The organism is Enterobacter sp. IF2SW-B1, from assembly GCF_001743375.1.
Classification (GTDB): Bacteria; Pseudomonadota; Gammaproteobacteria; order Enterobacterales; family Enterobacteriaceae; genus Enterobacter; species Enterobacter bugandensis.
In genome coordinates this window covers 57,672-112,196 of sequence record NZ_MJAA01000014.1, presented here as the reverse complement: position 1 = coordinate 112,196, position 54,525 = coordinate 57,672, and the positions used below count along the sequence as shown (strand labels likewise).

The following is a 54,525-nucleotide window of genomic DNA, read 5'->3' as shown; positions in this document are numbered from 1 at the left end:
ATGAATTACGTATGTTCACTCAGAGACTTGGTATTCATTTATTGTCCGAAGACATTAAGAATCCATGTCACTTTGAGTGCCCACACAGATTGTCTGATAAATTGTTAAAGAGCAGTTGCAACGCGGCTTTCAGCTCACCGTTGCGAGGTCCCGTATATTACGTTTTCCTCATTCAGAGTCAAGCGATTATTTTCACTTTTCTCTGTTGGCGTTCATCTCTGAACCCCGCTAACCCGGCGGCCTGTAAGCCGTTGTTCCGTGTCAGTGGAGGCGCATTATAGGGAGTTCTCAGACGTTGACAACCCCTCTTTTAAAAAAAACTTTCAACCGTCTCTTTTTTGCTCAAAACCGTGCTACAGCGCCAGTTTTTCGAGCGTTTCAAAGCCATAACGGCGTAAAACGGGTAAAAGTTGCTCAGTCTCTTTCGTGATAGCCATGCAAAATGCGATATTTGCATCGGTAGATTTCGCATCCGGCGCTTCATGCTCCAGCAGCCAGGCCGTACGACGGGCGATCGCCGCACCAGAATCCACCAGCCGCGTCCCCTCCGGAAGCACTTCTAATAGCTCTTCCTGCAAGAGAGGAAAGTGGGTGCAGCCCAGCACAACCGTATCCGGTGGTTCGGGCATCCGCAGCCACGGACGAAGAATACGACGCAGCTCTTCGAGCGATACCGTCTCGCCGTGCAGTTTCGCTTCCGCCATCTCCACCAGCTCTGCGGAGCCAAGCATTGCAATCTGGCATTCGTTAGCAAAACGGTCGATCAGCTCGCGGGTATAAGGACGCTTCACCGTGCCACGCGTGGCCAGCAAGCCCACGATACCGTTCGCCGTCAGGCGCGCGGCAGGCTTTATGGCAGGAACAACGCCCACAACCGGGAACTGGAATTTCTCACGCAGGGCGGGAAGAGAAACGGTGCTCGCCGTATTACAGGCAATGACCGCCAGCGCAAGGGGATAGCGCTTTTGTACCGCGGTGACGATTTCAACCACGCGCTCAACGATAAAGTCCTCACTCTTCTCCCCATAAGGAAAAGCGACGTTATCGAAGGCGTAGATGTAATGGAGATCCGGCAGGAGATGCCGAATCTCATCGTAGACCGAAAGCCCACCGACGCCGGAATCAAACACCAGCACGGTAGGGCGCGGATTAGAAGGTGTAGCTGCCAGACAAGGTGTATTCCCGTCCTGCAGTTTGGTAGCCATAAACTGTCTCGTAATCTTTATCGAACAGGTTGGCTATTTTACCACGAACTGTGAGGTGTGAGGTGACCGGATATGAAACTGCGACATCCCACAGGCTCACACCGCCCATTTTCACTTTTTCTGACGGATAAGAACCAAAATCAGTGTCGTAACGCGTGCCGAGATAGTGATACGTCAGGCTCCAGTCGAAATCATAGATCTGCGTATCGAGCTGATATTTCACCTGCTGCTTAGCACGACGGTCCAGAAGTTCGTTGGTCGCCGCATTGCGGGCATCCACATAGTCGTAGCCAACGGTATGCGTCAACGGACCTGTATCAAACGACGCCGTCGCTTCCACACCCTTAATGCGTGCTTTACCGACGTTGTAATATTCCTGAAGGTTATTATTGAAGTCGATGAGATTATCAACGTCATTACGATAGCCGGACACGCGCCAGCTCACGCCTGCCGTCAGGCCTTCAAACGCCCCTTCCCACTGCTTGCTCTCTTCTGGATCAAGATGATCATTGCCATAGAAGCCATAGAGTTGACCCAGATTCGGGGCTTTATAGGCCGTACCATAAGAAGCAATGAAGCGGTAACCGTCCACGAACTCCCACGCTGCACTGCTTTGCCAGGTGCCATGGCGACCAAACTGAGAGTTGTCATCGCTGCGAACCGCCCCTTCCAGAGTGAAATCGCCCAGCTGCTGCAGCCCGGTCAGGTAAACGCCGGTGTTACGCAGGTCGTAGCCGTTGGTCACGTAGTTTGTACCCGGCTCGGTGCTCTGCTTCTGCCAGTCAACGCCCGCACCAATGTTCCCGTGCCCCACATCAACGGAGTTGAGCCACTGAACGTTGTACTGTTTGATTTCATCCAGCGTGGCCGTCGAATCGTAACGGCCCAAATTAGGGTCGTAGTTATAGTCTTTGCTGTGGCTATAGCTGGTGAGCAGCTGTGAATGGAATATATCCTCGTTAAAGCGTAATCCTGCGTCCCAGGTCTGGCTATAGAGCTGGCGGGTATCGACCAGTACGTCAGGGGTAAATGAGCTGTAGTAACCGTCATAGGCCGTACGGTTGCTGTAGCCAAAGCCGCGAACAAATCCGCTCCACTGGTCTGAGAATGCGTGCTCCACTGCACCGTAGAGCGTTTTATTCATAAAGCCGTCGCGATCGGTCTGGGCAAGGCCACCATTGTTGCCGTCCGCAACCACATCGAAACCTTTGGTATAGGTGTAATCCCCCGCCAGCGTGACGCGCGTGCTGTCGCCCAGCGTTTGCTGGGTACTGCCGCCATAATTCTGGTAACCGTGCGACCCTACGCCGGCATTCAGCGTCGTACCGTCCTTCGCGCGAGTGGTAATAATGTTGACTACACCGCCAATCGCATCCGAGCCGTATACCGCCGAACGCGGTCCACGCACATATTCGATACGCTGCACCAGGGAGATCGGGAACTGGCTGAGATCGGACGACCCCGTGACGCCCGCCTGGTTAAGGCGAATGCCGTCAACAAGGATCAGGACGTGGCTGGAGTTGGTGCCACGGATAAAGAGAGAAGAGAGTTGCCCCATCCCGCCACTTTGCGCCGTGTCCACGCCGGGCAGGCGACGCATAACGTCCAGCACCGAGGTTGACTGCCAGCGGTCAATATCAGCACGCGTAACCACCGACGTTGCTGCCAGAATAGTTTTTTCAGGTTGTTCAAAACGATTTGCCGTCACCACCAACGAGTCAGCGCTATCCTGCGCCCAGCCCGAAAATGCCGTGACGGACAGCGCCGTCAACAGCGATACTTTTTTAATCATTGTTAAAGCATCCACAATATAAGAAGGATGCCGCAGGCCTCATCTATAGCACGCGATGATGAAACCAAATGCGACGTGATCCCGGCAGGTCTTCGGGCTAGGTGGCGTTATACGGATGAAGACTTCCCATTTTCACAGTGTCTACAGCTCTCATCCCGCCAGTCTTTACCGCTGCGCGTCAGCTCCAGATTTTCACTGGATTCCCTTTTCACTCTCAGGAGACCGGAAACAGAATGCTACAATTAGACACGTATAGAAGTCCAGACAGCTATTGGCCATTAAATCTGGACATCCCCTGAACAATCCCTACAATCCCCGCGTAATTCTTTATCACTCAGGACGCATCATGACCCCAGAACACCTCCCGACAGAACAGTACGACGCGCAGCTGGCCGAGAAAGTTGTCCGCCTGCAAAGTATGATGACGCCTTTCAACGCGCCCGTTCCCGAGGTGTTCCGCTCCCCTGTCAGCCACTACCGCATGCGCGCCGAGTTCCGCATCTGGCATGACGGCGACGACCTGTACCACATCATTTTCGATCAGCAGACCAAATCACGCATTCGCGTGGACAGCTTCCCGGCAGCGAGCGAGCTTATCAACCAGCTGATGACGCTGATCATTGAAGGCGTGCGCAACAATCCGGTGCTGCGCCACAAGCTGTTCCAGATTGACTATCTGACCACGCAAAGCAATCAGGCGATTGTCTCTCTGCTGTACCACAAAGCGCTGACCGACGAATGGCGCGAGCAGGCCGAAGCCCTGCGCGATGCGCTGCGTGCGCAGAACATCAACGTGCACCTGATTGGCCGCGCGACCAAAACCAAAATCATGCTGGATCAGGATTACGTCGACGAGCGTCTGCCGGTGGCAGGTAAAGAGATGGTTTACCGTCAGGTGGAAAACAGCTTCACCCAGCCGAATGCCGCGATGAACGTGCAGATGCTGGAGTGGGCGCTGAAGGCGACGGAAGGGTCTAAGGGCGATCTGCTTGAGCTGTACTGCGGTAACGGCAACTTCTCGCTGGCGCTGGCGCGTAACTTCGAACGCGTGCTGGCAACGGAAATCGCCAAGCCGTCGGTAGCGGCCGCGCAGTACAACATCGCCGCTAACCATATCGATAACGTGCAGATCATTCGCATGGCGGCAGAAGAGTTCACCCAGGCCATGAACGGTGTACGCCAGTTTAACCGTCTGGAAGGGATCGATTTGAAGAGCTACCAGTGTGAGACGATTTTTGTCGACCCGCCGCGCAGTGGCCTGGACAGCGAAACCGAGAAGATGGTGCAGGCGTACCCGCGTATTTTGTACATCTCCTGTAACCCGGAGACGCTGTGCAAGAATCTGGAAACATTAAGCCAGACGCACAAGGTTGAACGTCTGGCGCTGTTCGATCAGTTCCCGTATACACACCATATGGAGTGCGGTGTACTGCTCACGGCGAAGTAACTAGCCGGCGTTTTTGGCAGGTGGCGCTTCGCTTACCTGCCCTACTCAGACCCCATTACTCTGGCAGTTGACTCTTGCGGCTACGCATGCGCGAGCCAATCCAGAACACCAGCGCCACGGACAGTACCGCAGGGAAGAAGTTAGAGCCGATATCCGGATACTCCGCGCGCACCACGGTGCTATACAGCAATACGCCCAGAATAAAACAGGCAGCGGCCAGCCCCGGTAACCCAACCGGCATCGTACGGTTCAGGTAACGCTGATGCAGGCAGTAGACCGTCAGCACCAGCGCAATAAGCGGGAAAATCGAAAATGGCACGATGGAGCTAAAAATAGCGGCAAACGTGCCATTAATGGATAAGCCAGCGATCAATGCCAGCAACAGCGTCCCTTTATCCTGACCTGACTGTTTCATTACTCACCTTCACTCTTCGGTTTGATGTGCCAGTTTCTCTTGTTCACGGCGATACCAGTAGTACGCGCCTTTGGAGATCATCCTGAGCTGCAATACCAGTCGCTCTTCAAGCTGCTTGCGTTGTTCAATGCTGACGTCCAGCGCTTCGGCACCCGCGCTGAACACAATCGTCACCATCGCCTCGGCCTGTGCTTCAGTAAAGGCACGCGGCATATGGTTTTCGAGTTCAAGATAGTCGGCAAGTTCCGCGATGAAGTGCTGAATTTCCCGCGCGACGGCGGCACGAAACGCTGCCGATGTGCCCGAACGCTCGCGCAGAAGCAGACGAAACGCGTTGGGGTTATTGCCGATAAATTCCATAAACGTCGACACGGAGGTGCGGATCACGCTGCCGCCTTTGGCGATACGCTGACGCGCCTGGCGCATCAGCTGGCGCAGCATCAAACCGCTCTCGTCGACCATGGTCAGGCCCAGTTCATCCACATCACGGAAGTGACGATAGAAGGACGTTGGCGCAATCCCGGCCTCGCGTGCGACTTCGCGCAGGCTCAAACTGGCAAAACTCCGCTCAGCACTCAGTTGACTGAATGCGGCTTCCACCAGCGAACGCCGGGTTTTCTCTTTTTGTTGTGCTCTTACGCCCATCACGATAGTTGAATCCTTCCAAAGGCCTGATGGCACTATACCAGAGAATAAAATTAATCTGTTTGCTCAGCTTTGTGAATGATTGTTTACGTGCGGTTTGTGCTCCACTGCCGGAAAAAAGCACAACGATAATTGGGTTACCCTGGCAATGATGTTATGATTCTGTTGCTTTTATGTATAAGAACAGGTAAGCCTTGCCATGCCACATTCCTACGATTACGACGCAATAGTTATTGGTTCCGGCCCCGGCGGCGAAGGTGCTGCTATGGGTCTGGTGAAACAGGGAGCCAGAGTAGCGGTCATCGAGCGCTACCATAATGTCGGCGGCGGTTGCACCCACTGGGGCACCATCCCATCGAAAGCCCTCCGCCACGCCGTTAGCCGCATTATCGAATTTAACCAGAACCCTCTTTACAGCGACCACTCCCGACTTCTTCGTTCCTCCTTTGCCGACATCCTGAATCACGCGGATACCGTCATTAACCAGCAGACGCGCATGCGTCAGGGCTTTTATGAGCGTAACCATTGTGAAATCCTGCAGGGCAACGCGCATTTTGTGGATGAACACACCCTGGCACTCGAATGCCACGACGGTTCGATTGAGACAATCACCGCTGAAAAATTTGTGATTGCCTGCGGTTCACGCCCTTACCATCCGGCCGACGTCGACTTCTCACACCCACGCGTCTACGACAGCGACTCCATTCTGAGCCTGCACCATGAACCCCGCCACGTCATTATCTATGGCGCAGGGGTCATCGGCTGCGAATACGCGTCGATCTTCCGCGGAATGGATGTCAAAGTTGACCTGATTAACACCCGCGACCGCCTGCTGGCGTTCCTCGATCAGGAAATGTCAGACTCTCTCTCCTACCACTTCTGGAACAGCGGCGTGGTGATTCGCCACAACGAAGAGTACGAGAAAATAGAAGGCTGCGATGACGGTGTGATCATGCACCTGAAGTCCGGTAAGAAGCTGAAAGCCGACTGCCTGCTGTACGCCAACGGCCGTACCGGCAATACCGATTCACTGCGGCTGGAAAATATCGGGCTTGAAACAGACAGCCGCGGTCAGCTGAAGGTCAACAGCATGTATCAGACCGCGCTGCCGCACGTATACGCGGTGGGCGACGTAATTGGCTACCCGAGCCTGGCCTCCGCCGCTTACGATCAGGGCCGTATTGCCGCTCAGGCGCTGGTGAAGGGTGAAGCAACGGCGCATCTGATCGAGGATATTCCGACGGGGATCTACACCATTCCGGAAATCAGTTCCGTGGGGAAAACCGAACAGCAACTGACGTCAATGAAGGTGCCTTACGAGGTAGGTCGTGCCCAGTTTAAACATCTGGCGCGGGCGCAGATCGTGGGGATGAGCGTAGGTACGCTGAAAATTCTGTTCCATCGCGAGACGAAAGAGATCCTTGGGATTCACTGCTTTGGTGAACGCGCGGCGGAAATCATTCATATCGGCCAGGCAATCATGGAGCAGAAAGGTGGTGGTAACACCATTGAGTACTTCGTCAACACCACCTTTAACTACCCGACCATGGCAGAAGCCTATCGGGTAGCCGCGCTGAACGGCTTAAACCGCCTGTTTTAACGCGCTGTCGAAATGGCCATCCATCGCACCGCGGATGGCCTCTGCCAGCTGCTCATAGCGGCTGCGCAGCGGGGACCCTGGGCGATACACCAGGCCAATGGTGCGACGCGGCTCCGGCTTAATGCACGGCAGGTACACCACGCCATCACGCTTACGCTCGCGTGGCACGGCCAGCGCAGGCAGCAACGTAATACCGCTTCCCGCCGCCACCATATTACGCAGCGTTTCCAGACTGGTTGCGCGGAAGTGGGTATCTTCGTCAGCGCCCGCTTCGAAGCAGAAGCCCATCGCCTGATCGCGCAGGCAGTGGCCATCTTCCAGCATCAGCAGCTTTTCACCGGCCAGATCGGCCATCGGCACGCGATCGCGGTTCGCCCACGGGTGATCTTCATAGATCGCCAGCATCATCGGCTCATCGAACAGCGGTACTTCAATAAACGCTTCGCTCTCTTTTACCAGCGCCAGAATGGCGCAGTCGAGCTTGCCGCTGTCCAGCTGCGCCAGCAGCTGATGGGTTTGCGCTTCGTGCAGATACATTTCGAGTTTCGGGAACGTCTGGTGCAGCATCGGAATGATTTGCGGTAACAGGTACGGGCCAACGGTTGGGATCAGGCCAATATGCAGCGGGCCGGACATGGCCTCTCCCTGCTGGCTTGCCATTTCCTTGAGCACTTTGACCTCGCGCAGCACGGTGCGCGCCTGATCCACCAGCAGAAGACCGGCCTGGGTGAACAGCACCTTACGGCTGGTGCGCTCCAGCAGCATCACGCCCAACTCGTCTTCCAGCTTGCGGATCTGCCCGCTCAGCGTGGGCTGGCTGACGTGGCAGGAATCTGCCGCGCGGCGAAAGTGACGATGCTCGGCTAACGCTACCAGGTATTCAAGATCACGAATATTCATTATTCATCCTCCGTCGCCACGATAGTTCATGGCGATAGATAGCATAGCAATGAACGATTATCCCTATCAAGCATTCTGTTGAATAATACGCCACATAGACGAGGCGGCCGTGTTTGACCCTTGACGTCCCCGCACCGTCAGCGAGTTTCTCTCAAAACTCGAACAACTAAAGCCAACGTGAACTTTTGCGGACCCCGTGGTCCGCTTTTTTTTTGCGTAAAAAAGCCTGGCGCTAAGCCAGGCTCCGTTTTTCTCCCTCTCCCGGTGGGAGAGGGCCGGGGTGAGGGCACCAGCCCGCACGGCTCAAATCAGGCGGTTTTTCACATCCGCAATCGCCTGCGCCACCTGCTTCGGCGACACGCCGCCTTTCGCCGCACGTTTATCCAGGCAGGACTGCAGCGCCAGAATCGGGTACACATCCTCCCCGATCGCCGCGCTGAATTTTTGCAGGTCGGCAAGCGCCAGATCTTCCAGCGGTTTACCCTGACGAATCGCTTCCACTACCGCTTCGCCCACAATATGGTGCGCCTCGCGGAACGGTACGCCCTTCGCGACAAGGTAGTCCGCCAGTTCGGTAGAGTTGGCATAGCCCTGCTGCGCCGCTTCCTGGCAGCGCGGACGTTTCACCTGAATGCCGTCCAGCACCAGCGCGCCCATGTGCAGACAGTCCAGCCAGGTGTCGAGCGCGTCGAACAGCCCTTCCTTGTCTTCCTGCATATCTTTGTTATACGCCAGCGGCAGCCCTTTCAGGGTCATCATCATGCCGGTCAGCGCGCCCTGCACGCGACCGCACTTGCCGCGGATCAGCTCCAGCGCGTCCGGGTTTTTCTTCTGCGGCATCAGCGACGAGCCTGAGGTCACGCGATCGGACAGCTCAACGAAGCCCGCTTCACCGGAGTTAAAGAAGATCAGGTCTTCGGCAAAGCGCGAAAGATGCACCATCCCGATAGAGGCATTGGAGAGCAGCTCCAGCACGTGGTCACGGTCAGATACGCTGTCCAGGCTGTTGCGGGTGGCGGAAGCAAAGCCCAGCCATCCTGCCAGCTGCTCGCGGTCGATTTCATACGCCGTACCGGCCAGCGCGCCGCTGCCCAGCGGGCTGACGTCCAGACGCTTCAGGGTATCCTGCAGACGGCTTTCGTCACGCGCCAGCATCTCAACGTAGGCCAGACACCAATGCGCAAAGGTCACCGGCTGCGCGCGCTGCAGGTGGGTATAACCCGGCATCACCGCGTCCTGATTGTTCTGCGCGGTCTCTACCAGCGCACTTTGAAGCTGACGGTTGGCCGCCAGCAGTTCGCCAACGGTCTCTTTACACCACAGCTTCAGGTCGGTGGCGACCTGGTCGTTACGGCTACGGCCGGTGTGCAGCTTTTTACCCAACTGGCCGACTTTGTCGATCAGCTTGCCTTCCACCCAGCTGTGAATATCTTCGGCATCGCTCTGCAGGATTTGCTGCGGATCCAGACGCACCTCTTCCAGCAGGTTGTTCAGCGCCTCTTCCAGCTGCTGCTGTTCGTCTGCGGTCAGTACGCCAACGGTCACCAGCGCTTTGGACCAGGCCACAGAGCCGACAATATCCTGTTCGGCCAGGCGGTAGTCGAAGCGCAAAGAGTCGTTGAACTGTTTGAACCGTTGATCCGCTGCCTGTGTAAAACGCCCACCCCAAAGTGCCATAACATCGTTCCTTTATTCGTTAGTTCCGCCGGGTGCGCTTCGCTTACCCCGGCCTACGGTCATTCAATAAAAAACTTACGCCAGAATACGCGTGCCAATCGGCGTGCCGTTAAACAGCGCCGGGAGCTGCTCCGCGTGACGCCAGGAGGCGATATCCACCGGGCGGCCCAGCGTGCGCGCCGCATCCAGCGCGGCGTTCACTTTGACGATCATGCCGTCGGTAATAATGCCCTGAGCGATCAGCTGCTCGGCTTTGGCGGCGGTCATTTCCGCTATGCGCTGGCCTTTACCGTCGAGAATGCCGCTCACGTCGGAGAGCAGGATCAGGTCTGCGCCCAGCGTGGCCGCCAGCGCGGTTGCCGCCTGGTCCGCGTTAACGTTCATCAGCTCGCCCTCTTCGGTCACGCCGATAGAGCTCACCACCGGCAGGAAACCGCCTTCCAGCAGGGTGTTAATCAGCTTAGGCGAACCTGGCTGCGCCAGTCCAACATGGCCGAGCTCTTCGTCGAGCTGGGTCACTTTTACGCTGTCACCGTCGCCCAGGTAGAGGCCAACGGACGCAATATGGTGTTTCTTCGCCCATGCCAGCAGCGTTTTGTTCGCCGTGCCCGCCAGCGCGCCGGTAATGATGTCAATCTGGTCAGCAGGCGTGACGCGCAGGCCATTTTTCTTTTTCACCGGCAGATTCAGCCCTTTCATCAGCTCATCCACCACGCAGCCGCCACCGTGCACAATCACCAGCGGACGCTGGTGCGATTCGCGATAATTCACCAGCGCGGTAAACAGGCGCTCCAGCGCTTCTTCGCTGTCCAGCAGTACACCACCGAGTTTGATAATTAATGGGTTCATCATCACACCTTAAATAAGAGCCTGCGTTTCAGGGAAGCCGAAACGAATATTTGCACACTGCATTGCCTGTGCGGCAGCGCCTTTGAGTAAGTTATCTTCTGCGGCGACCACAATCAGATGCTCGCCCTGTACGGCAAAGCCGATATCGCAGAACGGCAGGCCAACCACGTTTTTAAGCGCCGGCACGCCTTTGTCGTACAGACGCACCAACGGCTTATCCGCATACGCCTGCGTGAAGGCCTCGCTCACCTGCTCTTTCGTCACGCCCGGCTTCAGGCGACAGGTGATGGTTTCGAGGATCCCGCGCGGGAAGCTGCCCAGGTGCGGGGTAAAAATCACCTCCGCGCCCAGATGGGTGGTGATTTCAGGGTGATGGCGATGATTAAACACGCCATACGGCTGAAGGCTCACTTCGCAGAAGCTGTTGGAGATAGCGGCCTTGCGCCCCGCACCGCTCACGCCGCTGGTGGCGTTGATCACCGGCCACTGGCTTAGATCCAGCAGACCGGCGTCGATCAGCGGCTTCAGGGAGAGCTGTGCCGCCGTCGGGTAGCAGCCCGGAACGGCAATCAGGTCCGCTTCTTTCAGTTTATCCGCACTCCACTCCGCCAGGCCGTACACCGCTTTTTCAAGCAGATCCGGATGCTGATGAGTAAAGCCGTAATATTTTTCGTAGAACGCGCCGTCGTTAACGCGGAACGCGCCGGAGAGGTCAAACACCACGCAGCCGGCCGCCAGGAACTGCGGCGCAAGGTCGTGGCTGACCTCGTGCGCGGTGGCTAAAAACACCACGTCGACGCCGTCGGTAAACTCGCTGATGTCAGACATCGGCTGCAGCGGCAGATCGACCATGCCCTTAAGCTGCGGATGCAAATCGGAAATTAACTTTCCTGCATCATTGCTTTGCGCTGACACGGTCAAAGCGGTTATGGTCATATGAGGGTGGCGATTTACGTAGCTTACAAGCTCTGCGCCCGCATAACCGCTAGCGCCTACAATCAGCGTATTCAACATCGGGTTCCTTTATGCTCAACGTTAATGTATTTTTATTCACATTTATTGCATGAATATTGATACTATCACGACCTAAGGTGTGTCAACAATGAAAATGAACTTACCGCCATTTATCGAGATCTACCGCGCCCTGATTGCCACACCGTCCATCAGTGCGACCGAAGAAGCGCTGGATCAAAGCAATGAGTCTTTAATCAATCTGCTGGCGGGTTGGTTTAGCGATCTTGGGTTTAACGTTGAGGTTCAGCCCGTCCCCGGAACACGCCACAAATTTAACCTGCTCGCCAGCACCGGAACCGGCTCGGGCGGCCTGCTGCTGGCCGGCCATACCGACACCGTACCGTTTGACGATGGCCGCTGGACGCGCGATCCGTTCACCCTGACCGAGCATGACAACAAGCTCTACGGTCTGGGCACCGCCGACATGAAAGGCTTCTTCGCCTTTATCCTCGACGCGCTGCGTGACGTGGACGTGACGAAGCTGAAAAAACCGCTCTACATTCTGGCAACCGCCGATGAAGAGACCAGCATGGCGGGCGCACGTTATTTCTCTGAAAACACGTCGATTCGTCCGGACTGCGCGATCATCGGTGAACCGACCTCTCTGCAGCCGATTCGTGCGCACAAAGGCCATATTTCTACCGCGGTGCGCGTGCTGGGCCAGTCCGGCCACTCCAGCGATCCGGCGCGCGGCGTGAACGCCATTGAGCTGATGCACGACGCCATTGGCCGCATTATGACCCTGCGCGACGATCTGAAAGAGCGGTATCACTACGAGGCATTCACCGTGCCGTATCCGACGCTGAACCTCGGTAGCCTGCACGGCGGCGATGCGTCCAACCGCATCTGCGCCTGCTGCGAACTGCATATGGATATCCGTCCGCTGCCGGGCATGACGCTGAGCGATCTGGATGGCCTGCTGAATGAAGCGCTGGCCCCGGTGAGCGAGCGCTGGCCGGGACGCCTGACGGTCTCCGAACTGCATCCGCCAATCCCGGGCTACGAATGCCCGCCAGACCACCAGCTGGTTCAGGTGGTGGAAAAACTGCTCGGCGAGAAAACCGACGTGGTGAACTACTGCACCGAAGCGCCTTTTATTCAAACGCTTTGCCCGACGCTGGTCCTCGGCCCTGGCTCCATTAATCAGGCCCACCAGCCGGATGAATATCTGGAAACCCGCTTCATCAAGCCCACCCGCGAGCTCATTACCCAGGTTGTGCATCACTTCTGCTGGCATTAAAACCGCACCGAAAAGTCCCCTCTCCCTGTGGGAGAGGGTTAGGGTGAGGACAACAAATCGCATGATCACCGTCACATTTCCATAAGCATCTCTTATCTGACGCAATGCGAATTAAATTTCGTAAATTGCCCGCATTTATTCGTTTGCTGAACCGTTTTCGCAGCAATTGACGACGGGGGTTTTACGTGGCTTTATAAAGGGAGATGACAAAATAATGTCCAGAAGATTTTCGCCTGGGCATAAACAAAAATGATGGGGTGACTGGGTTTTTATGAACGAACAATATTCCGCGTTGCGTAGTAATGTCAGCATGCTCGGCAAAGTGCTTGGAGATACCATCAAAGACGCATTAGGGGAGAACATCCTCGACCGCGTTGAAACCATCCGCAAGCTGTCCAAATCTTCCCGTGCCGGTAACGAGGCCAGTCGTCAGGAGCTGCTCACCACCTTGCAGAACCTCTCTAACGATGAGCTGCTGCCCGTTGCCCGCGCCTTCAGCCAGTTCCTGAACCTGGCAAACACCGCTGAGCAATACCACAGCATTTCGCCAAACGGCGAAGCGGCCAGCAACCCGGAAGTCATTGCCCGCACCCTTCGTAAACTGAAAGACCAGCCAGACCTCAACGAAGCCACCATCAAAAAAGCGGTGGAGTCCCTTTCGCTGGAGCTGGTGCTGACCGCACACCCAACCGAAATCACCCGTCGTACGCTGATCCACAAGATGGTGGAAGTAAACAGCTGCCTGAAGCAGCTGGATAACAAAGACATTGCCGACTACGAGCGCAACCAGTTGATGCGCCGTCTGCGCCAGCTGATTGCCCAGTCCTGGCACACCGATGAAATTCGTAAGCATCGCCCAAGCCCGGTCGACGAAGCCAAATGGGGCTTTGCGGTGGTGGAAAACAGTCTGTGGGAAGGGGTACCAAACTACCTGCGCGAGCTGAACGAACAGCTGGAAGAAAACCTCGGCTACCGCCTGCCGGTCGATTTCGTTCCGGTTCGTTTCACCTCCTGGATGGGCGGTGACCGCGACGGCAACCCGAACGTGACCGCGGAAATCACCCGTCACGTCCTGCTGCTGAGCCGCTGGAAAGCGACCGACCTGTTCCTGAAGGATATTCAGGTGCTGATCTCCGAGCTGTCGATGGTTGAAGCGACGCCGGAACTGCGCGCGCTGGCCGGTGAAGAAGGTGCCAGCGAGCCGTACCGTTTCCTGATGAAAAAGCTGCGCGGTCAGCTGATGGCCACCCAGGCGTGGCTGGAAGCGCGCCTTAAAGGCCAGCGCCTGCCGAAGCCGGAAGGTCTGCTGAGCCAGAACGAACAGCTCTGGGAGCCGCTGTACGCCTGCTATAAATCACTCCAGGCCTGTGGCATGGGCATCATCGCCAACGGCGAACTGCTTGATACCCTGCGCCGCGTGAAGTGTTTCGGCGTACCGCTGGTGCGTATCGACGTGCGTCAGGAAAGTACCCGTCATACCGAAGCGCTGGGCGAGCTGACCCGCTATCTCGGCATCGGCGATTATGAAAGCTGGTCAGAAGCCGACAAGCAGGCGTTCCTGATCCGCGAGCTGAACTCCAAGCGCCCTCTGCTGCCGCGCAACTGGGAGCCAAGCAACGACACCCGCGAGGTGCTCAACACCTGTAAAGCGATCGTCGATGCGCCGAAAGGATCGGTGGCCGCCTACGTGATCTCTATGGCGAAAACCCCGTCCGACGTGCTGGGCGTTCATCTTCTGCTGAAAGAAGCGGGCATCGACTACGCCCTGCCAGTCGCCCCGCTGTTTGAGACCCTCGACGACCTGAACAACGCCAACGACGTCATGACCCAGCTGCTTAACATCGACTGGTATCGCGGCTTTATTCAGGGCAAGCAGATGGTGATGATTGGCTATTCCGACTCCGCGAAAGATGCGGGCGTGATGGCGGCGTCCTGGGCGCAGTATCAGGCTCAGGATGCGCTGATCAAAACCTGCGAGAAAGCCGGTATCGAGCTGACCCTGTTCCACGGTCGCGGCGGTTCCATTGGCCGCGGTGGCGCGCCTGCTCACGCGGCGCTGCTCTCTCAACCGCCGGGAAGTCTGAAAGGCGGCCTGCGCGTGACCGAGCAGGGCGAGATGATCCGCTTCAAGTACGGCCTGCCGGAAGTGACCATCAGCAGCCTGTCGCTCTATACCAGCGCGATCCTGGAAGCGAACCTGCTGCCGCCGCCGGAGCCAAAAGAATCCTGGTGCCGCATCATGGACGAGCTGTCAGATATTTCCTGCGATCTGTACCGCGGCTACGTGCGTGAAAACAAAGACTTCGTGCCTTACTTCCGTTCAGCAACGCCTGAGCAGGAGCTGGGTAAACTGCCGCTGGGCTCGCGTCCTGCAAAGCGTCGCCCGACCGGTGGCGTTGAATCCCTGCGCGCCATTCCATGGATCTTCGCCTGGACGCAGAACCGCCTGATGCTGCCCGCCTGGCTGGGTGCCGGTGCCGCGCTGCAAAAAGTGGTGGAAGACGGCAAACAGAACGAACTGGAAACCATGTGCCGCGACTGGCCCTTCTTCTCTACCCGTCTGGGCATGCTGGAGATGGTCTTCTCGAAGGCCGACCTGTGGCTGGCGGAATACTACGACCAGCGGCTGGTGAAACCAGAGCTGTGGGCGTTGGGTAAAGAACTGCGCGAACTGCTGGAAGGCGACATCAAAGTGGTGCTGGACATCGCCAACGACTCGCACCTGATGGCGGACCTGCCGTGGATCGCCGAGTCTATCCAGCTGCGTAACATCTACACCGACCCGCTGAACGTTTTACAGGCTGAACTGCTGCACCGTTCCCGCCTGGCGGAAGAGGAAGGTAAAGAGCCGGATCCGCGCGTTGAACAGGCGCTGATGGTGACGATTGCGGGCGTTGCGGCGGGTATGCGTAACACTGGGTAATGCTTTATGCCGGGCAGGCGTTTTTAGCGCCGCCCGGCACGTTTCGGTAGTCTTCTCATGTATTCCGATATCACCCGAATTTTGGCTGACCTGGTGAACCGTACGTTACCGCTGGGTAAGATTCATTTCTCAGCGCTGGCTGAACAGCATCCCCGAACATCTCCCTGCCTCGTCATTACCCTTGCTCCCCCCTGTGAGGCGATATTTTCATCCTTTGGACACATCACGCTTCCACCGCCTAACGCCCTGAGCATACATTTCGGTAAGCAGCAGCTGACTCTCGATTTACAGCGTGACAACGCGCTTTTGCAGCAGCTGCAGGTTGCCCGGCGTGGCCCGCGAACGGGTGCTTTTCTTCTGCAAGCGCTCACCGAATTACAGATGCAGCCAGACGAGCAAGACACAGCCATGCTGGTGGTATTAAGCTTGCTCAGCCACTGCCGGGATCTGCTTGGCAGTGACATCCACACCGCTAACCGTAGCCGGGCGCTATTCGAAGCCGTTCGTAGCTATATCGAAGAAAATTACGCCTCTTCGTTAACGCGCGAATCCGTGGCACAGGCGTTCTACATCTCGCCGAATTACCTTTCCCATCTCTTTCAGAAGATCGGCCACGTGGGGTTCAACGAGTATCTGACACAAACGCGGCTGGAACATGCGCGCCAGCTGCTGAAAGGCTACGATCTCAAAATTAAAGATATTGCCGCACGCTGCGGATTTCCTGACAGCAACTACTTTTGTCGCCTCTTTCGCAAGCACACCGAGCGTTCCCCTTCCGAATATCGTCGCCAGTATCACAGCCAGCTTATCGCCAAAAAATAGCATTGTGATCGCTATCGCACTTCGCTAAGGACATTACATTTGTCCAGTATTTGGCAAAATTGACCTGTATCCGCCGCACTCAGCCGGGCCTTATCCTTTATTCAACCTTTCTGACTTAAGGAAAAATAATGGAACTGTATCTGGATACCGCGAACGTGGCGGAAGTGGAACGCCTTGCACGCATCTTCCCCATCGCGGGCGTCACCACCAACCCAAGCATCATTGCCGCCAGCCGTGAATCCATCTGGGACGTGCTGCCGCGGCTGCAAAAAGCCGTCGGGCCGAACGGTACGCTGTTTGCTCAAACCATGAGCCGCGACGCCGAAGGCATGGTGGCGGAGGCCAAACGCCTGAGTAACGCCATCCCGGGTATTGTGGTGAAAATTCCGGTCACCGCGCAGGGGCTTATCGCCATTAAAGGGCTGAAAAGAGAGGGTATTACCACGTTGGGCACCGCCGTTTACAGCGCCGCTCAGGGTTTACTGGCCGCGCTGGCAGGCGCGAAATACGTTGCGCCGTACGTCAACCGCGTCGACGCACAGGGCGGCGACGGTATTGACATGGTACAGGAGCTGCAGTCCCTGCTGGAATTGCATGCGCCGGAAAGCATGATGCTGGCTGCCAGCTTTAAAACACCGCGTCAGGCGCTGGACTGCCTGCTGGCCGGATGCGAGGCAATCACGCTCCCCTTAGACGTAGCGCAACAAATGCTCGGTACCCCAGCGGTAGAGTCGGCCATAGAAAAGTTCGAGCAGGACTGGAAAAACGCGTTTGGTAACCTCAATCTCTAAGGGAGAACTGTTATGGACCGTATCATTCAATCGCCGGGGAAATATATCCAGGGCGCGGATGTGCTGACCCGTCTCGGCGACTATCTGAAACCCCTGGCGAACCGCTGGCTGATCGTCGGCGATAAGTTTGTGCTGGGTTTTGCCGAAGACACCCTGCGCCAGAGTTTTAAAAAAGCCGAACTGTATGCCGAAATCGCGCCGTTTGGCGGCGAATGTTCGCAAAATGAAATCGATCGCCTGAAAAAGTTGGCCGACAGCGCCGACTGCCTGGCAGTACTGGGGATTGGTGGCGGTAAAACGCTTGATACCGCGAAAGCGCTGGCTCACTTTATGGACGTACCGGTCGCCATTGCGCCGACTATCGCTTCCACCGACGCGCCGTGCAGCGCCCTTTCCGTTATTTACACCGACAGCGGCGAGTTCGATCGCTACCTGATGCTGCCGCACAACCCGAACATGGTCATTGTGGATACGAAAGTAGTAGCAGGTGCGCCTGCACGTCTGCTGGCCGCCGGGATTGGCGACGCGCTGGCGACCTGGTTTGAAGCACGCGCCTGCTCGCGCAGCGGCGCGACCACCATGGCCGGGGGTAAATGCACACAGGCGGCATTAGCGCTCGCCGAGCTGTGCTACAACACGCTGGTTGAAGAGGGTGAAAAAGCGATGCTGGCGGCGGAACAGCATGTGGTAACGCCTGCGCTGGAACGCATTATCGAAGCCAACACCTATCTCAGCGGCGTCGGCTTTGAAAGTGGCGGGCTGGCGGCTGCACACGCTATTCATAACGGCATGACGGCGGTGCCGGACGCGCATCACTTCTATCATGGGGAAAAAGTGGCGTTTGGTACGCTGACGCAGCTGGTGCTGGAAAACGCGCCGGTAGAAGAAATTGAGACCGTCGCGGCGCTTTGCCACAGCGTAGGGCTGCCGATCACCCTGGCACAGCTGAACATCAAAGAGGATATTCCGGCCAAAATGCGTCTGATTGCCGAAGCCTCTTGTGCGGAAGGAGAAACGATCCACAACATGCCGGGGGGCGTCACGCCGGATCAGGTGTATGCGGCGCTGCTGGTGGCAGACCAGTATGGACAGCGATTCCTGCAGGAGTGGGAGTAATAAAAAAGCCGGGTGGCGCTGCGCTTACCCGGCCTACATGGCACTTTAATTTGTAGGCCGGGTAAGGCGTAGCCGCCACCCGGCACAATGGCTACTTCACGTCAAACCGATCCAAATCCATCACCTTCGCCCATGCGGCAACGAAGTCGCGGACAAACTTCTCGTGCGCATCGCTGCTGGCGTAAACCTCGGCCAGCGCGCGCAGGACCGCGTTTGAACCGAAGACCAGGTCGGCGCGGGTCGCGGTGTATTTCACTTCACCGCTGGCGCGATCGCTTCCGGCAAACAGTTCGTTTGAATCGTCGGTCGCTTTCCACTGGGTATTCATATCCAACAGGTTCACGAAGAAGTCGTTGCTCAGCACGCCCTCGCGGTTGGTGAATACTCCGTTCTTACTGCCATCAAAGTTCGTGCCCAGTACGCGCAGGCCACCGATCAGCACCGTCAGCTCAGGTGCGGTCAGGGTCAGTTGCTGGGCCTTATCAATCAGCAATGATTCCGTCGTGGACACATCCACCTGCGCACGGTAGTTGCGGAAGCCGTCGGCAATCGGTTCGAGCAGGTTAAACATCTCGATATCCGTCTGATCCTGACGTGCATCCACACGGCCCGGCGTGAACGGCACGTTGACGTAAACGCCCGCGGCTTTCGCCGCCTGCTCAACGCCCACAACGCCCGCCAGCACGATGATATCCGCCAGCGAGGCTTTATTGGTGGTGCGCTGAATAGCTTCCAGAGCCGGTAACGCACGTACCGCCGCGGCGTTCACATCCCAGTCGCGCTGAGGCGCCAGCGCCAGACGCGCGCCGTTGGCGCCGCCGCGCTTGTCGCCACCGCGGAAGGTCGATGCAGACGCCCATGCCACGGAAACCAGCTCGCTCACGGAGAGGCCAGAGGCCGCGATTTCCGCTTTCAGGCTTTCGATATCTTCCTGTGTCGGATGGAACACCGGCTGAGGCAGCGGATCCTGCCAAATCAGATCTTCTTTCGGCACTTCCGGGCCGATGTACCGCGCTTTTGGCCCCATATCACGGTGGGTCAGTTTGAACCACGCGCGCGCGAAGGCTTCGTTAAAGGCCTGCGGATCGTTCAGGAAGCGACGGGAAATTTTCTCGAATTCCGGGTCGAAACGCAGCGTCAGGTCGGTGACCAGCATGGTTGGCTTACGTTTTTTCGACGGGTCAAACGGGTCTGGCATGATTTCCGGCGCATCCACGGCTTCAAACTGAATCGCACCTGCCGGGCTGCGGGTCTGCACCCATTCGTATTTGAACAGGTTCTCGAAGAAGTAGTTGCTCCACTGGGTCGGAGTTTGCGACCAGATGACTTCCAGCCCGGAGGTGATGGCGTCAGCGCCAATACCGGTGCCGTGCGTGCTGGCCCAGCCTAAGCCCTGCGCTTCAATCGGCGAGGCTTCTGGATCGGTACCTACGTGCGTGGCTTCACCCGCGCCGTGGGTTTTACCGAGCGTGTGACCACCGGCAATCAGCGCGACGGTCTCTTCGTCGTTCATACCCATGTTGCCAAAGGTGGCGCGGATTGCCGCAGCCGCAGACAGCGGTTCACCGCTGGCGTTTGGCCCTTCCGGGTTCACGTAAATCAGCCCCATTTCGGTGGCCGCCAGCGGGCGTTTCGCCAGTGCTTCCGGGTCACGGTGGGTCAGCCAGGCTTTTTCATCACCCCAGTTCACGTCCAGATCCGGTTCCCAGACGTCTTCACGACCGGCGCCAAAACCAAAGGTGCGGAAGCCGGAGTTCTCCAGCGCCACGTTACCCGCGAGAATAAACAGGTCGGCCCAGGAGATTTTTTGTCCGTATTTTTGCTTGATTGGCCACAGCAGGCGGCGCGCTTTATCCAGGCTGACGTTATCAGGCCAGGAGTTCAGCGGCGCAAAGCGCTGTTGGCCGCGTCCGGCGCCGCCGCGTCCGTCAACGGAGCGGTAAGTACCGGCACCGTGCCAGGCCATGCGAATAAACAGACCCGCGTAGCTGCCCCAGTCGGCAGGCCACCACGGTTGAGAATCGGTTAACAGGGCTTTGAGATCGCCCTTGAGGGCGGAATAGTCGAGCTTGCTGAATTCTTTGCGGTAGTCGAAGTCTTCACCCAGAGGGTTCGAACGGTTGGAATGTTGATTTAGAAGATCGATGCGGAGTTGTTTAGGCCACCACTCTTTGCTGCCGGTACCTGCGCCCGCGCTGTGATCGACGCCGCCCTGATGGAACGGACATTTGCCGGCGGATGCCGCGTTATTGGTCTCGTCTGACGTGCTCATCGCTATGCTCCCTTTACAGTGATACCGTTACGATATACACCACTAGCAATAAGATATAGTTGAATTAATCCACAGATTCGATAGTTAATACCTTTTAACTTTTTATATGATTAAAAAGCCCTCACTTTATGAGGGCTTTTTGCTGATTACGCCGGACGAACGCCCAGCGTATGACAAATGGCGTAGCTCATCTCCGCGCGGTTAAGCGTGTAGAAGTGGAAGTCTTTCACCCCTTCGCGGCTTAAGATCTTCACCATGTCCATCGCAATATTGGCCCCCACCAGCTTGCGGGTTTCCGCATCATCGTCCAGCCCTTCGTACATTTTGGACATCCACAGCGGAATGCGAACGTTGGTCATATCGGCGAATTTCTTCGCCTGTTTGAAGTTAGAGACTGGCAGAATGCCCGGGATAATTTCGACGTCGATACCTGCCGAGACGCAGCGGTCGCGGAAGCGCAGATAGCTTTCCACGTCAAAGAAGAACTGGGTGATGGCGCGGTTGGCACCGGCCTCCACCTTACGCTTCAGGTTAAGCAAATCCGCCTGGGCGCTTTTCGCTTCCGGGTGGACTTCAGGGTAGGCGGCCACGGAAATATCAAAATCAGCAACGTCTTTCAGCAGCGCGACCAGATCGGTAGCGTACATGTCCGGCTTGCCGCTTCCCGGCGGCAGATCGCCACGCAGGGCAACGATATGGCGAATCCCGTTGTTCCAGTAGTCCTGGGCAATGGCGCGCAGCTCATCGCGGGTGGCGTCAATACAGGTCAGATGCGGCGCTGCTTCCAGACCGGTACGATCTTTGATGCCTTTAATAATGCTGTGCGTACGGTCACGCTCGCCGGAGTTGGCGCCGTAGGTCACGGAGACAAACTTCGGCTTCAGGCTGCTCAGGCGATCGATAGAGCTCCACAGGGTTTGCTCCATTTCACTGGTGCGCGGCGGGAAAAATTCAAAAGAGACGTTAATCTGGCCGTTTACTTCGGCCAGGCTCTGATTCAGTGCTTCCCGCTGGTTGGCGTGAAAAAAGCTCATACCTTACCTCTATCTTTCGCGTGTCATTGTCTGTTGTGTTGTGAACTTCTATACGTTTAGACGTCCAGATGTAAAAATGACGGAAAAGCGGCGTGACGTCAACAGAAATAATCACAATAACGGTGAGGTTTGCTCAGGGAAGATGAAGGGAGTTCATGATGAGGGTGAGCGCGGTCTGATGCCCTCACCCTAACCCTCTCCCACAGGGAGAGGGAAATTCACTTTTTACAGCAGCTTAGCCAGACGGTTAATATCGGACTGGATAGCCCCAGCGGTGACATCGCGCCCCGCGCCCGGGCCGCGGATCACCAGCGGGTTATCGCGGTACCAGCGGCTTTCAATGGCGAAGACGTTATCGCACGGCAGCAGGGCCGCCAGCGGATGGTCAGGACGCACCGCCTCGACACCCACACGCGCCTTACCGTTCGCCTCGAAACGCGCCACGTAGCGCAGCACCAGCCCCATCTCGTTTGCCGCTTCCAGACGCTGCACCATCTGGTCATTCAGCTCGTCGCCGTTTTCGAAGAAGTGGTCAACAGAACCTTCTTCGCAGCCTGCAGGCACCAGCGACTCGACGCGTACGGAATCCGGCTCGATGTCATAACCGGCTTCACGCGCCAGGATCACCAGTTTGCGCATCACGTCTTTACCGGAGAGGTCAACGCGCGGATCGGGCTCGGTTAAGCCCTGCTGCCACGCCTGATCCACCAGGTCGGTGAACGGTACGGTGCCGTCAAACTGCAGGAACAGCCAGGAGAGCGTACCGGAGAAGATACCGCTCAGCGCCAGAATGCTGTCGCCGCTTTCAATCAGGTCACGCACGGTATGGTTAACCGGCAGGCCCGCGCCAACGGTGGCATTATAGAGCCAGTGGCGGCCCGTTTTTTCGAACGCGTCATGGATCTGACGGTATTTATCGGTGCTGCTCGCCCCCGCCAGCTTGTTGGCGCTGATGACGTGGAAACCGTGGCTGGCGAAATCCAGATACTGATCGGCAAGCTGTTCGCTGGCGGTGACGTCCAGCACCACCAGATCGTCATACGGGTGCGCGCGCATCCACAGGAACAGCGACTCTTCATCCTGCTCAACCGCTTCATCGTTAAAGAAGGCAAGCGCCCGGCTGGCGTCCAGCCCTTCGTAGTTCAGCAGGCTGCGGCGGCTATCCACCACGCCCGCAAGAATAAATTCAAACCCGGTACGCGCCGAAAGCGTGACCTGTTCGCGGGCGAACAGCTCCAGCCAGCGGGAACCGATGTTACCCTTACCAAACAGCACCAGGCCGATGCGTTTTTCCGCGCGGAACAGCGAGGTGTGCAGACCCTGAATCAGGCTTTCGGTTGGGCCTTTACGCAGCACGGCGACCAGGCTGATGCCCTCTTCCGACTGCCAGGTGAACTCCACCGGCTGGCCCTTCAGCTGCTGCCAGAAACGGTGGCAGTGCAGCGGGTTACGGGTGACGCCCGCGCCGACCATCGCCACCAGCGCCAGCCCCTGACGCAGGCGAAGCTCGCCCGGCAGGCCCGCTTCGTCGAGAATTTTCAGCGCGCTGTCCGCCACTTCGGCGGTATAGCAGAACTGCAGCAGCTGACGATCGTTATGCACGCCAACGGCCAGCGGACGCACCTGGGCGCGTTTCAGGATCGTGTCGATATCTTTATGCGCCAGCCTGAAGTCCTGGCCCGCAGGCACCTGGAACTCAATCAGGCAGATGTCGTCGTGGCTGGTGACAATGCGCGCGCCCGTGCCGGACGCCAGCACGCGCTCAATGCGGGTAGACCCCTGATCCGGCGTATAGCTACAGCGCAGCTGCAGGTCAATATCGCTGCCGGAAACCGGCTGCAGCGTGCGCGCGTGCAGCACCGGGGCCGCCAGACGCGCCAGCTCGCTCGCTTCGTCGAGACGCAGCAGCGGAAGCAGGCAGGCATCTTTCACTTTACGCGGGTCCGCGCTGTAGACACCGGCCACGTCGCTCCAGATGGTGACGCGGGACACGCCCGCCAGGGCACCGATCTGCGTTGCCGAGTAGTCCGAGCCGTTACGGCCCAGCAGCACGGTTTCACCGGCGTTGCTGCGGCTGATAAAGCCGGTGACGACAATACGTTTGCCCGGATGCTGCACCAGCAGCTGTTGCAGCAGCGGATAGGACAACCCTTCGTCCACCTGCGGCTGCGCGGCGCGTTCCGCACGCAGGAAATCACGTGCGTCGAGCCAGGCCGCGTCTACGCCCAGGTGTTGCAGTACGGCGGCCATCAGGCGCGCGGACCACACTTCACCGTGGCCCACCACTTCGGCATACACCGCGTCGGTAATCCCGCTGTCCAGCAGGGCAGCCAGACGCTCAAGGTCATGCGTGAAAGCGCTGATCAGCCCGTCCGCCACGTCCGCAGGCAGCAGGCCGGCAATCAGCTCGCTCTGGTAACGACGTAAGGACTGTTGCACCTGATGCGCAGAAAGGCGATCGGTCTGGCTCAGTTTCAGCCAGCTAATCAACTGGTTGGTGGTGCTGCCCGCCGCCGAGACAACCATCATGTCACCCGGCTGTGAATATTCGGTCATGATCCCTGCGACGCGCAGATAACATTTCACATCAGCAAGACTACTACCACCAAACTTGTGCAGCTGACGACCCTTCGCCCCTGCCTGCGCTATCACACTCATGATTACCCCTTGGCTGCGACCCGGAAGCCATTTTCCAGATCGGCAATTAAATCTTCAGAATCTTCAATACCGGTCGAGATACGCAGCAGCGTCTCGGAAATCCCGGCGGCGGCACGTGCTTCCGGTGCCATACCTGCGTGCGTCATGGTCGCGGCGTGGGAGATCAAGCTTTCAACCCCACCTAAGGATTCCGCCAGCGTAAACAATGACAGCCCGCTCAGGAAGCGACGCAGCGTTTGCTCGTCACCGTCCAGTTCAAAACTTAACATCGCGCCAAATCCCTTCTGCTGGCGCGCGGCAATTTCATGCCCCTGGTTTTCCGGCAGCGACGGGTGATAAAGCTTCTTCACCAGCGGCTGGGTTTTCAGGAAATCGACAATCGCCTGGGCATTACGCTGCGCCACGTCCATGCGCGGCGACAGCGTGCGGATGCCGCGCAACAGCAGGTAGCTGTCGAACGCGCCCGCGGTGACGCCGATGTTATTAGCCCACCATGCCAGTTCCGTGACAACGTCGGGATCTTTTGCAATCACCACGCCCGCCACCACGTCAGAATGGCCGTTCAGATATTTAGTGCATGAATGCAATACCAGATCCGCACCCAGTGCTAACGGGTTCTGAAGGGCCGGACTGAGGAAGGTATTATCCACTACACTTATCGCTCCCGCATCCCTTGCGAGCTGACAAATTTTCGCAATGTCGACAACGCGCAACAATGGGTTGCTTGGACTTTCCACCAGAACCAGCTTCGGCTTCTCTGCCAGCGCCTGTTTCAGCGCCTGTTCGTCGTTTTGATCGACAAACAGAACGCGGTAGCAGCCGCGCTTTGCCAGGCTGTCAAACAGACGATAGCTGCCGCCGTAACAGTCGTGCGGCGCAACCAGCAGATCGCCAGGCTTCAGGAACACCGTGGTCACCAGGTGAATGGCAGACATACCGGTATTGGTTAATACCGCACCCGCGCCGCCTTCCAGTTCCGCCAGCGCGCGCTGGGTTACATCACGCGTAGGGTTGCCGCGACGCGAGTAGTCATGCGCGCGCGGTTCATTAAATCCGGTGAAATTGTAGGTGCTGGAAAGATGAATGGGCGGGACAACGCAGCCGTACTGCTCGTCATCATTTAATCCGCTACGCACTGCGATCGTGGCCTGTTTACGCGTCATGGTGAGGGCTTCCTGGCGAATGAGGTGAAAAGTCAGCCACCAGAGTAAACATTGAAAGTATGGACGTCAATACATCTGGACATCTAAACTTCTTTGCGTATAGATTGAGCAATGCGCAAATAGCCGTTAAAATTATATGCTTTAGTGCACGCTGCAGCGGCAATATCCGTGCCACGGTATCGTCTCTACGGTAAACTACGCAAGATTACGGTTCAAAACGGGCAGTGACCGGTTTGCACCTTTAGATTAATGACTGAGAGGATTAAAGGTATCTCATGGCTGAATGGAGCGGCGAATATATCAGCCCATACGCTGAGCACGGTAAGAAGAGTGAGCAAGTAAAGAAAATTACGGTTTCCATTCCTCTGAAGGTGTTGAAGATCCTCACCGATGAACGTACGCGTCGTCAGGTGAACAACCTGCGTCACGCGACCAACAGCGAACTGCTGTGCGAAGCGTTCCTGCATGCGTTTACCGGCCAACCGTTGCCGAACGATGACGATCTGCGCAAAGAGCGTAGCGACGAAATCCCGGAAGAGGCGAAGGTGATCATGCGTGAACTGGGTATTGACCCGGAGACGTGGGAATACTGAGAAGCGGATACAAAAAAGGCACCTTGCGGTGCCTTTTTTTCGGGAAACTTATTTAGCGCCCGGGATGCTGAAACGCTTGTTGAAGCGGTCAACACGGCCACCGGTTGCAACATCACGCTGCTTACCAGTGTAGAACGGGTGGCATTTGCCGCACACGTCCAGGTTCAGATCGTGACCCACGGTAGAGCGGATCTGGATAGAGTTACCGCAAGAGCAGTTTGCAGTAATCATTTCGTATTTCGGGTGAATATCTTTTTTCATGGGAGAACCTCAGTTAAGGCCGCGTCGCTCTTCCAGCCCTAACGCCAGACACCACGCGATGTTGAATGTAAGTTCTTTGGCGTAAAGTACACCAAAGGCGGCGAATCATACAGAATTTAACCAACGTATGCAAACTGATCCGCACGCCGCTTTTACTAATGTGTATACTAACGCGCCACTTTTCAAGTCAGGAAGATTCGATGCCCGTCGCTCACGTTGCCCTGCCCGTTCCGCTTCCCCGCACCTTTGACTACCTGCTGCCCGACAGCATGAGCGCCAAAGCGGGCTGTCGCGTGACCGTGCCGTTTGGCAAACAGCAGCGCGTGGGGATCGTCGTCTCCGTCAGCGATAAAAGCGAATTACCCCTCAATGAACTGAAATCGGTGGTTGAGGTGCTGGACAGCGAGCCGGTTTACTCCACCAGCACCTGGCGACTGCTGCTGTGGGCGGCAGATTATTATCATCACCCGATTGGCGACGTTCTGTTCCACGCCCTGCCGATCCTGCTGCGCCAGGGCAAGAGCGCCAGCCACGCCCCGATGTGGTACTGGTTTGCCACCGAACAGGGGCAGGCCGTGGACATCAACAGCCTGAAGCGTTCGCAGAAACAGCAGCAGGCGCTGGCGGCGCTGCGTCAGGGAAAAATCTGGCGGCACCAGGTCGACGAGCTTGAGGTCAGCGAAACGGCGCTACAGGCATTAAGAAAGAAAGGGTTGAGCGAGCTGGCCAGCGAAGCGCCCGCCCTTCACGACTGGCGCGACGGCTTCTCCGTCTCGGGCGATCGCCTGCGCCTGAATACCGAGCAGGCTACCGCGGTAGGCGCCATTCATAGCGCCTCGGACCACTTTTCCGCCTGGCTGCTGGCGGGCGTGACGGGCTCCGGCAAGACCGAAGTCTATCTGAGCGTGCTGGAAAACGTGCTCGCGCAGGGCAAACAGGCGCTGGTGATGGTGCCGGAAATCGGCCTGACGCCGCAAACCATCGCCCGCTTCCGCGAGCGCTTTAACGCGCCCGTTGAGGTGCTGCACTCCGGGCTGAACGACAGCGAGCGCCTCAGCGCCTGGCTGAAAGCGAAAAACGGCGAAGCGGCGATTGTGATCGGCACCCGCTCGTCGCTGTTTACGCCGTTTAAAAACCTCGGTGTCATCGTCATCGACGAAGAGCACGACAGCTCCTATAAACAGCAGGAAGGCTGGCGCTATCACGCCCGCGATCTGGCGGTCTACCGTGCGCACAGCGAGCAAATCCCTATTATTCTCGGATCCGCCACGCCTGCGCTCGAAACGCTGCACAACGTGCGCCAGCGTAAATACCACATGCTGCGCCTGACGCGCCGCGCGGGGAATGCCCGCCCGGCCATTCAGCACGTACTGGATCTCAAAGGCCAGCAGGTGCAGGCCGGCTTAGCGCCCGCCTTGATTTCCCGCATGCGCCAGCATTTGCAGGCGGGGAACCAGGTCATTCTGTTCCTCAACCGTCGCGGATTTGCCCCCGCCCTGCTGTGCCACGACTGCGGCTGGATTGCCGAGTGCCCGCGCTGCGACCACTACTACACCTTCCATCAGGCCCAGCGACACTTGCGCTGCCACCACTGCGACAGCCAGCGTCCGGTTCCTCGCCAGTGCCCGTCATGTGGTTCCACGCATATCGTGCCGGTGGGGCTGGGAACGGAACAGCTGGAACAGGCGCTTGACCCTTTCTTCCCGGACGTGCCTATTTCCCGAATCGACCGGGACACCACCAGCCGCAAGGGGGCGCTGGAGCAGCAGCTGGCGGAAGTGCATCGCGGCGGCGCGCGCATCCTGATTGGTACCCAGATGCTGGCCAAAGGGCACCACTTCCCGGACGTGACGCTGGTCGCCCTGCTGGACGTCGACGGCGCGCTGTTCTCGGCAGATTTCCGCTCCGCCGAGCGCTTCGCCCAGCTTTATACCCAGGTTGCCGGGCGTGCCGGACGCGCGGGGAAACAGGGCGAGGTGGTACTGCAAACGCATCACCCTGAGCACCCGCTGCTACAGACTCTGCTGCACAAAGGCTATGACGCCTTTGCCGAGCAGGCGCTGGCCGAACGCCAGACCATGCAGCTGCCGCCGTGGACCAGCCACGTCATCATCCGCGCGGAGGATCATAACAACCAGCAGGCGCCGCTTTTCCTGCAACAACTGAGGAATCTCCTGCAGGCCAGCCCGCTGGTGGATAACCAGCTGTGGATCCTGGGCCCGGTGCCGGCGCTGGCACCAAAACGCGGTGGACGTTTCCGCTGGCAAATTTTGCTTCAGCACCCCTCGCGTATTCGCCTGCAGCACATCGTCAGCGGCACGCTGGCGCTCATCAATACCCTGCCGGAAGCGCGTAAAGTGAAGTGGGTACTGGACGTCGATCCCATCGAAGGCTGAAGACGGATCGAAAAATTTAACGCGCCTCACACTTTTTATGAAAATTCTGTAACCGATTCCATTAACTATCTGTAAAAATGGTGATGTCCGCAGTTCGGTGTTCAGGCGAGGAGAAGACGTTGAAGTCCAGGAAAGAGGTTGCCACGGCGACCATGAAAGACGTTGCCGAGAAAGCACAAGTCTCAACGGCAACCGTGTCCCGCGCATTAATGAACCCGGATAAAGTCTCCCAGGCGACCCGTAACAAGGTTGAACAGGCGGCGCTGGAAGTGGGGTATTTCCCGCAGGCGATGGGGCGGAACGTCAAGCGCAATGAATCGCGGACCATCCTGGTAATAGTGCCGGATATCTGCGATCCCTTCTTCAGCGAGATCATTCGCGGTATCGAAGTGACGGCGGCGGAGCAGGGCTATCTGGTGCTGATTGGCGACTGCGCTCACCAGAACCAGCAGGAAAAAACCTTTATCGACCTCATTATTACCAAGCAGATTGACGGCATGCTGCTGCTTGGCTCGCGCCTGCCGTTTGATGCCAGCATCGAAGAGCAGCGCAATTTACCGCCGATGGTAATGGCCAACGAATTTGCGCCTGAGCTTGAGCTGCCGACGGTCCACATTGATAACCTCACCGCCGCGTTCAACGCCGTAAACTATCTCCAGGAGTTGGGACATAAGCGGATTGGCTGCATTGCCGGGCCGGAAGAGATGCCGCTGTGCCACTACCGCCTGCAGGGCTATGTTCAGGCGCTGCGCCGTACCGGTGCGATTGTCGATCCGCACTATATTGCGCGCGGTGATTTTACCTTTGAAGCGGGCGGACAGGCGCTGGAGAAACTGCTGGCGCTGCCGGAACCGCCAACGGCGGTGTTCTGCCACAGCGACGTGATGGCGCTGGGTGCGCTTTCACACGCCAAGCGCCGTGGCTTACGCGTGCCGAAAGATTTGTCGATTATCGGATTCGATAACATTTCACTTTCAGAGTTTTGCGATCCACCGCTCTCCACCGTTTCTCAACCGCGCTATCAGATTGGCCGCGAAGCGATGCTGCTTTTGCTGGATCAGCTGCAGGGTCAAACGGTTAGCAGCGGCTCGCGTTTGCTGGACTGCGAGCTGATTATTCGCGGCTCTACCCAGGCATTGACTTAAAGTAAACGCCTTTCGGACACCCTTATCTGGTCAAAGCCCCGCCGCTTAAGTAACATGGCGGGCTGACGAACGAATAAATACAGCGAAACGATAGTGGCACAACGAGATTATGTACGTCGCGGCCAGCCGGCACCTTCGCGACGCAAAAAGAGCAGTTCAAAAAGCAAGCAGCGTAATCTGCCTGCGGTCTCGCCAGCAATGGTCGCTATTGCTGCGGCCGTGCTGGTGGCCTTTATTGGCGGCCTGTACTTCATCACGCACCATAAAAAAGAAGAGTCCGAGGCCCTTCAGGGCAACAAAGTGGTGGGAAATGGTCTGCCGCCGAAACCTGAAGAGCGCTGGCGCTATATTAAAGAGCTGGAAAGTCGTCAGCCCGGCGTGCGTGCGCCTACTGAGCCCTCAGCCGGTGGCGAAGTGAAGAATGCCGATCAGCTGACGGACGAGCAGCGCCAGCTGCTGGCACAGATGCAGGCCGATATGCGCCAGCAGCCGACGCAGTTGAATGAAGTGCCGTGGAATGAACAAACGCCAGCGCAGCGTCAGCAAACGTTGCAGCTGCAGCGTCAGCGCCAGGCACAAATTCAACAGCAGCAACAGCAGCAGTGGACGCAAACTCAGCCGGTACAGCAGCCGAAGGCCCAGCCATACCAGCAACCGCAGCAGCAGACGCGTACGGTGCAGTCGCAGCCTGTTCAACAGCCAAAAGCGCAGCCGCCAAAGCAAGCGGCGCAGCCGTATCAGGATCTGCTCCAGACGCCAGCGCATACCACCGCGCAGCAGCCGAAAACGCAGCAGGCCGCGCCGGTGACCAAAGAGACCGAAGCGCCGAAGCAGACGGCAGAGAAAAAAGACGAGCGCCGCTGGATGGTGCAGTGCGGTTCGTTTAAAGGTGCCGAGCAGGCGGAAACGGTACGTGCTCAACTGGCATTTGAAGGATTTGACTCACGCATTACCACCAATAACGGCTGGAACCGCGTGGTGATCGGCCCGGTTAAAGGCAAAGAAAACGCAGACGGCACCATTTCCCGTTTGAAAGTGGCTGGCCACACAAACTGCATTCGACTCGCCTCCGGGGGTTGAAACCCCCAAAATCCCCCCCATCTATCATTTAATTCAGCCCTGAGCACAGGCTCAGGGCTTCTGTTTCCCGAATCTGTAACCAGGGGGTCTGCTCGTGACAACAATAGTAAGTGTACGCCGTAACGGCCAGGTGGTAATTGCCGGTGATGGCCAGGCCACGCTGGGTAATACCGTCATGAAAGGCAACGTGAAGAAAGTCCGTCGTCTCTACAACGACAAAGTGATCGCCGGTTTCGCAGGCGGCACGGCGGATGCCTTCACGCTGTTTGAACTGTTTGAACGCAAACTGGAAATGCACCAGGGTCATCTGGTGAAAGCTGCCGTTGAGCTGGCAAAGGACTGGCGTACCGACCGTATGCTGCGCAAGCTCGAAGCGCTGCTGGCGGTCGCGGATGAAACCGCTTCGCTTATCATCACCGGTAACGGTGACGTGATTCAGCCGGAAAACGACCTGATTGCCATCGGCTCTGGCGGCCCTTATGCCCAGGCTGCAGCCCGCGCGCTGTTGGAAAATACCGACATGAACGCGCGTGATATCGCGGTGAAGGCGTTGGATATTGCAGGTGATATCTGCATCTATACCAACCACAACCACACCATCGAAGAATTGACCTCCAAAGCGTAAGGATCTCCCATGTCTGAAATGACCCCACGCGAAATTGTCAGCGAACTGAACAAACACATTATCGGCCAGGATAACGCCAAGCGCTCCGTGGCTATCGCGCTGCGTAACCGCTGGCGTCGTATGCAGCTTGATGAAGAGCTGCGTCACGAAGTCACCCCGAAAAACATTCTGATGATCGGCCCGACCGGCGTCGGTAAAACCGAAATCGCCCGTCGTCTGGCGAAGCTGGCGAACGCGCCGTTCATCAAAGTTGAAGCCACCAAGTTCACCGAAGTGGGCTATGTGGGTAAAGAAGTGGACTCTATCATCCGCGACCTGACCGATTCTGCGATTAAGATGGTTCGCGTCCAGGCGATTGAGAAAAACCGCTACCGCGCGGAAGAGATGGCCGAAGAGCGTATTCTCGACGTGCTGATCCCACCGGCGAAAAACAACTGGGGCCAGGCTGAACAGCAGGCTGAGCCTTCAGCCGCGCGTCAGGCGTTCCGCAAAAAACTGCGTGAAGGCCAGCTGGACGACAAAGAGATTGAGATCGACCTCGCGGCCGCGCCGATGGGCGTGGAAATCATGGCGCCTCCGGGCATGGAAGAAATGACCAGCCAGCTGCAGTCCATGTTCCAGAACCTGGGCGGCCAAAAGCAGAAAGCGCGTAAGCTAAAAATCAAAGACGCGATGAAGCTGCTGATTGAAGAAGAAGCGGCGAAGCTGGTAAATCCGGAAGAGCTGAAGCAGGACGCTATCGACGCGGTTGAGCAGCACGGTATCGTGTTTATCGACGAAATCGACAAAATTTGTAAGCGCGGCGGCAACAGCTCCGGTCCGGACGTATCCCGCGAAGGCGTACAGCGCGATCTGCTGCCGCTGGTTGAAGGCTGCACCGTCTCTACCAAGCACGGCATGGTGAAAACGGACCACATTCTGTTTATCGCTTCCGGTGCATTCCAGGTAGCCAGCCCGTCGGATCTGATCCCCGAACTGCAGGGCCGTCTGCCGATCCGCGTTGAGTTGCAGGCGCTGACCACCGAAGATTTCGAGCGCATCCTGACGGAGCCAAACGCCTCTGCTACCGTACAGTACAAGGCGCTGATGGCGACCGAAGGCGTGAACCTCGAGTTCACCGAAGACGGTATCAAGCGTATCGCCCAGGCCGCATGGCAGGTCAACGAAACCACCGAGAACATCGGTGCGCGTCGTCTGCACACCGTGCTGGAACGCCTGGTAGAAGACATCTCATATGACGCGAGCGACCTCAACGGTCAAACCATTACCATCGACGCAGACTATGTAAGCAAACATCTGGATGCGTTAGTGGCAGATGAAGATCTGAGCCGTTTTATCCTATAATCGCGGTTACTGCATTCTCATCACTGTTAATGGGGGCTAAGGCCCCCATTTTTATTGGCTAAATTACTATGACTGATATCAGCCGTACTCAGGCGTGGCTCGAAAGTCTGCGCCCTAAAACGCTTCCTCTGGCTTTTGCCGCCATTATTGTCGGCACCGCGCTTGCCTGGTGGCAAGGGCATTTCGATCCGCTGGTGGCAGGTCTGGCGCTCATTACCGCCGGGCTGCTGCAAATCCTCTCTAACCTCGCGAACGATTATGGCGATGCGGTAAAAGGCAGCGACAAGCCTGACCGTATCGGGCCGCTGCGCGGGATGCAAAAAGGGGTGATCACCCAGGCACAGATGAAGCGCGCGCTGATTATCACCGTGGTGCTGATTTGCTTATCTGGCCTGGCGCTGGTGACGGTCGCCTCGAAAACTACCAGCGACTTCATTGGCTTCCTGGTGCTGGGCCTGCTCGCCATTATCGCGGCCATCACCTACACCGTCGGCACGCGCCCTTACGGCTATATTGGCCTTGGGGATATCTCCGTGCTGGTGTTCTTCGGCTGGCTGAGCGTAATGGGGAGCTGGTACTTACAGGCGCATACGGTGATCTCTGCCCTGTTCCTCCCGGCGACCGCCTGCGGCCTGCTGGCGACGGCGGTGCTCAATATCAATAATCTGCGCGATATCGACAGCGATCGTGAGAACGGCAAGAACACGCTGGCGGTGCGTCTGGGGCCGGTGAATGCGCGCCGCTATCATGCCTGCCTGCTTATTGGCGCGCTGGTTTGCCTGGCGCTGTTTAACCTGATTTCCCTGCATAGTCTGTGGGGCTGGCTGTTTGTGCTTGCCGCGCCGCTGCTGGTTAAGCAGGCCCGCTTTGTTATGCGTGAACTCAGCCCGGCAGCCATGCCGCCAATGCTGGAGCGAACGGTAAAAGGCGCGCTGCTGACTAACCTGTTGTTCGTCATTGGGATTGTGTTAAGCCAGACGCTCAGTTAGCTGACAAATATCAATTAACAATTGATGATTTTGCCAACAACGCATTTCGCACGATATACTGAACACATTCGCAGCAACTGAGCGTTAAACCTATGAAATACGATACCTCCGAGCTTTGTGACATCTACCAGGAAGATGTCAACGTCGTTGAACCGCTGTTCTCCAACTTTGGTGGGCGGTCATCGTTTGGCGGGCAAATCGTCACGGTGAAATGTTTCGAGGACAACGGGTTGCTGTACGATCTGCTCGAACAGAACGGCCGTGGCCGCGTACTGGTGGTCGACGGCGGCGGGTCCGTGCGTCGCGCACTGATTGATGCTGAACTGGCCGGCATTGCCGTCCAGAACGAGTGGGAAGGCATCGTGGTGTACGGCTCCGTGCGTCAGGTGGACGATCTGGAAGACTTGGATATCGGGATTCAGGCCATCGCGGCCATTCCGGTAGGCGCTGCGGGTGACGGCATCGGCGAAAGCGACGTGCGCGTTAACTTCGGCGGCGTGACCTTCTTCTCAGGCGATCATCTCTACGCCGATAATACCGGCATTATCCTTTCTGAAGATCCGCTGGATATCGAGTAATAAAACCATAAGCGTGAACCATAAAAAAACCGCCAACAGCAATGTGGCGGTTTTTTTGTCCCTCGGGATTCGCGGTCCGTTGGGAAGTTTTGCAACCTTTAACCAGGATTTTTATCTTACCCTGGTTCAAACCTCAGGTAACCTCATCGACCCTTTATAAATTCCTAATTATCTATGAAAACCTTAACTACGCTGCTATTGCTCATTATGATGCAGCGTCCCTTTCCGCCATTTCGCACATGGGCATCGGTCCAGGGAAAGGTGTAACCACAACCGTAAAGCAGCCTTTAACCAGGCTTGTGTCCACCGACTTATCACCGGTGGTGAACGGTGGAGCGGTTAGCCGCAGAGACCGCATAATGAAACGCTATTTATGTATCGCGTTCATTGTCGCCAGCGTACTCGTTGTAAAAAGTGATGAACCGATCGGGTTTGTTGCGTTTACCACGACAGCGCAGGACAAGTAGCGTTAAGGCCGCCTTGGGCGGCCTTTTTTATGGTTGGATGTCAGTCAGCGAGAACCATAAAAAAAGCCGGGTGGCGGCGTCGCCTTACCCGGCCTGTTCAGTTCATCCCAGTGGGAATCAGACTTCTTCCATACGTCCCAGCAGCGCCTGCAGGCGATCCTGCCAGCCGTTCTGCTGTTCACGCAGCTGGTTGTTTTCGCGCTCCAGTTCTTCGCGGCCGTGCTGAGCGTTCTGAACTTCCTGCGCCAGGCTGTTGTTCTTCTCTTTCAGCTCTTCAATTTCCATCTGCAGCAGCGTGATGGTGTCAATCGCCTGCTGTACTTTCGCTTCCAGTTTCTCAAACACTTCTAAAGACATGATCCTACCTCTCCTGAATTGCAAGGCGACGCTTTAACGTAAACGCGCACAACATATGTTCCGATTGTATGGAGCGCAGTCGCCCCTGTCCAGCGGCATGCCACGCAGATCGCGGTTTGCAACACTTTTCGGCCTCGTCCTGGTGCGTTCGCGGCATATACCTCTAAGTTGTTAACCCATTCGTTAAAAAAATGATTCAGCTCACCGTGCGCGACTGATGCAAAAACGCGCTTTATGGCGCGAAAACGCTCATTTTATTGACACAGACCACACATTTTAATTTCGATATTTCTCGTTTTTGCTCGTTAACGATAAATTAACACTATGTCTACAGGGCATCGTGGCTGTCACGGGCGGCCACGCTAACAATAAACATCAATTTCTTCAGGATTCCGATTATGAGTCAGACATCAACCTTAAAAGGCCAGTGCATTGCCGAGTTCCTTGGTACCGGGTTGTTGATATTCTTCGGAGTGGGCTGTGTCGCTGCACTGAAAGTGGCGGGTGCCAGTTTTGGTCAGTGGGAAATCAGTATCATCTGGGGTCTGGGCGTGGCGATGGCCATCTACCTGACTGCAGGGGTCTCTGGCGCACATCTTAACCCGGCGGTGACTATCGCACTGTGGCTGTTCGCGTGCTTCGACGGACGCAAAGTTGTTCCCTTCATTATTTCTCAATTTGCCGGCGCGTTTTGCGCAGCGGCGTTAGTTTACGGGCTTTATTACAATCTTTTCATCGACTTCGAACAGACGCATCATATGGTGCGCGGCAGCGTCGAAAGTCTGGATCTGGCAGGCATCTTCTCAACCTACCCTAACCCGCATATCAATTTTGTGCAGGCGTTCGCAGTTGAAATGGTGATTACCGCTATTCTGATGGGCGTCATTATGGCTTTGGGCGATGATGGTAACGGCATTCCGCGTGGCCCGCTGGCGCCATTGCTGATTGGCCTGCTGATCGCTGTCATCGGTGCGTCCATGGGGCCGTTAACAGGGTTTGCGATGAACCCGGCGCGTGACCTGGGTCCAAAAACCTTCGCCTTCTTTGCAGGATGGGGCGACGTGGCTTTCACCGGCGGCAAAGATATTCCTTACTTCCTGGTACCGCTGTTCGGACCCGTCGTAGGGGCGGCACTGGGTGCATTTGGCTATCGCAAATTAATTGGTCGCCACTTACCGTGCGACACCTGTGTGGAAGAGGAGAAGGAAACGACTTCTACCGCACAACAAAAAGCTTCGCTGTAATCTGACTACGGGACACATACCATGACCGAAAAAAAATATATCGTTGCGCTCGACCAGGGCACTACCAGCTCCCGCGCTGTCGTAATGGATCATGACGCGAATATCGTCAGCGTGTCACAGCGCGAATTTGAGCAAATTTATCCTCGTCCAGGCTGGGTAGAACACGACCCGATGGAGATCTGGGCGTCACAAAGCTCCACGCTAGTAGAAGTGCTGGCGAAAGCCGACATCAGTTCCGATGAGATCGCCGCGATTGGTATCACCAACCAGCGTGAAACCACCGTGGTGTGGGAACGCGAAACCGGTAAGCCGATTTACAACGCCATCGTCTGGCAGTGCCGCCGTACGTCAGAGATCTGCGAACAGCTTAAGCGTGACGGGATGGAAGAGTACGTGCGTAGCGCCACCGGCCTGGTGGTTGACCCGTACTTCTCCGGCACCAAAGTGAAGTGGATCCTCGACCACGTGGAAGGTTCACGCGAGCGTGCAAAACGCGGCGAGCTGCTGTTCGGTACCGTCGATACCTGGCTTATCTGGAAGATGACTCAGGGACGTGTCCACGTTACTGACTACACTAACGCCTCGCGCACCATGCTGTTTAACATCAACACCCTGGAGTGGGATGACAAGATGCTGGACGCGCTGGATATTCCGCGCGCGATGCTGCCTGAAGTGCGTAAGTCGTCTGAAGTCTACGGCCAGACCAACATCGGCGGTAAAGGCGGCACCCGTATTCCTATCGCCGGTATCGCCGGTGACCAGCAGGCGGCACTGTTCGGCCAGCTGTGCGTCAAGGAAGGGATGGCGAAGAACACCTACGGCACCGGCTGCTTTATGCTGATGAACACCGGCGAGAAAGCGGTGAAATCAGAAAACGGCCTGCTGACCACCATCGCCTGCGGCCCGCGCGGCGAGGTGAACTATGCCCTGGAAGGTGCGGTGTTTATGGCGGGCGCATCTATTCAGTGGCTGCGCGACGAGATGAAGCTGATCAGCGATGCGTTTGACTCCGAGTACTTCGCGACCAAAGTGAAAGACACCAACGGCGTGTACGTGGTGCCAGCGTTCACCGGTCTGGGCGCACCGTACTGGGACCCGTATGCCCGCGGCGCAATTTTCGGCCTGACGCGTGGTGTGAACTCAAACCACATCATTCGTGCGACCCTGGAATCCATCGCCTACCAGACGCGTGACGTGCTGGAAGCGATGCAGGCAGACTCCGGCATTCGTCTGCACGCCCTGCGCGTAGACGGCGGCGCGGTGGCCAACAACTTCCTGATGCAGTTCCAGTCCGACATTCTGGGCACCCGCGTTGAGCGCCCTGAAGTACGTGAAGTGACGGCACTGGGCGCGGCGTATCTTGCGGGTCTCGCGGTAGGCTTCTGGCAAAACCTGGACGAGCTGCAGGAGAAAGCGGTCATCGAACGCGAATTCCGCCCTGGCATCGAAACCACCGAGCGCAACTACCGCTACAGCGGCTGGAAGAAAGCGGTGAAACGCGCCCTTGCGTGGGAAGAGCACGAAGAGTAAGCCTATATTCCCTCTCCCTGTGGGAGAGGGTTAGGGTGAGGGGCATCGACCGCACCGGTCCCCTCACCCCTCCCCACTCTGTGATAAACTTCGTGCAATTCCTTTTGATTGTACGAGTCCCTCATGAAACGTGAACTTGCTATCGAGTTTTCCCGCGTCACCGAAGCAGCCGCCCTTGCAGGCTATAAATGGCTGGGTCGTGGCGACAAAAATACCGCAGACGGCGCGGCCGTCCACGCCATGCGCATTGTGCTTAACCAGGTCAACATCGACGGCACTATCGTCATCGGTGAAGGCGAAATCGACGAAGCGCCGATGCTCTACATCGGTGAAAAGGTCGGGACCGGCAAAGGCGATGCGGTGGATATCGCGGTGGACCCGATCGAAGGCACGCGCATGACGGCGATGGGCCAGGCCAACGCCCTGGCGGTGCTGGCCGTGGGCGATAAAGGCTGCTTCCTCAACGCGCCGGACATGTACATGGAAAAGCTGATTGTCGGCCCTGGTGCGAAAGGTGCAATCGATCTCAGCCTGCCGCTGGACGCCAACCTGCGCAATATCGCGGCGGCGCTGGCTAAACCGCTCAACGAACTCACCGTGACCATTCTGGCGAAACCGCGCCACGACGCCACCATCTCTTATCTGCAGGCACTCGGCGTGCGCGTGTTTGCCATTCCGGATGGCGACGTTGCCGCGTCTATTCTGACCTGCATGCCGGACAGCGAAGTGGACGTGCTTTACGGCATCGGCGGCGCGCCGGAAGGCGTGGTCTCTGCGGCGGTGATCCGCGCACTGGACGGCGATATGCAGGCGCGCCTTCTGCCGCGCCATGAGGTGAAAGGCGACAGCGACGAAAACCGTCGTATCGGTGAGGACGAGCTGGCGCGCTGCGCAGCGATGGGCATCGAAGCCAATAAAGTACTGGCGCTGAACGACATGGCGCGCAGCGATAACGTCGTCTTCTCTGCAACCGGCATCACCAAAGGCGATCTGCTGGACGGCATCACCCGCAAGGGCAACATGGCGACCACCGAAACGCTGCTGATCCGCGGTAAATCGCGCACCATCCGACGCATTCAGTCCATTCACTATCTCGACCGTAAAGACCCGGACGTGCAGACGCACATTCTGTAAAACCGTTTGATCGATAGAGCTTTCCGGCCCGAAGGGGCTGGAAATGTTTCCCACAAGTACGGAAGATAGAACAGAGAAACAGCACAGGAGAAGATCATGGCGGACTGGGTAACAGGTAAAGTCACAAAGATAGAATTCTGGACCGATGCGCTATTTAGTCTCACCCTGCATGCTCCCGTTCACCCGTTTAAGGCCGGGCAATTTGCCAAGCTGGGTCTGGATGTCGACGGCGAGCGCGTGCAGCGCGCCTACTCTTACGTTAACGCGCCGGATAACCCGGATCTCGAGTTCTATCTCGTCACCGTTCCTGACGGTAAGCTCAGCCCGCGCCTTGCCGCCCTTAAGCCCGGCGACGATGTGCAGATTGTGAGCGAAGCGGCAGGCTTCTTTGTGCTCGAAGAGATCCCTGACTGTGACACGCTCTGGATGCTGGCAACCGGCACGGCCATCGGTCCGTATCTCTCTATCTTGCAGTACGGTAAGGATCTGGAGCGCTTCAAAAACATCGTGCTGGTGCACGCCGCGCGCTATGCCGCAGATTTAAGCTATCTCCCGCAGATGCAGGCGCTGGAACAGCAGTACGGCGGAAAGTTAAAGATTCAGACGGTAGTCAGCCGCGAAACCGTAGCAGGAGCGCTTACCGGTCGCGTACCGGCGTTAATTGAGAGCGGCGCACTGGAAGACGCGGTGGGTTTACCGATGACGGCCGAAACCAGCCACGTCATGCTGTGCGGTAACCCGCAGATGGTCCGGGACACGCAGCAGCTTCTGAAGGATACCCGGCAGATGACGAAACATCTTCGCCGCCGGCCGGGCCATATGACCGCCGAACACTACTGGTGATCAGCGGTATTTCACCTCGACGGTATCTTTACCGTATTTATTTTCGCTCTGGGTGCCGATAAACGCGCCCAGATCGACAATCATCATCACGAAGATGACCGACGGCAGCAGCCTGCCCACGACCCACGGCAGGATGGAAGGCAGCATCGCCCAGTTCCCTGCCACCAGCATCCACGCCAGTATGATCAAAAATGCCCACGCGCCGGAGCGGCCGCGATCGTGCAGGCGTTTCACCACGACGGCCGCCGTCGGCCATAGCAGGCAGACCAGTGCAAATGCCGCCGTTTGCGTGCTCAGCCAGGCGTTATAAGCAACGAAAAAAAGAAGCAGCATGGCGACGACCCACGTCACCATCCAGACCCAGAAATCACGGCGTCCAATACGCCCTTTGAATGAAAACAGCCACTGCTGTATGGTCATGTAAGGTTCCTTATTATCGTTTAGCCCGCATTTTACCCTGGAGTTGTGACCTTTTGACAAGCCGACCAGATATCGTTTTAATCATGAGCACTTACGGCCAGGTGCAATGTTGATGAAAAATTCGGCACATTCTCTTTTCCTGTGTTTAGCGATGCTCGGCGCGGGTTTTCCGCTGCACGCCGCCAACACCGCGGCCCCCACCACTGCGCCGTATTTGCTGGCGGGCGCACCGTCTTTCGATCAGTCCATCAGCCAGTTTCGCGAAGCTTTCAATCAGGCCAACCCAGGGCTGCCGCTGGATGAGTTTCGCGCCATTGATAGCTCGCGCGATACCCCTACACTGACCCGTGCAGCGAGCAAGATTAACGAGAATTTGTATGCTTCCACGGCGCTGGAGCGCGGTACGTTAAAAATCAAAAGCATGCAAATCACCTGGCTACCGATTCAGGGGCCAGAGCAGAAAGCGGCTAAATCGAAGGCGCTTGATTACATGAGCGCGGTGCTGCAGGCGTTTACGCCTGCGCTGACGAAAAAGCAGAGCCAGCAAAAGCTGCAAAAGCTGCTGACCGCCGGTAAAAACAAGCGGTACTACGCCACAACCGAAGGCGCGATTCGCTATGTAGTGGCGGATAACGGCGAAAAAGGACTGACCTTCGCCGTTGAACCGATTAAGCTGGCGCTATCTGACACCCTTGGCGGGGCCAATTAATGATAAAAAGCAAAGCCTTTCGAGGGAAAATCTCTATACTGATTCACAGACCATGCTGCCCGACAGGGCGGCCATATTCCTTAATTCGCTTATTTAGCGTGGAGAATTGAAATGCGACATCCTTTAGTGATGGGTAACTGGAAACTGAACGGCAGCCGCCACATGGTAAACGAACTGGTTGCAAACCTGCGTAAAGAGCTGGCTGGCGTGACCGGCTGCGCGGTTGCTATCGCTCCGCCGGATATGTACCTGGATCTGGCTAAACGTGCCGCTGACGGCAGCCACATCGTGCTGGGCGCGCAGAACGTTGACGTTAACCTGTCTGGCGCGTTCACCGGTGAAACTTCCGCTGAAATGCTGAAAGATATCGGCGCGAAATACATCATCATCGGCCACTCCGAGCGTCGCACCTACCACAAAGAATCTGACGAGTTCATCGCGAAGAAATTTGCCGTGCTGAAAGAGCAGGGTCTGATCCCGGTTCTGTGCATCGGTGAAACCGAAGCGGAAAACGAAGCGGGCAAAACCGAAGAAGTGTGTGCACGTCAGATCGACGCCGTGCTGAAAACGCAGGGCGCGGCAGCGTTCGAAGGCGCGGTTATCGCTTACGAGCCAGTCTGGGCGATCGGTACCGGCAAATCTGCTACCCCTGCGCAGGCTCAGGCAGTTCACAAATTCATCCGTGACCACATTGCTAAAGCCGACGCGAAAGTGGCTGAGCAAGTGATCATCCAGTACGGCGGCTCCGTAAACGCCTCCAACGCTGCTGAGCTGTTCACCCAGCCAGATATCGATGGCGCGCTGGTTGGCGGTGCATCTCTGAAAGCGGACGCTTTCGCGGTGATCGTTAAAGCGGCAGAAGCGGCTAAACAGGCGTAATGGCCTTTGTGGCGGGTGGCGCTTGCGCTTACCCGCCGCTACAAACGCCCTAACACGCTAAACCACAGATAATCCAGCGGCAGCAGCACCAGATACGTCGCAATCGCCAGCGCCAGGCAGAGCACCATCCCCGCCCTTGCAGGCACCTTTCCTAGCCCCATCGCCACCACAATCGGCGACGCCTGATACGGCAGCAGCGGCGTGGAATAGCCCAGTACCTGAATCATGATTACCGACAGCAGCGGGAAACCGGTCGCGTCCGAGAAGCTCTGCGCCAGCGTGGTGTAAAGCGCCGGAACGCCGTTGGCAGTCATAATGAAATTGAGTGCCGTAGTAATTCCGGTTAGCGCCAGGAAGCTGGTGAATGGTTTGTCCGCATCCAGCGGCATTATGCGCAGCAGCGCCTCGCCTACGGCCGCTCCGATACCCGTTTGCGTCACGACGATCGCCAGCCCGAGAATACCCGCAACGTAAATGCAGGTGCGCATATTTACCCCCGCCGAGAACTCCTCGCCGGTGATAAAACCAATGCGTGGCAGCATAACGATAATCGAGGCCGCCAGCCCCGTCCACGCCGGCCCCACGCCGTGCCAGCTCTCCGTCACCCACATCATCAGCACCACCACCAGCAGCCAGGCGAGTCGTTTTTCGTCACGCCCCATCGGTTCAGACAGCGTGAAATCCTTCGCCGGTTTCGGGCTGCCGGGGAACAGCCAGCAGATGAGGCCAATCAGAATCAAGCCTTTGAGAATACCGAGCACCGGCGTGTGCAGCAGCAGATACGGGACATAGTTCAGGTGAATGCCGTACGAGCCTTCCGCCGCGCCGCTCATGACCAGGTTAGGCACGTTGGCGGGCAGAATGGTGGCTGAGAGCTGGAAGGTACCGAAGCCGACTGCCAGCGCAAGGCCGAACCAGGCGCGGGAGCCGTCGGCGATACCGGCGCGTTTCGCCATCGCCGCGACAATGGGCATCAGCAGCGCAATACGCCCCATGTTTGACGGCATCACAAACGCCAGCGCGTAGCTGAGCAATACCACGCTCGCCACCATCAGCATCCAGGAGTCAGTGAGCTTTGCCGACAGCGCCCGGGCGGCCCTGTCCGCCAGGCCGGTTTTACGGATCGCCACGCCGAGCACAAAGCCGCTGAAGACCAGCCAGAAAGCCGACGAGGCAAAACCGCCAAAAATCACCTCCGGCGGAGCGATTCTGGCGGTCATCGCCGCCGTGAAAAACAGCAGCGCGGTGATAAATTCCGGCAACAGCGACGTCGCCCACAGCACGATGGTGACGCCGACGATCAGCGAGGGCAGCAGCAGAGGATGCGTTAACCAGAGCGACATACCTGTCTCCTGTAGATTTTTTCAGCAAGTCTACGGTGACAGGCAGCCTGAGTAAACGCGATTTATAGTGGGGTTACTTCAGGATAGCGCATTGATGATCCTGCAATTCCTCTGCCGACGCGCGGTTAAGCATGAGCAGGTTACGCTCGGTCGCCAGCAAAACAAACGAACCATCCGACTGCTGCGCCATCGCCAGCGCGAAGCGTCCCATATGGTCGCGCGCCTCCGGCAGCTCTTCCGCCAGCATCATAAACGGACTGCGCTGGACCAGTTCATTCTCCGTCACCCGGCGTGCGAGGTACTCATGCCCTTCCAGCCCACCCGGGAACGGTAGCCACTGGGTGCTGATGTCTCCCTGCGCCGCGTTGAGCTTCTCGCGCACGTCCGGGCGCAGGCAGGAGATATGGATATGGAAATGGTTTTGCGTGCGGCCAGCCGGTGAGTTAATCGTCAGCGAAATAGCGCTGTCCGGCACTTCAGAGCCACGCTTCAGGGTCATAAAGCTGCGCGACTGCCACGCCAGCCAGAAGAAGTTTGGCGTATGAGGCTCGGTCAGGAGCGGGCTTTCGGTGCCGTTGATGCGGTACGTTGGCATCAGCAGATACTGCAGCGGCCCGTTGCGGTCCTTAAATACCACATAGCCCGCATCAGGCTTCACCTGCGCGCAGGGTGCCGGGTTACGGTGCTGCAGCTGATTAGGCAGACACTGGTCGAGGACGATATGGCGCAACGCATTCGGATTACCCGCTTTTATCCAGTACACGCCGCCTGCGGCAAGGGCGATGACAATCAGGATCAGTAAGATAATTTTTTTCACAACGCGTTCCCTGTTTTCAATAGAGGCAAAAGAGTAACGCAAAATGATGACCAAATAAAAAACCCGGTGGATTTCTCACACCGGGTCGCCGTGTCGTTTACTAACCGTTAGCGCTGGCTAATCTGGTCGAAGGTGCCGCCATTAGAGAAGTGCTCTTTCTGCGCTTTCGTCCAGCCGCCGAACACATCATCAATGGTGAAGAGCTTCAGTTTCGGGAATTCGCTGTCGTATTTCTTCGCGACAGCCGCATCGCGTGGACGATAGAAGTTCTTCGCCGCGATTTCCTGGCCTTCCGGCGAGTAGAGATACTTCAGGTAGGCTTCCGCCACCGCTTTGGTGCCTTTCTTATCAACAACCTTATCGACCACGGAAACGGTCGGCTCGGCGAGGATGGATTCGCTCGGAGTCACGATCTCAAACTTGTCTTTACCCAGTTCGTGGGTCGCCAGCAGGGCTTCGTTTTCCCAGGCAATAAGTACGTCGCCAATTCCGCGCTCGACGAAGGTGTTAGTGGCACCGCGCGCGCCGGAGTCCAGCACTTCAACGTTTTTGTACAGGGATTTGACGAACTCCTGTGCTTTAGCCTGGTCACCGTTGTTGTGGTGCAGCGCGTAGCCCCAGGCCGCCAGGTAGTTCCAGCGTGCCCCGCCGGAGCTTTTCGGGTTCGGGGTAATCACAGAAACGCCCGGTTTGATCAGGTCGTTCCAGTCTTTAATCTGTTTCGGGTTGCCTTTACGCACCAGGAAGACGATGGTCGAGGTGTATGGCGCGGAGTTGTCCGGCAGGCGTTTGATCCAGTTTTTGTCGATACGGCCACGCTCGGCGATAGCGTCGACATCATAGGCCAGCGCCAGGGTAACCACGTCGGCTTCAATACCGTTAATCACAGATGTCGCCTGCTTACCAGAGCCACCATGCGACTGGCGAACCACCACGTTATCGCCGGTTTCCTGCTTCCAGTGCGCCGCGAAGGCTTTGTTGTATTGATCGTACAGCTCACGCGTCGGGTCGTACGACACGTTGAGAAGTTGAATGTCCTTTGCCAGCACGCTGGTCGATGCCAGCAATAACGTTAACCCCACGCCCCATTTATTCATCGCCCAGCTCTCTTGTGTAGTGTTTTGATGAATGCAGCGTGCCAGAAAGCGAATCGATGATTAAAGAATAAAAAAAGATTGGCTATAACGTGGAGGAATAAAAGCCCTCTTCAGAAAGAAGAGGGCTCGAAGGATCAGTACAGTTTTTTCGCGCAGTCCAGCCAGTCACCTTTGAACGGACGCTTCATGTTTTCAATCGCGTCGATGATGTCATGGTGAACCAGCTGTTCGTTCTGAATACCGACGCAGCGGCCACCGTGGCCCTGCAGCAGCAGCTCGATAGCGTACGCGCCCATACGGGACGCCAGAATACGGTCGTACGGGCCAGGGGAACCGCCGCGCTGGATGTGGCCCAGAACGGTCGCGCGGGTTTCGCGTTTGGTTTCGGTTTCGATGTACTTCGCCAGCTCGTCAACGTCACAGATGTGCTCGGTGATAGCCACAATCGCGTGTTTCTTACCTTTCGCGATACCGGCTTTGATCTCAGCAACCAGATCTTCGCGACTGAATTCCACTTCAGGAACCACCACAAACTCACAACCACCGGCGATAGCCGCTGCCAGGGTCAGGTCGCCGCAGTAACGGCCCATCACTTCAACGATAGAGATACGCTGGTGAGAAGAAGAGGTGTCACGCAGGCGGTCAATGGCTTCCACAACGGTACCCAGCGCGGTGAAGTAACCGATGGTGTAGTCAGTGCCTTTGATGTCGTTGTCGATGGTGCCCGGCAGGCCGATGCACGGGAAGCCCATTTCGGTCAGACGTTTTGCACCCATGTACGAGCCGTCACCGCCGATAACGACCAGCGCGTCCAGGCCACGTTTTTTCATGTTCTCGATAGCCACTTCACGGATGTGTTCGTCACGGAATTCCGGGAAGCGCGCAGACCCAAGGAAGGTACCGCCACGGTTGATCATGTCAGACACGCTGTAGCGGTCGAGCTGAACCATACGGTCTTCATACAGACCCAGGTAACCATCATAGATACCAAAAACTTCCAGACCTTCCGTCAGCGCTGCACGGACAACCCCACGAATTGCCGCGTTCATGCCCGGCGCATCACCGCCGCTTGTCAACACACCGATTTTCTTAATCATGACTACCTCTGAACTTAGGAATGCAAAATTGAAATCTGTTGCCGGAAGAAACTTATCGACCAACGAATACTGCAAATAGTATATCAATCCCTTCTGGCTGAATTGATTCAGGTCAGACCAAATGGCGGTAATTTATACACAAAATGCTGGCCTGGCTCACTTTTTTACAACGAATTACGAAAGCCCAACATGTCCGGGTACAACCGAGCAGGGATCCTGGTGAATGATGACGTCTGAACCAGGAAAACGCTGCAAAATCGCCTGCTCGACCTGCTCAGCAATAACGTGAGCCTGTACCAGTGGCAGGTTGTCTTCCATTTCAATATGAATCTGAATAAAGCGGGTCGGCCCTGACTGCCGCGTTCGAAGATCGTGTGCACCGCTGACGCCGGGCCAGGAGGTCACGATAGAAAAAATTTCGTTACGTTCTGAGTCCGGAAGAGCGCGATCGAGCAGTGATTGCACCGCGTCATACCCCATCCGCAGGGCGCTATATAAAATATAGATACCAATCCCTAACGCAAACAACGCATCGGCCCGATGCCAGCCATACCAGGCCAGACCGAGTGCAATAAGAATAGCCCCATTCATCATAACATCAGATTGATAATGAAGCATATCCGCCCGTACGGCCTGACTTTGCGTTTTGCGAACGACCCAGCGCTGGAACGTTACCAGAACAAGTGTGCTTATAAGTGCAATGACCGTGACGACCACGCCGACACCGGGATTGTTCATCGGTGAAGGTGAAACCAGATGCTGGATACCGGTCAAAAACAGGAACAGTGCAGAGCCAGAAATGAACATACTTTGCGCCAGCGCCGCGAGCGATTCCGCCTTGCCGTGCCCAAACGTGTGCTCTTCATCCGCCGGCTGCAGCGAGTAGCGCACCACCAGGAGGTTGGTCAGCGAGGCGGCGATATCGACCAGTGAATCCACCAGCGCCGCCAGAATACTGACCGAGCCGGTATACCACCAGGCAAAGATTTTGATCAGCAGCAGGCCAGAGGCCATGACGGTCGCCGCAATGGCGGCCCGGCTTACCAGCCTTCCATAGGATTGATTCATAAACGCTCCTGTCATGTCATGCCGCTAGTATAACGGAAGCATGGGGAGGCAAAGGATGAATAAACGGTTAACAAATCAGAATGCGGGGCAAAAAAAACCCCCACATCATGTGGGGGAAGACAGGGATGGTGTCTATGGCAAGGAAAACAGGGTTTACTGGTTACTACGGGTACTGCTATTGCTACTGAAAAACGTCGCTTCTGAGCTTCGCTGCATCCGTGCAACCTCACGCAGCTGGTCCATACGCTGCTGATGTTTGGCATTCAAAACCGCTTGCTGCTCGGGCGTTAGCAGGTGGAACATCTGGTTGCGGACCTTCGCCATTTCTACCTGGCGGGCAACCTGTTCCTGTGCCATTTTTTCGGCCTGAGCGCGAACAGCGCTTTCGTCAAAATTTTCTGCGGTGACAAGGCGATGCATTGTCTCCATTTCGCTAACATTAACAGGGGGCTGGTCGTGTCGTGCCCTCTGCATCAGATCTCGCATCTGTTGACGCTGATGTTCGGTTAAACTTATGCCGTCAAACATATGGCTTTGGCTGCTGTGCTGCGTTGCGCCCTCTTGCGAGGAACCGTTATCGCCGATGATAGCTACAGCAGCCTGGCTAAACGCACTGAACGCCAGCGTTGAGGCCATGACGGCAGCGGTAACTTTGCGCATCACTTGCTCCCAAAATCTTTCGTGTCGCGATTCAACGAGAGACAGTCTACGATTCAGGCTGCAAACATGCGTCAGGGGGTGTAAAACAACGTAAAGTCATGGATTAGATAGCCTTGATGTCGTAATTTCTGCCTCGGAGGTATTTAAACAATGAATAAAATCCTGTTAGTTGACGATGACCGAGAGCTCACATCCCTTTTAAAGGAGTTGCTCGACATGGAAGGTTTCAACGTCCTGGTTGCCCATGATGGCGAGCAGGCGCTGAGTCTCCTTGACGACAGCATCGATCTACTTTTGCTCGACGTAATGATGCCAAAGAAAAACGGTATTGATACGCTGAAAGAGCTTCGCCAGACACACCAGACCCCCGTTATCATGCTGACCGCCCGCGGCAGCGAGCTTGACCGCGTTCTCGGCCTTGAGCTGGGTGCGGATGACTATTTACCGAAGCCGTTCAACGACCGTGAACTGGTGGCCCGTATTCGCGCGATCCTGCGCCGTTCCCACTGGAGCGAGCAGCAGCAGAATACCGACAACAGCTCGCCAACGCTGGAAGTGGACTCCCTGAGCCTGAACCCGGGACGTCAGGAAGCAAGCTTCGACGGCCAGACGCTCGAGCTTACTGGCACCGAGTTCACCCTGCTGTATCTACTGGCGCAACATCTTGGCCAGGTGGTATCGCGTGAACATTTAAGCCAGGAAGTGCTGGGCAAACGCCTCACGCCGTTTGACCGCGCCATCGACATGCACATCTCAAACCTGCGCCGCAAGCTGCCGGAGCGTAAAGACGGTCACCCATGGTTTAAAACCCTGCGTGGTCGCGGTTATCTGATGGTTTCTGCTTCATGATAGGCAGCTTAACCGCCCGCATCTTCGCCATCTTCTGGCTGACGCTGGCACTGGTTTTAATGCTCGTTTTGATGTTGCCAAAACTCGACTCACGCCAGATGACGGAGCTTCTCGACAGCGAGCAACGTCAGGGCGTGATGATCGAGCAGCACGTGGAAGCGGAGCTGGCAAACGATCCGCCGAACGATTTAATGTGGTGGCGCAGGCTGTTTCGCGCTATCGACAAGTGGGCGCCGCCAGGACAACGTCTTTTGCTGGTTACCAGCGAAGGCCGCGTGATTGGCGCCGATCGCAATGAAATGCAGATTATCCGCAACTTTATTGGCCAGGCGGATAACGCCGATCACCCACAGAAAAAGAAATATGGTCGGGTAGAGATGGTCGGCCCTTTCTCGGTACGGGATGGGGAAGATAACTACCAGCTCTACCTGATTCGCCCTGCGAGCAGTTCCCAGTCCGACTTCATCAACCTGCTGTTTGACCGTCCGCTTCTGCTGCTGATCGTCACGATGCTGGTCAGTTCCCCGCTGCTGTTATGGCTGGCGTGGAGCCTGGCGAAACCGGCGCGTAAGCTGAAAAATGCGGCGGACGAAGTGGCACAAGGCAACCTCAGGCAGCATCCGGAGCTGGAATCCGGGCCGCAGGAGTTCCTGGCCGCCGGCACCAGTTTTAACCAGATGGTCAGCGCGCTTGATCGGATGATGACGGCCCAGCAACGCCTGCTGTCGGACATCTCGCACGAACTGCGCACCCCGCTCACGCGCTTACAGCTGGGCACCGCCCTGCTGCGTCGCCGCAGCGGGGAGAGCAAAGAGCTGGAACGTATTGAAACGGAAGCGCACCGTCTGGACAGCATGATTAACGATCTGCTGGTGATGTCGCGCAACCAGCAGAAAAACGCGCTGGTGAGCGAAACGGTGAAAGCCAATCACCTGTGGCACGAGGTGCTGGACAACGCGGCGTTCGAAGCGGAGCAGATGGGTAAATCGTTCACCGTCAACTTCCCGCCGGGCCCGTGGCCGCTGTACGGTAACCCCAACGCGCTGGAAAGCGCGCTGGAGAATATCGTGCGTAACGCCCTGCGCTACTCGCACACGAAGATTGAAGTGGCGTTCTCGGTGGATAAAGACGGGATCACCGTCATTGTTGATGACGACGGTCCTGGCGTCAGCCCGGAAGATCGCGAGCAGATTTTCCGTCCGTTCTACCGCACCGACGAAGCGCGCGACCGTGAGTCCGGCGGTACGGGGCTGGGGCTGGCGATTGTAGAAACCGCCATGCAGCAGCACCGCGGCTGGGTGAAAGCCGACGACAGCCCGCTGGGCGGGCTGCGGTTAACGCTGTGGCTACCGCTGTATAAGCGTTCGTAACGGTATGTGCCGGGTGGCGGCTTCGCCTTACCCGGCCTACTTTCAACGGAACCTATTTCCCCCACAATCTCCGCGAACTACTCTCGATCTTCCCGCTTAAACGCCGCTTCTGCATCGTTCTCGTCCAACTGGTAGACAACCCCGCCGCCGACAGCAGGCGATGATACTGTTCATCGTCAAAAGGCATATGCCAGGCAATCGCGCAGGCGTCGTAAACGGACACGTCGCTCAAACGCGACGCGAGCTCAAGCGGGGCATCCGCAGATACTTGTCCTGCAAGTACCACGCGGTACAGCCAGCCGGTTTTACCCGCGTTTTGCAGCTGGGCCGACATATCCTGAATCCCGAAATGGTAGTTGAGCTTGAAGCACGGCGAGCGTGGCTGCGTCACCTGAATCAGGGCATCGCCCCAGCGGTAAATATCGCCAATAAAGACGTTCTTTTCCGTCAGCCCTTCCGTTGAGAGATTTTCGCCAAACGCGGGCGCGACGAAGAGGTCCGCCTGCTCAGGAAATTCGGTTTTCCAGTGCTGATAGTGCTCGCGCGGATAGTGGCACAGCGCGCGATCGGGCCCGCCGTGGATTTTCTTTTCGGCCTGCTGGTCGCCCACAAGCCCGAGCTCGGTCAGCGACAGCTCACCGTCAACCTGCACTTTGGCGATGGCGCTCGGGCGGCTGCCGTCGTACTCCCTTACCTTGCCTGTAAACACGTTCACCGGGTAATGCATCGCTGCCTCCATTACGCAGATACAAAAAAAGCGAGTCATCAGACTCGCTTCTCACAGGCGTCAATGCAACCTTATTTTTTAGCGGCGAAACGCGCTGCTGCTTCGTCCCAGTTCACGACATCCCAGAACGCTTTGATGTAGTCAGGGCGACGGTTCTGGAACTTCAGGTAGTAAGCGTGTTCCCACACGTCCAGACCCAGGATTGGGAAACCGGATGCGCCAGAGATCGCTTCACCCATCAGCGGGGAGTCCTGGTTAGCAGTAGAAACCACTGCCAGCTTGTCGCCTTTCAGAACCAGCCACGCCCAGCCAGAGCCGAAGCGGGTTGCAGCGGCTTTTTCGAATTCCGCTTTGAAGTTGTCTACGGAACCGAAGTCGCGCTCGATAGCCGCTTTCAGGTCGCCCTGCAGGGTGGTGCCGGTTTTCAGGCCTTTCCAGAACAGGCTGTGGTTAGCGTGACCGCCCGCGTTGTTACGCAGTACGGTTTTCTTGTCTGCTGGCAGCTGGTCCAGCTTGGTGATCAGCTCTTCAACAGGCAGATTAGCGTACTCTGGCAGGCTTTCCAGCGCCGCGTTCGCGTTGTTCACGTAGGTCTGGTGGTGTTTAGTGTGATGGATTTCCATCGTCTGCTTGTCGAAATGCGGTTCCAGTGCGTCGTAGGCATACGGCAGGGATGGCAGTGTATAACTCATAATCCTCTCCATTATTGTCGGGCGGCACAGCTGTTAATGCCGCGTAAGCAGTTGGTTCATTATAGTTAATTAAATGATATTGAAAATGATTATCAATGCCGTAGTTTTTATATGGTTATTCGGTTTTTGAGAAATAAAAGAATTGTGAGTCTGCTCACGCGCTTAACGTGCTGATTGCCATTCAAAACAAAAGTGCGGCAACCTTCTGAAGGTTCCTGAACAGCCTAATTTTTACACTCATCAAGTCGGGGGGAAGCCTCCGGCTATAAAAACGATGAGGACGTAAAAATGAATCATGCGATTACGATGGGTATCTTCTGGCATTTAATAGGCGCAGCCAGTGCAGCCTGTTTCTATGCCCCGTTCAAAAAGGTGAAAGGCTGGTCGTGGGAAACCATGTGGTCCGTTGGCGGTACCGTGTCCTGGCTGATTTTGCCGTGGACAATCAGCGCCATGCTGCTGCCCGATTTCTGGGGCTACTTCTCCTCCTTCAACGCCTCCACCCTGCTGCCGGTATTCCTGTTCGGCGCGATGTGGGGCATCGGCAACATCAACTACGGCCTGACCATGCGCTACCTCGGGATGTCGATGGGTATCGGCATCGCGATTGGCATTACGCTGATAGTGGGCACGCTGATGACGCCAATCCTTAACGGCCATTTCGACGTGCTGATCAACACCCAGGGCGGCCGGATGACGCTGCTGGGCGTGCTGGTGGCGGTGATCGGCGTGGGGATCGTCACCCGCGCAGGCCAGCTAAAAGAACGCAAGATGGGCATCAGGGCCGAAGAGTTCAACCTGAAGAAAGGGCTGCTGCTGGCGGTGATGTGCGGGGTCTTCTCGGCGGGCATGTCGTTCGCCATGAACGCCGCCAAACCGATGCACGACGCCGCCGCGGCGCTGGGCGTTGACCCGCTGTATGTTGCCCTGCCAAGCTACGTGGTGATCATGGGCGGCGGCGCGCTGGTAAACCTCGGTTTCTGCTTTATCCGTCTGGCAAAAGTGAAGAACCTGTCGGTAAAAGCCGACTTCTCGCTGGCAAAACCGCTGATCCTTACCAACGTTCTGCTCTCCGCGCTCGGCGGCCTGATGTGGTATCTGCAATTCTTCTTCTACGCCTGGGGCCACGCCAGCATTCCGCCGCAGTACGACTACATAAGCTGGATGCTGCACATGAGCTTCTACGTGCTGTGCGGTGGGCTGGTTGGGCTGGTGCTGAAGGAGTGGAACAACGCCGGACGTCGTCCGGTTGGCGTACTGAGCCTGGGCTGCGTGGTGATTATCATTGCGGCCAATATCGTCGGCCTCGGCATGGCGAACTGATTACGCTGCTTTTCGACTGCGATGACGCCACTGAACCGGCGTCATCCCCACCTCACGGTTAAACACCACCGAAAAGTAGTTACTGTCCTCAAAGCCGCAGCGCATCGCCACTTCACTGACCATCAGCTCCGTATGCTGTAACAGATACTGGGCGTGGCAGATGCGCAGCTGGCGCAGGTAATGGTTTATCGTCATTCCCGTCTGGGTGCGGAACTGCTGGCGCAGCGCGCGCTCGCTGCACTGCTCCTGCTCGCAGAATTTTTCCAGTACGAAACTCTTGTTCAGACTGCCCGCAAGCCGGGCGATCAGCTTATCCAGCAGCGCTTCCTGCGTGGTGGCGGAGGGATTATCCGTGGCGTAACGATGGCGCTTCAGGGTCATCACCAGCTGGGCGAAAAGCAGCTCCGACATCTGGTTTGCCACCGGGTCGCTCTTCTGGCTCTCCTGCTCCAGTTGGGAAATCGTCTGGCGCACCTGAGCCATGCCGCTGCTGCTTAAGCGCCAGTGCGGTTCGCCTCCGGCATTCAGAATGCCCGGAATGTTGCTCGCCCAGTCGACATTCAGTTTAAGCCTGTCAGGGCAGTAGATGACGTTCTGCAACACCAGATCGTTAACCGAGGCGTAGGCGTGTTTGTCTTCGGCGCGAATGTAAAACAGATCCCCGCGCGTGATGCGGTAGGGCCGGTCGTTGAGGACGTGAAGGCCGTTGCCGCGCCACACCAGCACCAGCTCGCAGAACTCATGGGTGTGCTCGGCAAAGACATTTTGCGGGTAACGGTCGGCCACCGCGACGGCCTGACTCGCGGAGGCAAAAAAATCATCTTTGCGAAGAATCAACTGAGCGGCCACACCACAACCTCTACGGCGAATAACCGGGCATTATTAGCTTTTTTGCGGCCAGAAAACGGTGACTGCCCTCGCGTTACTGAAGCAACGCGTCTTTCCCCTGACGAATATCGCGCGGCGACCAGCTAAATTCCCGGCGAAATAGCGTCGAAAAGTGGTTACTGTCGCCGAAACCGCAGCGATAAGCAATTTCTGTAACGCTTTCGTCGGTATGCCGTAAAAGGTGACGCGCTTTGATCAGGCGCAGACGGTTAAGGTAACGCTGCGGCGTGAGCCCGGTATGCTGCTTGAGCTGACGATGCAGCGTGCGCAACGAGAGCGAAAAGTCGTCCGCCAGCGTTTCCCAGCAGACATCTTCAGCGAAATGATCTTCCAGCCAGGCCATAAGCTGGTTCAGCCGTGCGTCATTATTTTCCATCCCTTCCACCAGGCTGCTGCGGCGCAGCAGCACCAGCAGCTGCATAAACAGCAGCTCGCGG

At 56.9% G+C, this 54,525-nt stretch carries 49 protein-coding genes and 1 riboswitch (1 of these 50 cut by a window edge); of the genes, 24 read left to right on the top strand and 25 right to left on the bottom strand.

Annotated features, from left to right (window positions below):
* Positions 1 to 353: 353 nt before the first annotated feature.
* Entirely contained in the window at positions 354 to 1,205 is an 852-nt protein-coding gene (murI, locus tag A6013_RS22420; RefSeq protein WP_028014824.1) for a glutamate racemase, read from the bottom strand.
* A complete protein-coding gene (btuB, locus tag A6013_RS22415; RefSeq protein WP_069733800.1) occupies positions 1,150 to 2,997 on the bottom strand; it encodes a TonB-dependent vitamin B12 receptor BtuB in 1,848 nt (615 codons plus the stop codon). Before btuB ends, murI begins: the two co-directional genes overlap by 56 nt.
* A 65-nt stretch (positions 2,998 to 3,062) precedes the next feature.
* A riboswitch (cobalamin riboswitch) is annotated at positions 3,063 to 3,239 on the bottom strand.
* 104 nt (positions 3,240 to 3,343) lie between these two features.
* Here btuB and trmA point away from each other — a divergent pair.
* Positions 3,344 to 4,444 (top strand): tRNA (uridine(54)-C5)-methyltransferase TrmA, encoded by a 1,101-nt coding sequence (gene trmA, locus A6013_RS22410; protein ID WP_045631472.1) that lies wholly within the window; start codon positions 3,344 to 3,346, stop codon positions 4,442 to 4,444.
* Positions 4,445 to 4,499: 55 nt separating this feature from the next.
* On the opposite strand, the gene A6013_RS22405 is transcribed toward trmA, so the two are convergent.
* Both A6013_RS22405 and fabR read right to left on the bottom strand, forming a co-directional pair.
* The gene (locus A6013_RS22405; RefSeq protein ID WP_008501783.1) at positions 4,500 to 4,859 is read right to left on the bottom strand and encodes a YijD family membrane protein; all 360 of its coding nucleotides are present in this window, start codon (positions 4,857 to 4,859) and stop codon (positions 4,500 to 4,502) included.
* Positions 4,860 to 4,868: 9 nt separating this feature from the next.
* The gene (gene fabR / locus A6013_RS22400; RefSeq protein ID WP_008501784.1) at positions 4,869 to 5,507 is read right to left on the bottom strand and encodes an HTH-type transcriptional repressor FabR; all 639 of its coding nucleotides are present in this window, start codon (positions 5,505 to 5,507) and stop codon (positions 4,869 to 4,871) included.
* A gap of 196 nt (positions 5,508 to 5,703) precedes the next feature.
* Between fabR and sthA the strand changes: the two genes are divergently transcribed.
* Positions 5,704 to 7,104 (top strand): Si-specific NAD(P)(+) transhydrogenase, encoded by a 1,401-nt coding sequence (sthA, locus tag A6013_RS22395; RefSeq protein ID WP_045260262.1) that lies wholly within the window; start codon positions 5,704 to 5,706, stop codon positions 7,102 to 7,104.
* Here the strand turns inward: sthA and oxyR are convergent.
* From oxyR to argC, 4 genes are all read right to left on the bottom strand, one after another.
* Positions 7,087 to 8,004 carry a DNA-binding transcriptional regulator OxyR gene (gene oxyR / locus A6013_RS22390; protein ID WP_069733799.1) on the bottom strand — a complete coding sequence of 306 codons (918 nt, stop codon included), beginning with the start codon at positions 8,002 to 8,004 and terminating at the stop codon, positions 7,087 to 7,089. The genes sthA and oxyR overlap by 18 nt on opposite strands.
* A gap of 303 nt (positions 8,005 to 8,307) precedes the next feature.
* Positions 8,308 to 9,681 (bottom strand): argininosuccinate lyase, encoded by a 1,374-nt coding sequence (gene argH, locus A6013_RS22385; protein ID WP_069733798.1) that lies wholly within the window; start codon positions 9,679 to 9,681, stop codon positions 8,308 to 8,310.
* Positions 9,682 to 9,756: 75 nt separating this feature from the next.
* The gene (gene argB / locus A6013_RS22380; RefSeq protein ID WP_098946274.1) at positions 9,757 to 10,533 is read right to left on the bottom strand and encodes an acetylglutamate kinase; all 777 of its coding nucleotides are present in this window, start codon (positions 10,531 to 10,533) and stop codon (positions 9,757 to 9,759) included.
* A 6-nt stretch (positions 10,534 to 10,539) separates the two neighbouring features.
* On the bottom strand, positions 10,540 to 11,544 hold the full coding sequence (gene argC, locus A6013_RS22375) for an N-acetyl-gamma-glutamyl-phosphate reductase (RefSeq protein WP_063437473.1): 1,005 nt from the start codon (positions 11,542 to 11,544) through the stop codon (positions 10,540 to 10,542).
* An 88-nt stretch (positions 11,545 to 11,632) separates the two neighbouring features.
* Here argC and argE point away from each other — a divergent pair, with 88 nt between their 5' ends.
* The 5 genes from argE (at position 11,633) to A6013_RS22350 (ending at position 18,436) form a co-directional block, all read left to right on the top strand.
* Complete coding sequence (gene argE / locus A6013_RS22370) at positions 11,633 to 12,784, top strand: acetylornithine deacetylase (protein ID WP_069733797.1); 1,152 nt, start codon at positions 11,633 to 11,635, stop codon at positions 12,782 to 12,784.
* 271 nt (positions 12,785 to 13,055) lie between these two features.
* The gene (gene ppc / locus A6013_RS22365) at positions 13,056 to 15,707 is read left to right on the top strand and encodes a phosphoenolpyruvate carboxylase (protein WP_041911805.1); all 2,652 of its coding nucleotides are present in this window, start codon (positions 13,056 to 13,058) and stop codon (positions 15,705 to 15,707) included.
* Between the two features lie 57 nt (positions 15,708 to 15,764).
* On the top strand, positions 15,765 to 16,529 hold the full coding sequence (locus A6013_RS22360) for an AraC family transcriptional regulator (protein WP_069733796.1): 765 nt from the start codon (positions 15,765 to 15,767) through the stop codon (positions 16,527 to 16,529).
* Between the two features lie 128 nt (positions 16,530 to 16,657).
* The gene (fsa, locus tag A6013_RS22355) at positions 16,658 to 17,320 is read left to right on the top strand and encodes a fructose-6-phosphate aldolase (RefSeq protein ID WP_063155507.1); all 663 of its coding nucleotides are present in this window, start codon (positions 16,658 to 16,660) and stop codon (positions 17,318 to 17,320) included.
* Between the two features lie 12 nt (positions 17,321 to 17,332).
* Positions 17,333 to 18,436, top strand: coding sequence for a glycerol dehydrogenase (locus A6013_RS22350; protein WP_069733795.1), 1,104 nt, complete (start codon positions 17,333 to 17,335; stop codon positions 18,434 to 18,436).
* Positions 18,437 to 18,527: 91 nt separating this feature from the next.
* On the opposite strand, the gene katG is transcribed toward A6013_RS22350, so the two are convergent.
* From katG to metB, 4 genes are all read right to left on the bottom strand, one after another.
* Positions 18,528 to 20,708, bottom strand: a complete 2,181-nt coding sequence (gene katG / locus A6013_RS22345; protein WP_028014834.1) for a catalase/peroxidase HPI — start codon at positions 20,706 to 20,708, stop codon at positions 18,528 to 18,530.
* Between the two features lie 146 nt (positions 20,709 to 20,854).
* Entirely contained in the window at positions 20,855 to 21,742 is an 888-nt protein-coding gene (metF, locus tag A6013_RS22340; RefSeq protein ID WP_041911801.1) for a methylenetetrahydrofolate reductase, read from the bottom strand.
* A gap of 225 nt (positions 21,743 to 21,967) precedes the next feature.
* Positions 21,968 to 24,400 (bottom strand): bifunctional aspartate kinase/homoserine dehydrogenase II, encoded by a 2,433-nt coding sequence (locus A6013_RS22335; protein WP_041911800.1) that lies wholly within the window; start codon positions 24,398 to 24,400, stop codon positions 21,968 to 21,970.
* Between the two features lie 2 nt (positions 24,401 to 24,402).
* The gene (gene metB, locus A6013_RS22330) at positions 24,403 to 25,563 is read right to left on the bottom strand and encodes a cystathionine gamma-synthase (protein ID WP_021242813.1); all 1,161 of its coding nucleotides are present in this window, start codon (positions 25,561 to 25,563) and stop codon (positions 24,403 to 24,405) included.
* Between the two features lie 275 nt (positions 25,564 to 25,838).
* Here metB and metJ point away from each other — a divergent pair, with 275 nt between their 5' ends.
* The gene (gene metJ / locus A6013_RS22325) at positions 25,839 to 26,156 is read left to right on the top strand and encodes a met regulon transcriptional regulator MetJ (RefSeq protein WP_003862042.1); all 318 of its coding nucleotides are present in this window, start codon (positions 25,839 to 25,841) and stop codon (positions 26,154 to 26,156) included.
* Between the two features lie 48 nt (positions 26,157 to 26,204).
* Here metJ and rpmE read toward each other — a convergent pair whose 3' ends face one another.
* The gene (gene rpmE / locus A6013_RS22320; protein WP_003862040.1) at positions 26,205 to 26,417 is read right to left on the bottom strand and encodes a 50S ribosomal protein L31; all 213 of its coding nucleotides are present in this window, start codon (positions 26,415 to 26,417) and stop codon (positions 26,205 to 26,207) included.
* A 200-nt stretch (positions 26,418 to 26,617) separates the two neighbouring features.
* Between rpmE and priA the strand changes: the two genes are divergently transcribed.
* The 7 genes from priA (at position 26,618) to rraA (ending at position 34,574) form a co-directional block, all read left to right on the top strand.
* Positions 26,618 to 28,813, top strand: coding sequence for a primosomal protein N' (priA, locus tag A6013_RS22315; RefSeq protein WP_069733794.1), 2,196 nt, complete (start codon positions 26,618 to 26,620; stop codon positions 28,811 to 28,813).
* 119 nt (positions 28,814 to 28,932) lie between these two features.
* Entirely contained in the window at positions 28,933 to 29,958 is a 1,026-nt protein-coding gene (gene cytR, locus A6013_RS22310; RefSeq protein ID WP_041911797.1) for a DNA-binding transcriptional regulator CytR, read from the top strand.
* Positions 29,959 to 30,051: 93 nt separating this feature from the next.
* Positions 30,052 to 31,038 (top strand): cell division protein FtsN, encoded by a 987-nt coding sequence (gene ftsN, locus A6013_RS22305; protein ID WP_028014839.1) that lies wholly within the window; start codon positions 30,052 to 30,054, stop codon positions 31,036 to 31,038.
* A gap of 94 nt (positions 31,039 to 31,132) precedes the next feature.
* Positions 31,133 to 31,663 carry an ATP-dependent protease subunit HslV gene (hslV, locus tag A6013_RS22300; protein WP_014072345.1) on the top strand — a complete coding sequence of 177 codons (531 nt, stop codon included), beginning with the start codon at positions 31,133 to 31,135 and terminating at the stop codon, positions 31,661 to 31,663.
* Positions 31,664 to 31,672: 9 nt separating this feature from the next.
* On the top strand, positions 31,673 to 33,007 hold the full coding sequence (hslU, locus tag A6013_RS22295; RefSeq protein WP_028014840.1) for an HslU--HslV peptidase ATPase subunit: 1,335 nt from the start codon (positions 31,673 to 31,675) through the stop codon (positions 33,005 to 33,007).
* 62 nt (positions 33,008 to 33,069) lie between these two features.
* Complete coding sequence (gene menA, locus A6013_RS22290; RefSeq protein WP_102863639.1) at positions 33,070 to 33,996, top strand: 1,4-dihydroxy-2-naphthoate polyprenyltransferase; 927 nt, start codon at positions 33,070 to 33,072, stop codon at positions 33,994 to 33,996.
* A gap of 92 nt (positions 33,997 to 34,088) precedes the next feature.
* Complete coding sequence (rraA, locus tag A6013_RS22285; RefSeq protein WP_014885702.1) at positions 34,089 to 34,574, top strand: ribonuclease E activity regulator RraA; 486 nt, start codon at positions 34,089 to 34,091, stop codon at positions 34,572 to 34,574.
* A 584-nt stretch (positions 34,575 to 35,158) separates the two neighbouring features.
* On the opposite strand, the gene zapB is transcribed toward rraA, so the two are convergent.
* Positions 35,159 to 35,398 carry a septal ring assembly protein ZapB gene (zapB, locus tag A6013_RS22275; RefSeq protein WP_028014842.1) on the bottom strand — a complete coding sequence of 80 codons (240 nt, stop codon included), beginning with the start codon at positions 35,396 to 35,398 and terminating at the stop codon, positions 35,159 to 35,161.
* Positions 35,399 to 35,796: 398 nt separating this feature from the next.
* Here zapB and A6013_RS22270 point away from each other — a divergent pair, with 398 nt between their 5' ends.
* The 4 genes from A6013_RS22270 (at position 35,797) to fpr (ending at position 40,149) form a co-directional block, all read left to right on the top strand.
* Positions 35,797 to 36,642 (top strand): MIP/aquaporin family protein, encoded by an 846-nt coding sequence (locus tag A6013_RS22270; RefSeq protein WP_028014843.1) that lies wholly within the window; start codon positions 35,797 to 35,799, stop codon positions 36,640 to 36,642.
* A gap of 21 nt (positions 36,643 to 36,663) precedes the next feature.
* The gene (gene glpK, locus A6013_RS22265; RefSeq protein ID WP_028014844.1) at positions 36,664 to 38,172 is read left to right on the top strand and encodes a glycerol kinase GlpK; all 1,509 of its coding nucleotides are present in this window, start codon (positions 36,664 to 36,666) and stop codon (positions 38,170 to 38,172) included.
* Between the two features lie 123 nt (positions 38,173 to 38,295).
* A complete protein-coding gene (gene glpX, locus A6013_RS22260; RefSeq protein WP_028014845.1) occupies positions 38,296 to 39,306 on the top strand; it encodes a class II fructose-bisphosphatase in 1,011 nt (336 codons plus the stop codon).
* A gap of 96 nt (positions 39,307 to 39,402) precedes the next feature.
* Positions 39,403 to 40,149, top strand: coding sequence for a ferredoxin--NADP(+) reductase (gene fpr / locus A6013_RS22255; protein ID WP_047362494.1), 747 nt, complete (start codon positions 39,403 to 39,405; stop codon positions 40,147 to 40,149).
* Here fpr and A6013_RS22250 read toward each other — a convergent pair whose 3' ends face one another.
* Positions 40,150 to 40,569 (bottom strand): DUF805 domain-containing protein, encoded by a 420-nt coding sequence (locus tag A6013_RS22250; RefSeq protein ID WP_028014847.1) that lies wholly within the window; start codon positions 40,567 to 40,569, stop codon positions 40,150 to 40,152. It abuts the gene before it with no gap.
* 112 nt (positions 40,570 to 40,681) lie between these two features.
* Between A6013_RS22250 and A6013_RS22245 the strand changes: the two genes are divergently transcribed.
* Both A6013_RS22245 and tpiA read left to right on the top strand, forming a co-directional pair.
* Complete coding sequence (locus A6013_RS22245; RefSeq protein ID WP_028014848.1) at positions 40,682 to 41,278, top strand: DUF1454 family protein; 597 nt, start codon at positions 40,682 to 40,684, stop codon at positions 41,276 to 41,278.
* 111 nt (positions 41,279 to 41,389) lie between these two features.
* Positions 41,390 to 42,157, top strand: coding sequence for a triose-phosphate isomerase (gene tpiA, locus A6013_RS22240; protein ID WP_006808674.1), 768 nt, complete (start codon positions 41,390 to 41,392; stop codon positions 42,155 to 42,157).
* Positions 42,158 to 42,195: 38 nt separating this feature from the next.
* On the opposite strand, the gene A6013_RS22235 is transcribed toward tpiA, so the two are convergent.
* From A6013_RS22235 to cpxP, 6 genes are all read right to left on the bottom strand, one after another.
* Positions 42,196 to 43,500, bottom strand: a complete 1,305-nt coding sequence (locus tag A6013_RS22235; RefSeq protein ID WP_028014849.1) for an SLC13 family permease — start codon at positions 43,498 to 43,500, stop codon at positions 42,196 to 42,198.
* Positions 43,501 to 43,573: 73 nt separating this feature from the next.
* On the bottom strand, positions 43,574 to 44,317 hold the full coding sequence (locus A6013_RS22230; RefSeq protein ID WP_069733791.1) for a CDP-diacylglycerol diphosphatase: 744 nt from the start codon (positions 44,315 to 44,317) through the stop codon (positions 43,574 to 43,576).
* 107 nt (positions 44,318 to 44,424) lie between these two features.
* Positions 44,425 to 45,414, bottom strand: a complete 990-nt coding sequence (locus A6013_RS22225) for a sulfate ABC transporter substrate-binding protein (protein WP_028014851.1) — start codon at positions 45,412 to 45,414, stop codon at positions 44,425 to 44,427.
* A 134-nt stretch (positions 45,415 to 45,548) separates the two neighbouring features.
* The gene (gene pfkA, locus A6013_RS22220; RefSeq protein WP_028014852.1) at positions 45,549 to 46,511 is read right to left on the bottom strand and encodes a 6-phosphofructokinase; all 963 of its coding nucleotides are present in this window, start codon (positions 46,509 to 46,511) and stop codon (positions 45,549 to 45,551) included.
* 174 nt (positions 46,512 to 46,685) lie between these two features.
* Positions 46,686 to 47,579, bottom strand: coding sequence for a CDF family cation-efflux transporter FieF (gene fieF / locus A6013_RS22215; protein WP_028014853.1), 894 nt, complete (start codon positions 47,577 to 47,579; stop codon positions 46,686 to 46,688).
* Between the two features lie 153 nt (positions 47,580 to 47,732).
* The gene (cpxP, locus tag A6013_RS22210) at positions 47,733 to 48,239 is read right to left on the bottom strand and encodes a cell-envelope stress modulator CpxP (protein WP_028014854.1); all 507 of its coding nucleotides are present in this window, start codon (positions 48,237 to 48,239) and stop codon (positions 47,733 to 47,735) included.
* A 150-nt stretch (positions 48,240 to 48,389) separates the two neighbouring features.
* Between cpxP and cpxR the strand changes: the two genes are divergently transcribed.
* Together cpxR and cpxA are read left to right on the top strand one after the other, a co-directional pair.
* Entirely contained in the window at positions 48,390 to 49,088 is a 699-nt protein-coding gene (cpxR, locus tag A6013_RS22205; RefSeq protein WP_006179159.1) for an envelope stress response regulator transcription factor CpxR, read from the top strand.
* Positions 49,085 to 50,458, top strand: coding sequence for an envelope stress sensor histidine kinase CpxA (gene cpxA, locus A6013_RS22200; protein ID WP_003862003.1), 1,374 nt, complete (start codon positions 49,085 to 49,087; stop codon positions 50,456 to 50,458). Before cpxR ends, cpxA begins: the two co-directional genes overlap by 4 nt.
* 52 nt (positions 50,459 to 50,510) lie before the next feature.
* On the opposite strand, the gene yiiM is transcribed toward cpxA, so the two are convergent.
* Positions 50,511 to 51,185 carry a 6-hydroxyaminopurine reductase gene (gene yiiM, locus A6013_RS22195; RefSeq protein WP_069733790.1) on the bottom strand — a complete coding sequence of 225 codons (675 nt, stop codon included), beginning with the start codon at positions 51,183 to 51,185 and terminating at the stop codon, positions 50,511 to 50,513.
* A gap of 71 nt (positions 51,186 to 51,256) precedes the next feature.
* Positions 51,257 to 51,877 carry a superoxide dismutase [Mn] gene (gene sodA / locus A6013_RS22190; RefSeq protein WP_069733789.1) on the bottom strand — a complete coding sequence of 207 codons (621 nt, stop codon included), beginning with the start codon at positions 51,875 to 51,877 and terminating at the stop codon, positions 51,257 to 51,259.
* 288 nt (positions 51,878 to 52,165) lie between these two features.
* On the opposite strand from sodA, the gene rhaT reads away from it, so the two are divergent.
* Positions 52,166 to 53,200, top strand: a complete 1,035-nt coding sequence (gene rhaT / locus A6013_RS22185; protein WP_045630604.1) for an L-rhamnose/proton symporter RhaT — start codon at positions 52,166 to 52,168, stop codon at positions 53,198 to 53,200.
* Here the strand turns inward: rhaT and rhaR are convergent, their stop codons facing one another.
* Together rhaR and rhaS are read right to left on the bottom strand one after the other, a co-directional pair.
* Entirely contained in the window at positions 53,201 to 54,049 is an 849-nt protein-coding gene (rhaR, locus tag A6013_RS22180) for an HTH-type transcriptional activator RhaR (RefSeq protein WP_028014857.1), read from the bottom strand.
* A 73-nt stretch (positions 54,050 to 54,122) separates the two neighbouring features.
* Positions 54,123 to 54,525, bottom strand: the 3' portion of a protein-coding gene (gene rhaS / locus A6013_RS22175; RefSeq protein WP_069733788.1) for an HTH-type transcriptional activator RhaS. Its footprint extends 434 nt past the window's final position; 403 of the gene's 837 nt are visible here — the last part of the coding sequence; the start codon falls outside the window, past its right edge; the stop codon is at positions 54,123 to 54,125.

Excerpts from the sequence above, each read along its gene's own strand:
- murI (WP_028014824.1), bottom strand. The coding sequence starts at position 1,205 with ATGGCTACCAAACTGCAGGACGGGAATACACCTTGTCTGGCAGCTACA.
- btuB (WP_069733800.1), bottom strand. The coding sequence starts at position 2,997 with ATGATTAAAAAAGTATCGCTGTTGACGGCGCTGTCCGTCACGGCATTT.
- trmA (WP_045631472.1), top strand. The coding sequence starts at position 3,344 with ATGACCCCAGAACACCTCCCGACAGAACAGTACGACGCGCAGCTGGCC.
- A6013_RS22405 (WP_008501783.1), bottom strand. The coding sequence starts at position 4,859 with ATGAAACAGTCAGGTCAGGATAAAGGGACGCTGTTGCTGGCATTGATC.
- sthA (WP_045260262.1), top strand. The coding sequence starts at position 5,704 with ATGCCACATTCCTACGATTACGACGCAATAGTTATTGGTTCCGGCCCC.
- oxyR (WP_069733799.1), bottom strand. The coding sequence starts at position 8,004 with ATGAATATTCGTGATCTTGAATACCTGGTAGCGTTAGCCGAGCATCGT.
- argH (WP_069733798.1), bottom strand. The coding sequence starts at position 9,681 with ATGGCACTTTGGGGTGGGCGTTTTACACAGGCAGCGGATCAACGGTTC.
- argB (WP_098946274.1), bottom strand. The coding sequence starts at position 10,533 with ATGATGAACCCATTAATTATCAAACTCGGTGGTGTACTGCTGGACAGC.
- argC (WP_063437473.1), bottom strand. The coding sequence starts at position 11,544 with ATGTTGAATACGCTGATTGTAGGCGCTAGCGGTTATGCGGGCGCAGAG.
- argE (WP_069733797.1), top strand. The coding sequence starts at position 11,633 with ATGAAAATGAACTTACCGCCATTTATCGAGATCTACCGCGCCCTGATT.
- ppc (WP_041911805.1), top strand. The coding sequence starts at position 13,056 with ATGAACGAACAATATTCCGCGTTGCGTAGTAATGTCAGCATGCTCGGC.
- A6013_RS22360 (WP_069733796.1), top strand. The coding sequence starts at position 15,765 with ATGTATTCCGATATCACCCGAATTTTGGCTGACCTGGTGAACCGTACG.
- fsa (WP_063155507.1), top strand. The coding sequence starts at position 16,658 with ATGGAACTGTATCTGGATACCGCGAACGTGGCGGAAGTGGAACGCCTT.
- A6013_RS22350 (WP_069733795.1), top strand. The coding sequence starts at position 17,333 with ATGGACCGTATCATTCAATCGCCGGGGAAATATATCCAGGGCGCGGAT.
- katG (WP_028014834.1), bottom strand. The coding sequence starts at position 20,708 with ATGAGCACGTCAGACGAGACCAATAACGCGGCATCCGCCGGCAAATGT.
- metF (WP_041911801.1), bottom strand. The coding sequence starts at position 21,742 with ATGAGCTTTTTTCACGCCAACCAGCGGGAAGCACTGAATCAGAGCCTG.
- A6013_RS22335 (WP_041911800.1), bottom strand. The coding sequence starts at position 24,400 with ATGAGTGTGATAGCGCAGGCAGGGGCGAAGGGTCGTCAGCTGCACAAG.
- metB (WP_021242813.1), bottom strand. The coding sequence starts at position 25,563 with ATGACGCGTAAACAGGCCACGATCGCAGTGCGTAGCGGATTAAATGAT.
- metJ (WP_003862042.1), top strand. The coding sequence starts at position 25,839 with ATGGCTGAATGGAGCGGCGAATATATCAGCCCATACGCTGAGCACGGT.
- rpmE (WP_003862040.1), bottom strand. The coding sequence starts at position 26,417 with ATGAAAAAAGATATTCACCCGAAATACGAAATGATTACTGCAAACTGC.
- priA (WP_069733794.1), top strand. The coding sequence starts at position 26,618 with ATGCCCGTCGCTCACGTTGCCCTGCCCGTTCCGCTTCCCCGCACCTTT.
- hslU (WP_028014840.1), top strand. The coding sequence starts at position 31,673 with ATGTCTGAAATGACCCCACGCGAAATTGTCAGCGAACTGAACAAACAC.
- rraA (WP_014885702.1), top strand. The coding sequence starts at position 34,089 with ATGAAATACGATACCTCCGAGCTTTGTGACATCTACCAGGAAGATGTC.
- zapB (WP_028014842.1), bottom strand. The coding sequence starts at position 35,398 with ATGTCTTTAGAAGTGTTTGAGAAACTGGAAGCGAAAGTACAGCAGGCG.
- A6013_RS22270 (WP_028014843.1), top strand. The coding sequence starts at position 35,797 with ATGAGTCAGACATCAACCTTAAAAGGCCAGTGCATTGCCGAGTTCCTT.
- glpK (WP_028014844.1), top strand. The coding sequence starts at position 36,664 with ATGACCGAAAAAAAATATATCGTTGCGCTCGACCAGGGCACTACCAGC.
- glpX (WP_028014845.1), top strand. The coding sequence starts at position 38,296 with ATGAAACGTGAACTTGCTATCGAGTTTTCCCGCGTCACCGAAGCAGCC.
- fpr (WP_047362494.1), top strand. The coding sequence starts at position 39,403 with ATGGCGGACTGGGTAACAGGTAAAGTCACAAAGATAGAATTCTGGACC.
- A6013_RS22250 (WP_028014847.1), bottom strand. The coding sequence starts at position 40,569 with ATGACCATACAGCAGTGGCTGTTTTCATTCAAAGGGCGTATTGGACGC.
- A6013_RS22245 (WP_028014848.1), top strand. The coding sequence starts at position 40,682 with ATGAAAAATTCGGCACATTCTCTTTTCCTGTGTTTAGCGATGCTCGGC.
- tpiA (WP_006808674.1), top strand. The coding sequence starts at position 41,390 with ATGCGACATCCTTTAGTGATGGGTAACTGGAAACTGAACGGCAGCCGC.
- A6013_RS22235 (WP_028014849.1), bottom strand. The coding sequence starts at position 43,500 with ATGTCGCTCTGGTTAACGCATCCTCTGCTGCTGCCCTCGCTGATCGTC.
- A6013_RS22225 (WP_028014851.1), bottom strand. The coding sequence starts at position 45,414 with ATGAATAAATGGGGCGTGGGGTTAACGTTATTGCTGGCATCGACCAGC.
- pfkA (WP_028014852.1), bottom strand. The coding sequence starts at position 46,511 with ATGATTAAGAAAATCGGTGTGTTGACAAGCGGCGGTGATGCGCCGGGC.
- fieF (WP_028014853.1), bottom strand. The coding sequence starts at position 47,579 with ATGAATCAATCCTATGGAAGGCTGGTAAGCCGGGCCGCCATTGCGGCG.
- cpxP (WP_028014854.1), bottom strand. The coding sequence starts at position 48,239 with ATGCGCAAAGTTACCGCTGCCGTCATGGCCTCAACGCTGGCGTTCAGT.
- cpxR (WP_006179159.1), top strand. The coding sequence starts at position 48,390 with ATGAATAAAATCCTGTTAGTTGACGATGACCGAGAGCTCACATCCCTT.
- cpxA (WP_003862003.1), top strand. The coding sequence starts at position 49,085 with ATGATAGGCAGCTTAACCGCCCGCATCTTCGCCATCTTCTGGCTGACG.
- yiiM (WP_069733790.1), bottom strand. The coding sequence starts at position 51,185 with ATGCATTACCCGGTGAACGTGTTTACAGGCAAGGTAAGGGAGTACGAC.
- sodA (WP_069733789.1), bottom strand. The coding sequence starts at position 51,877 with ATGAGTTATACACTGCCATCCCTGCCGTATGCCTACGACGCACTGGAA.
- rhaT (WP_045630604.1), top strand. The coding sequence starts at position 52,166 with ATGAATCATGCGATTACGATGGGTATCTTCTGGCATTTAATAGGCGCA.